The sequence below is a fragment of the Vibrio sp. YT-18 genome, from assembly GCF_033337345.1.
GTDB classification, from domain to species: domain Bacteria; phylum Pseudomonadota; class Gammaproteobacteria; order Enterobacterales; family Vibrionaceae; genus Vibrio; species Vibrio alginolyticus.
On the sequence record NZ_JAWOQO010000005.1, the window covers coordinates 115,344 to 173,014 of the forward strand.

The window sequence follows — 57,671 nt, forward strand, 5'->3', positions numbered from 1 at the left end:
TGCTCTTAGCTTTGTGCGTATTGATTCAAGTGAGACTTAACGCTCTGGCTTTTTCTTGTCGTACGCATCTAACCCGCAGTCAAACAAGAAAAAACTGGAATTTGAATTAGACTGAAGTTAGTGAAGCGGAAACTCGAGGAACCGTTATGCTCTCTTATCAGGTCAGCCGAAGTATTGAAATTAATAAGAATCAAAGTGAAATTATTGGCTATCTCAAGAACTTCAAACACTGGCCCAGCTGGTCACCATGGATCATTCTTGAACCAAGCTGCGAGCTGACATTCAGTGATAATCAGGGCCACGTTGGAGCTGGTTATCAATGGAATGGTCAGCGTATTGGGACTGGCGCGATTGTACTGGAAAGTACTCAAGAGCATCGATTAGATATGGAGCTGCATTTCTTTCGTCCAATCAAGAGCCATGGAAAGGTGACTCTAATCGTGACGCCGTCACAAAATGGCTGTTTAGTCGAATGGCAAATGCAATCTCGCGTCCCTTGGTATCTGTTCTTTCTGAAAAGTATGTTTAAGTCGATGATAGAGATGGATTATCAACGTGGGTTACGCATGCTTAAAAGTAAGCTTGAAACCGGACGAGTGCATTCAGACTTAGTCGAAATTGGGAACCGAACGTTGCCTCAAATTCATTATATTGGGATCAAGGGTGTGGCTAGCTTGCAGGAATTAGGTTCGGTAATTGAGAAGCATGTTCAGCAACTAGAACAGTTAATTAGTGACGAAACCCTATCCGTGAATGGTGAATTGTTTTGTTATTACCAGTCGATGGATATGCAGAAAGGTACATTCGAGTTTATCACTTGCTTTCCTCTTCATAACTCAGTACCAGCGCCTCAAGGGGCGGTTACCGGTACCATTCCTGAGAGTGAAACATTTGTCGTTGAACACCGAGGTGAATATCAGTTTTTGGGAAATGCATGGGCTTTAGCGATGAACTTGGTTCGTCAGAGTGGTATGAAAGTCAAAACCAGTCCTTTAGGAATCGAACGCTATCTGAATAGTCCGAAGGAAACCACGGAAGAAGAGCTAAGAACGGAAATTATTTTGTTTAAGAAATGACAGGCGCAGGCGAGTAGGGTGTTTAGGTATCATACTAGTTATGCGAAATGTTACTAAAGAATAATAGCGTATCTGTTCCTACCCAAAAAAATGCCTCAGCAATCGCTGAGGCATGGTTTTACAGGCCAACTTCTCTTGTTAGAGAATTATTGTGCACGGTATTTACCGCTGTTTAGTTCAATTTTAGACGCTTTTACCCGGCTGTCTGCGTTTAGGTAGTCGCTAATACTTAGCAGATCTTGAGATGCTTTTAACACCGCTGATTCCCCTTCTGCGAAGATAACTTCTAATTTTAACTCTTTGGCGACTGCTTTCGCTTCGTTAGGATTGTTTACGGTGATATAAACCAGTCCAGTGGCTTTGGATACATTACTAAACGCATTCTTAAACACCTCATCACCCGCTTGAAGTTTTACGTCTTCAGATAGGGTTCTAACAGTGCCAGTTTGCACTTTTCGATAATCTTGGCCATTAATCTCAACCGCTTCTGATGGCACAAACAGTTCTGGTGCAGGTTGTTGAGAGAGCTGTTGCTCAGCGTATACACTCGACGTCATGATAACGAGAGCCAGCATAGAAAATGATTTGTATTTCATGTTATTGACTCCTTAGTGTCCAAATATGCGCATCGACCAGTTCTTAATAACACCGGGCTGAGCGTTGTTTGCCATCGGAACGTCATAGATGGTGGAAGAGTTGAAATATGCAATGTAAGAATAGGCTTCATCGCCGTTCGTATCTATTGCTCGCAACGTCCATTCGCCTTTTGCATCTTCGCCATAAAATTGGTTAGACAACATTAATTGATCTTTGTAGCCAGTAATCGTTGGATCAAGAGATTGACCAACAAGACCATTGCGCGGTGTTTGCAAAACAGAACGAGTCCCTGATGGCGAAATGAGCTCGATAGCTAAGTCGGGCAGACGAGCGTGGTCCAGTGTCAATGTCACTTGAACGGATTCTACTGTCAGCTCATCGGCAATGGCGATACTTGAAGAACCACCAACTAGACTTGCATCGGGTACACTTACTTCTGTAGCGTTATTAACCCATGGCGTAATGACTTGAGTTGGCAAAACACGATTCGTCATGCGAGCACGTTGCATCGCTTCATCTAAATCTACAGCGCCGAAGCCATAAAAAGTATGGAAATCTACGCCTGCTGCGTTTTTCTGCCAAGGGGCAATTGCCTCGTAGCTAACCTGTTCACCATTATGGTTAGTAAATTCAAGCTGTACGCCTGGATGCGCTTTATCCGTTACTTTTGCTGTCTCCGCTAGTAAAGCACGTACATCACGAGCAGAAAGTGCGTGGTTGGTTGACATGATTGCCGCGATGGCACCCGATGTGTTCGGCGCAGCCGATGAGGTTCCATTCATCGTACTGGTATAGTTGCAGTTCGGATCGAGCTCCGTTCCGCCGTGTAACCCATTAATGCCAAGGCCATCACTGGTATTTTGCCCTTCTTCACAACCCATTAAATCAGTGGTGACCATAGCAGGGAAATCTTGCCCATATTCACCTGCTGGTGCTGCAACCCACACGTTCGACCCCACCGATGAGTAACTCGCTCGCGTACCATCCGCTCGTAGTGCACTAGTGACTAAATTGAAGTAATTGGCGTTATCATAAGACTGAGCAGAGTTGTGCATCGGTAAGCCTTGATTGTCTCCACCAGCAAAGAAGTTACTTGGCAATACGAAGAATCGCCCTGTATTGAAATAGCGGTAACCATTACCTGCTGACTTTACAAATACAGCACCTCGACCCCAGGCGTTACTCTCGCTGACGTTTTTCATCACGTCCATTTCAAGTTTTAGTTGAGGGTCGCTTTCATCAAAAGTAATCGGGTTTATAGGGCTGAAACCGTAACTTTGGTTAAATACGCGAACATCGCGTGTTGCTGGGTCCATGCCATGGGAGATTAACCAGCCTTCTAATGTCTGGTTGGCTAACCAGTTAAAACCGATGAGGGAAGAGTGAGAAGCGACACCGCGTCCGCCTTCACCGTTGTTGCCGACGGCGCTAATCAAACCGGCTACAGCAGTGCCATGACCATTAGTATCAACCGGATAACTTGGTGGGAATGAAGAGTCTTCGACGAAGTTTCTGCTACCTGTAACTATATTACCTGCAAGGTCGGGGTGATCGATCTGAACTCCAGAATCAATGACGGCAACTTTCACACCAACACCTGCAATCCCCATTGCCTGAGTGAGCCTAGTGTTTAAGTCGTTCCCAGCAACAGCAGGATTAGCCGCAAACGCAGTTTGCCCCGTGTTGTCTAAGTGCCATTGTTCAGAATAGAGTGGATCAAACGCCGAGACGGCAGGTGCAATGCCTACTGCCAACATAGCAGCAAATAGGCGATTAATGCGTATTTCCATTTTTGACCTCATGTCTTTGTTTGGAATTTTTTAGTTCCTGTTTCATATTCCGCTAACAGGAACAAACAAAGCTAACGACAAAGAATAAGGACGAAAACCATTTACAACTTGTTTACATTAAAAGTTCGATGGACAACATAAGTCTTTGTTAATTTACTGAAACCATGAGGTTTTTATATGTCGCATCGAACATGCATGAAAAATGAAAAGCAGAAAATACGAGTGTACCGTCTGCTTCAAGATGGTGGGTTATTTAGTTGAAGCGGGTTGAATAGTTGCGATTGGTTTCTTGGGTTCGGCTTTTTTCTTAGGCAGCACGTTATCAATCCACTTTTTAATGTACAACTTATCGAATTCTTTATCACACCACTTTTTGTTTAATCCACGTCGATTGAACTCAGCACCAATCGCCACTTTGGTTTGGTTAGTTGCACGGTTGTAGTAGAGAGTTTCACATAGTTGAGTGTTACTCATTTGCTGGGCATACACGTTGACACTGCTGCTGCGCATTCCCAGTTGAGATGCTTGCTGATTACTACACGCCATAAGAAATAGAGGCGCAAAAGTAATAATGATTAGATTTTTTTTTCATGTGTGCTTTTTTATGATGTAGGATGAATGACGAACTGGTTTCTACCAGCTTGCTTCGCATCATACAAAGCTTGGTCTGCCAAGAAAAACCATTGATCCCATTCTTGTTTAATTATTTGTGCCGACAGTTTGTCCATTGCTCCAAGGGAAATTGTCGCGTTTAATGGTTTAGAGTCAACCACCAATGGCGTGTTTTCAACAGTATATCTCAATCGCTCCAAAAACTTAGCGCAATCTTCAGCTCGCTGTACTTCGAATAATAGGACAAACTCTTCTCCACCCCAACGAATGAGTAGGTCACCAGAGCGAGTGGATTCATTAAATAGCGTGGCAATATGAGTCAGCATTTTATCGCCAATATCGTGTCCATATTGATCATTAAAGGTTTTAAAATGATCAACATCTAAAACTGCTAAGGCAAATGTTCTATCTGGGCTTCTACGAGCCATTTTGTCCAGCCAAATGTGAAGATAGCGACGGTTATGCAGTTGAGTTAACGGATCGGTAGTATTTTCTTGAGTGAGTGCTTTATTAATACGTCTAACGCGCAGTACGTAACGAAAACCAACGACACCAATTGCCGTAATAGCGATAAAGTAGAACATTTCTCGATAGCGCTGCGAACGCAGTTCAGACGCTTGTAGCGCATTTTTTGTTTCTAGCAATTTGAGTTCTTTCTGGGCTAACTTAGCTTCGAGATCAAACTTAATGTTAATCATCTCTTCACCATGAATATGATGAGAAAACTCAGCCTCCAGCTCTCTTAATTGGGTTAAATAATGAAAAGCGGCTTCATAGTCATTAAGAATTTGATGAGCGTTTACCAGTACCGAAAGCATATCAATACGCTGCCGCAGCTCTAATTCACTGGTTGACTTGGTTTGTTCTAGAACGTTAAGCGCTGTTGTAATAGCTTTATCGTATTGTTTGTTTGCGAGGTAAGCCTCTGCAAATGCCTCGTAACAAGACGTTTTTAGCATTTCTAGATTTTTTGGAATGGGCAGGTCTACGCAACGTTGTGCGACCATTAATGCATCATCAATTTTTCCTACCGAGCTCAACATTTGTGAAAAGCTGGATAAAGAGTGGTGCTTGACTGTGTCAGACCCCGTTTGCATTGAAAGTCGAATGGCTTCATTGAAATAATATTCCGCTTTTCTGTTATCTCCGAGGCTCGAGTGAACGATGCTAAGGTTTGCGTAGATAACCCCCATAAAAAAGCTATTATCGTATTGATATTCGCTCTCTAGGTAAGTGTCGAGAGCTTGCGTTAGGTAACTGTTGGCCCGAGCCCAATCTGATGCGTCGATGTAGACCGTCCCAATGTTGTTCAGTGTCATCGCGACTTGTATTTCAAATACTGTTTTTTCTAATAACTCATAGGCATTGCGATAATATTTTAGGCCACTGCGTAGTTGATTTCGAGATACTTCTAGATTGCCTAACCAGCGGTAAGCACGGCCTTCTAATGCTAGATAACCAAGATCACGGGCTGTAGAAACAACGTCATGGAGTAACAATTCTGCGTTCCAGTTATCGTCTTACTCAATCATTGTTACTGCCTTATTGAGCTGTGCTTCAGCGACGACCCATTCCAAATGGTGCTTTTTACCGAATTCGATTAAATCGGGCATATCTTTCGGTAATGGAACGCCTTCGTAACGCTTAAGGTACTTTCGTGCAAAGTAATACAGAGCAAGAGACTCCGCTGATGCATGCTGTGGCGTATTTAACTCATCTTTTTGAATTGATCGCGGCTTACCCATCGAGCGAAAGTAGAGTTTTAACATGGGCTTGCTTTCTGCTGAAATGTGTTCTTCCAGATAAGCTTGCTTTTCGGTACTCGCCAGTACGTTGGTGGGATGTAAGAAAAGTCCAAGTGCAGTACAAAGTGCGCAAGCCAGTGTTTTAATTGAGAAGTGCATGAGCGTATTAATAAAATGTGATCTCTTAACCGAATACCAGTTAAGTCTACCATTTCTTGTTGGTTAAGTGCGGATGGATTCCCAGTGGCAAAGTGTTTTAGGAGTGAGATACGAGAAGGATCTCTATAATATTATGATTTATAAAAACAAAATCTATTGAAAACTTATGTAATGATTGGAAGATGGCATAGGTAGGGTAACGATGGAAGGTAAGTGAGCATATTCGGTGGACTCAATCTAATGATTTAAGCCGCGGATTCATCGCTCGAAATCAGGGTGAAGTGTAAAAAATTACGTTTCTGTCATAAATATTTAATGTTTGTATGGGTTGTTAAAAAACTGGATATTAGACATAGTGTTATTAAGCCAATAAAAAATGGCTTTTATAATAAATAGGAGATTAACTATGCATAATGAAATGATTCAACCTTCGCACTTCGGCATTATCGGCCGTACCTGCATCGCTTCAGTACTTATGATTGCGGGTGTTTTCGCTCTTATTTAAGAGTCAAGGGTAATGATGATTACCTTTTAAAGAGTAAGAAAATTCAGGGAATCACCTTAACCTTGTGTAAGGTATTCCCCTGAAAATCCAAGCTAGTCTTTAGTTATTAGCTGAAGAAGCTAAAAATCAATGCACTTACCGCCACAATGCCTGCTGCTAGAACAAAGTAAGTAGAGACATTTCCTCGATATTGTTTCATCGCCTCGATTTTATATACCGCTAACATTGGCATAATAAATAAGATCATTGCAATAACAGGCCCTGACAATGCTTCCATCATACCAAGAATACTTGGGTTCATGATCGCCGCCGCCCAGATTGAGAAGAACAGTGCTGCCACGCTGATACGATCAACACGCTTCTCAGATAGGTTAAAATGCTTGGTAATTAAACCATTTAAGCTTTCACGCGCACCTAAAAAATGTCCAAGGAAAGATGAAGTGATAGCAACAAACGCTACTAAAGGACCAAGTGTTGCAATAAATGGATTATCGGTTGCGTTCGCTAAGTAAGACAATACGGATACGTTTTGTTCTTTTGCTTGAGCCAATTGTTCAGGTGACAGTGTTAGCACACAGGAAAATACAAAAATAAGAACAAAGGCAATCAGCATGATGCTAGTGCGACGAAGAATAACTTCGGATTTGGCATCTGCCTGCTTACCGTAATGGCGACGTTGTACATTTGCAAAGCTTGAAATTGCAGCTGCGTGACTAAACGAGAAAATCACTACAGGAACTGCTAACCACATAGTGCTAGCAAAAGCTGACGCTTCTGGCACATCCATGACAGGCATGGTCCAGTTCGGTATTAAGTAAAATGATAGAAAGGCAAGAATGGCAACAAGTGGGAACACCATAATGGCAAAGGCCCGTAGCATTACTTTTTCACCCGCCATCATAATAGCAATTAGTGCAAACACTAGTACGCCAGAAAGCAAAGGTCTAGGTAAAGAAGCCATATCAGCCTGATTTACCATGAAGCTATCTACTGTGTTTGTTATTCCAACACCATATATCAACAGGATCGGGAAGATCGAAAGAAAATACAGCAGTGAAATAGAACGGCCTGCTTTTGCGCCGAAGTGCTCTTCCACTACATCAGTGAAGTCTGCGTTTTTGATCTTAGAAGATAGTACAAAACGAGCTAAGCCACGGTGCGCAAGATAGGTCATTGGAAAAGCAAGTACTGCCATCGCGACTAAAGGCCAAAAACCACCAATCCCAAGGTTAATTGGCAGAAACAGGATGCCTGCGCCAACGGCTGTTCCAAATAGGCTAAGAACCCAATGTGTATCATGTTTTGACCAAGCTGTGGTTGTGTTTATTTCACTAGGATTTAAGGCATTTCGAGATTCTTTCACTTTAAAACTCGCTTTTATAAAAATAATAATGCTGAAAATGGTAAAGGTTTTAGTGTTTATTATCACACGCGAAGCTTGGTGAATAATGCTGTGAATTTGGGGTGGTTGTAAATTATCCAACTATGAATTTTTCAATAAACCAGAATAAAGTTCTTAAATTTAATGCGTTTAATGGTTGTATGTGTTGAAATTTTCATCTTGTGTGGTTTTTGATTTTGCGGTTAAAACTTAATCACGGATGTATGTTCTAAGTGAGTTAGGCCTAATTTTCAGGAAGAATATTACATTTTTTAAGCACTTAATTGAGATGTTTGTGTCCCGTCATTTAGATGAGATTTAGGTATACTGCTGCCATTCATGTTAAAGAAGGAGTCATTGAATGGACATCTTGTCTGCGCAAAAAGAGGACTTATTTGCCATATATAAGCTCGAAAATACTTTATTTGGAGAACACGCCTATCCTCAATTTTTCTTTCGGCAAGCTTTTGATTGTTGGGGAGAGACCTTACTGGTAGCAAAAGAGGGAGAGCAGGTCGCAGGGTATATATTGCTAACGACTAGCACAAATGCACATCAATATTGGATCATGTCATTGGCCGTCGATATTCAACATAGAGGTAAAGGTATTGCGCGTTCCCTCCTAGAAAACGTTATTGCGCCGTTGACGTTAGGCTCAAGCGTGAAATTGACTGTCGATCCTAAGAACCAACCTGCATTGTCTTTATACCTCTCCCTTGGCTTTAAAACGTTAGAAGAAGAAGCGCATTATTTTGGTGACGAAGAATCCAGGTTAGTCATGGAATTAGTAAAGTAATACTGCACGATAATGACCGAAATTTGCACACAATCAGTGCGTAGCATTACGTTGCTATAATTGGTTTTAAGCTAACCTTTTGTATGGTAAGGGTTTTTAATCTTGGCACCTCACTTGCTTTACATAAACGTTCATCGATAACTCGATGCGCCGCTCTTAATAGCAGGCGAGAGCGGTATAGGGTATTACTTTTTGAAAATATACTAACAGCGTTAAAGGCATTGCTGCCTCTCTCGATTCGGGAGAGGCTTTTTTTTGCTAGTAAGTTGGGCTGAATCACACTGGAGGTGTTATGTCGCAAGGATGCAAAAAAACCACTTGTCCCTATTGTGGTGTTGGATGTGGTGTCGAGGTCAATGCGAAAGGAATCGTTGGGGATGCGTGTCATCCTGCAAATGCGGGATCACTGTGCGTGAAGGGTGTCGCGCTGGCAGAGAGTTTGAATATGCCTTCGCGCTTGTTGTATCCAAAGCTTATCACCAAGCAACGACCTCAAGGGCAAGAGGTGCAATGGCAACAAGCCACGGATCTGATTGCTGAAAAGATTCATCAAGCGAAAGCGGAGTTTGGACCGGATTCCGTCGCGATGTACGTGTCAGGGCAGTTGTTAACGGAAGACTATTACGTCGCCAACAAACTCATGAAAGGCTATGTTGGCAGCGCAAACATCGATACGAACTCGCGTTTGTGTATGTCTTCGGCGGTTGCGGCTCATGTACGAGCATTTGGTGAAGATGTCGTTCCCGTCAATTACGACGATATTGATAAGACTGAGCTATTGATCATTTGCGGTGCTAATACCGCTTGGACGCACCCTGTTTTATTCCGACGTATTCAACAAGCGAGAGAAAACAATCCTAACCTCAAGCTGGTGGTCATTGACCCGCGTGAAACGGTCACCGCACAGCAAGCGGATTTGCATCTACCGATTAAAAACGATGGTGATGTGTCACTCTTCAATGGGCTGCTCAAGTTTCTTATTGAACAACAATTGATTGATTCTGAATACATAAATTCTTATACCGACGGATTTAATGCACTTAGAGAAGAAGTTTCTGATTTGCGTTACGATGTCACTAATTTGACGTCTTCCATTGGCATTTCAGAAGAAAAACTCACGACATTCTTCCAATGGTTTGCGCAAAGCCCAACCGCAATTACGTTGTTTTGCCAAGGGGTAAACCAAGCCGAAAATGGCGTCGACAAAGGCAATGCAATCATTAATGCACACTTGGCGACGGGTAAAATTGCCAAGTCAGGTTGTGGGCCGTTTTCTATTACAGGTCAGCCCAATGCGATGGGTGGGCGAGAAGTCGGTGGATTGGCAAACCAGTTAGCGGTTCATCGTGCTTTTGACGCAAAGTCTATAAAGCAAGTGCAGGCGTTTTGGGATTCACCAGAAATTGCCACTCAGCCCGGTTTAAAAGCTGTTGAACTGTTTGAGGCGGTAGAACGTGGTGAGATTAAAGTTCTCTGGATCATGGCAACCAATCCTGTTGTCTCTTTGCCAGATAACCAATTGGTAAAACGTGCACTAGAGATTTGTCCGTTTGTGATTGTTTCCGATATCACAGCGGATTCGGATGTAGCGCATTACGCGGACCTATTGCTACCCGCCGCTGGCTGGGGGGAGAAGCAAGGCATGGTGACCAATTCTGAGCGTCGACTTTCAAGGCAGCGCCAGTTTCAAACGCCTCCCGGTGAAGCAAAATCAGATTGGTGGGCGATAAGCCAAGTTGGGCAAGCTCTGTGTGCATTGGAAAAGACACAAAATGGCTTTGCGTTTACTTCTGAGCGGGCGGTATTCAGGGAATATGCCGCGATGACAGGCATGAATGCAGATTCGCCATTGAAGCTAGATCTTTCTCAATACGCCAACTTAACCGAGCAAGAATACGAAGAGTGGGTGCCGACACAATGGGGAGGAGAGCGCCCTTTTGCTGATGGCGTCTATTCACACCCAGATGGAAAAGCGCGTTTTGTCGTGACCAGTGAATCTCCAACGCGCTTAGAAAGAACAAAAGGCTGGTGGCTCAATACGGGCAGACAACGTGACCAATGGCATACCATGACGCGCACAGGGCATATCGCCCACCTTGCCGCCTCAGAGTTAGAACCAACCGTGTACATGAACACGCTCTCTGCCACTCAAAATCGCTTAAAAGCAGGACAGCTCACCAAGCTGTTTCAGCCTGCTTCAAACACCGGTATTTATGCCAAAGTTGCCATTGATGAAGGTTTGGGTTTTCAGGAGCTGTTTATGTCAATGCACTGGGCGGGTCGATATGGCGGTGAAAGCAGTGTTAATGCGATAGTAAACAGCGCAAAAGACCCTATTTCAGGGCAGCCTGCATTTAAGTCGTCTTATGTTGAAGTGCAAGATGCGGCGGTAAAAACCTTCGGTATGTTCATCGGTACACAGTTTGATTCCGGCAAGTTTCTCTACAGCGCATTTCAAGCAGAAAGCAATTTGGGCATTTGGCGCTTTGCACACGATAAGCGACCAAAGAAGCAGAGTTTTTGTCGAACGGAAAAGAGCCGCAGGATTACGATAGATATTGCCCAAGGTTGGCTAGCGGTGGATTACGACCTTGTTGGAGACGTTCGTATCATTCGCTCTGTTTTAGTGGTGTCTAATGAACCGATTCAAACCGACTACACCAACTTTACCGGCTTGATTGGCAAACCGATGGAGCTATTGCAACTGCTTACCATCACTCAATCGCAAAGCAGTGCCAAACTGGTTTGTAGTTGTTTCCGTGTCACCGATAAACAAATACATGACGCGATGGAGAAACAAGACTGCACGTCACTGACTCAACTTCAAAACAAACTCAAATGCGGCACTAACTGTGGCTCGTGCGTTTCTCAAATCAAACAAATGGTCGACAGCCATCAGCATCAAAAGGGCAAACAGCAAGCGAACCAGCAAAGTCTGGCGATTCAAATAAAGTAAGTCATAAAGAGGATAAGCACATGGAAGCGCCTTATCAAAAGTCTTGGTTTAAGAAAGGACAAGCGAGTCAGAATCAAGAACGCTCGTCTCGCTTTTCTAAGCATGACCAAGCAAGCAAACTGAACCAACTTTTAGAAGACCATTCACTAGACCTGGACGCGAACCACAAAGGTTTTGTCTCGATTGTCGGAGCTGGGCCCCACGATCCTGACTTGTTAACCGTAAAGGCAGTGAAAGCGATTATGTCGGCAGAGGTTCTGCTTTACGACCGTTTGGTTAACAAAGATATTTTGGAGTTGGCTTCGCCACAAGCCGATTGGATTTACGTGGGCAAACGATGCGGACAACCTAGCATTGGTCAGGAAGAAATCTGTGACTTGATGGTGTCGCTCGCTCAGCAAGGAAAGCGAGTTGTACGCTTAAAAGGGGGAGATCCATTCGTATTTGGCCGTGGAGGCGAAGAGGCGTTAGCACTCGTCAAACACTCAATCGCGTACGAAGTCATTCCCGGCATTACCGCTGCGATTGGATGTTCAGCAAACAGCTTGATTCCGCTGACTCATCGTGGCGTTGCTCGCAGCGTTACCTTTGTGACGGGGCAAGTAGTAACAGGCGCATTTGAAGCGTGGAGCCAACTGATGCAAAGCGGACAAACGTTAGTCTTCTATATGGGGTTAGAAAAGTCATCTCAAATACAAACGGGTTTAATCAACTCCGGTTTGAGAGCAGATTTCCCAGTCGCGATCATCACTCATGGTTGCAGCCCTCAACAACAAGTGCACGTTACACAACTCAATCAGCTCAATGATTTATCGATTACACTTAAAGGCGTGAGCCCAGCATTGATTGTGATGGGAGAAGTTGTCAAACTGCGCGAACAACTAATAGAAACCGTACAGTCAGTGACGGAATACGAGGGAATATGAGCAGCATTTTGGAATGTATTAGAACAGTCGGTCGTGGCGAACGTGGTAGAAAACCACTGAACTTTGACCAAGCGTTTCGAGTTATGGATGAATACCTAAACGGTGAGTGCGATGATGATCAGATGGCAATGTTATTGATGCTGATTCGTGTACAGAACGAGACTCAACAAGAAATCGCTGGCTTTGTGAAAGCATTCCAATCCCGCATGCCTGCTATTGGTGCAGACATCGACTGGCCATGTTATGCAGGTAAACGTGAAGCGGCAGGTCAACCTTGGCACCTGTTGGCAGCGAAGATCCTCGCCGATAATGGCCATAAAGTGTTGATGCACGGCTATCACGACCGTCAATCTGGTCGTTTACACGCTGAAGACTACCTCGACAAATTTGCTATTACGAAAGCGGAATCAGCAGAAGACGCAAAGCGTGTATTAGAAACACAAAACATTGTGTATCTGCCGCTGAGTGCGTTTGCTCCTCAAGCAGAAACCATGATTGGTTGGAAGAATCGTTATGGGCTTAGAACGCCGATTAATACCGTGGTTCGAGCATTGAACCCGGGGCAAGCAACGATTGGTATTCGTGGTAGCTTCCATCCTGGGTTCCAACAACTTCATGCTGAAGTCGAATACGAGATTGGTCAAACCGCTCACGCTGTTGTGTCATTCAAAGGACAATCGGGTGAGTCAGAATACAACCCGAAAGTAAGCCAAACATTATGGTTAAGCCAAACAAGCGGCGTGACATCGCACTACTGGACGGAGCAAATGCTGTCTGAGGTGCCAATGCCTGCGAACTGCCCGTTTGGGACGTCAGAAGATGACATGAACCAAATGGCGAATACGGTTCTTGCGACCATGACAGTGGTCTTGTTTGCACAGATGCACGACAGAGAAAAAGCATTCGAACGCGCCTTCTCGTACTGGCAAGCCTATTGCGGCCTGCAATAACGCACTATTGTCAATTAATGTAAAACCAACGACGCAAAGTTGTTGAATCTGAATCCATTATCTATTGTTTGAAGAAGGTAAAAGATCCTAGCTCGCCAATGATGTGTTTCACCACCTTGCTCCGTATCAGAGTGGTGAAACCGCAGTTTTAGCCTCAATCGCGTTCGTTTTTAGCTTCGCGTTTGAGAATGAGAAAATCCCATATGGTAAGACACAGAGGACATGGATAATGGTTCTAAAGCATACCACTCCTAGTGAAAAGGCTTCTCATCCGATCCCGCAAGAAGCCTTCGATTGGTACGACGAATACGCCCACGGAAAAATCTCGCGCCGTGAGTTTCTAAATAGGCTGGGTGGCCTTGCTGTGCTTGGCTTTAGCATGACAGCACTGGTCGACGCGCTAACCCCGAATTACGCACTGGCAGAACAAGTTTCATTTAACGATCCTGACATCAAAGCAACTTACGAAACCTTTCCATCTCCAAATGGGCATGGAGAAGGGCGTGGTTATTTGGTGATGCCACAGAAGAAGACCTTAAAATCGCCGACCGTGTTGGTGATTCATGAAAATCGAGGTCTGAACCCTTATATCAAAGATGTCGCAAGACGACTTGCAAAAGATGGCTTTATTGCTTTCGCTCCAGACGCACTTTATCCACTCGGCGGCTATCCGGGGAACGACGATGAAGGTCGCGCCATGCAGAAAGAGATGGACAGAGCCAAGATCGAACAAGACTTTATTGCAGCCGCTAACTTCCTCAAACAATACGAGGGTGGCAACGGTAAATTGGGCGCGGTTGGATTCTGCTTCGGTGGATACATTGTCAACATGCTTGCAGCGGTAATGCCAGAAGAGCTCGATGCAGGTGTGCCTTTCTATGGAACGCCAGCGGCGCAAGAGATCCAAAAGCAAGTCAAAGGGCCGTTGATGATTCACTTTGCAGGGCTCGATAAGCGTGTTAACGACACATGGCCTGCTTATGAGCAGCAATTGATCGCAACCGACGCACAGTATCAAGCGTTAATGTATGAGAACGTCAACCACGGCTTCCATAACGACTCAACAGCACGCTACGCACCGGAAGAAGCAGCACTCGCTTGGGAGCGCACACTCGGCTTCTTCAAAGAACATCTTGCCTCTAGTTAAAACGCTTCAGCTTTAGTTGGCACATTCCTTGTTATGTCTCTCTTAGTGAGTGAGATATAAACAAGGAATGTGCATGACTCAATCAACGTCAAAAACACCCATCATAGTGTGCTGTGATAGCCTACAAGAGCAGGCTCGATTGTCCGGCTTATTGAGCAAAGATTACGACAACATCATCGGTTGCCAATTGGCACAACTAGAAACGTTAATGCAACGAGAACCGTCGGCAAGCGTTGTGGTTGGATGGCAGCAACCAACCGCGGAACTGCGTTTGATCGTCGATTTCTGCCGCAGAAAATCGGCACCACTTCTTATCGTCTTAAAGCAGTTATCATCTAATGATATCAATCGGTTATCAGAAAAAATGGACTATGTGCTCATGCCGCACGATAGTGAGTTTGCGCTTCAGCCTTGGATTGAACATGCGACACTAGTGAGAGCGAAATTCGAAAGTATGCAATCGGAAATTGAATCGCTGACCTTTAAGATCGAAGAGCGCAAGCTGGTGGAAAAAGCCAAGGGGCTGCTGATGAAGATGCACAGCGTTGATGAAGAACAGGCTTATAAAGCGCTACGAAATTCAGCCATGCAATCGAGCCAAACGCTCGCACAAGTTGCCAAGAATTTGATAACTACTTTGGAAGTGTTGGATTAGTCGCTCTACCTCTTTGGGGTTAGGGTGCGTTTTCTAACGTGGTGCGTGTTGCACTATCAGCAAGCAATAACAGGGAATTAGAAACGGTAGAATAAACTAATTCATTGTATTTACAGTGAAAAATAAGTTGGCACAGTAATTGGATTAGTAGAATTGGGTTTATTGTTGAATCGCTTATCTCAATTATCAACGGCGGTAATTGTAGACTTAGCAACGGCGCTACTGCTCTTCGGAGTAGTGGCGCTTTTTTTATGGGAGCAAACCAATGAAATGGAGTTCGATGCTGAAAGTGTCAGCAATTTCGTTATCGGTATTCACCGCGGTCAGTGTAAAGGCAGAGTTGGGTGAACCAGAAATTGAAGATCTGAAGTTTGGTTTTATTAAGTTAACTGATATGGCACCGCTGGCGGTTGCTTATGAGAAAGGCTTTTTTGAAGACGAAGGCTTGTACGTCACTTTAGAAGCACAAGCAAACTGGAAGGTGCTATTAGACCGAGTCATCGACGGTGAGCTTGCTGGCGCGCACATGCTTGCTGGTCAGCCATTGGGCGCAACGATTGGTGTTGGCACAAAAGCAGAAGTGATTACTGCGTTCAGTATGGATTTGAACGGCAACGCAATCACGGTTTCCAATGATACTTGGGAGCAGATGAAGCAATACATTCCAAAGCAACCAGATGGCAAGCCAGTTCACCCAATCAAAGCGGATGCACTGAAGCCTGTGGTCGACAGCTATCTGGATAAAGGCAAACCGTTCAACATGGGGATGGTGTTCCCTGTATCGACGCACAACTATGAGTTGCGATACTGGTTAGCGGCAGGTGGGATTCATCCAGGTTTTTACGCACCAGACTCAGGCGATAACAGTGGCCAGTTGGATGCTGACGTTCTTTTGAGTGTTACACCGCCACCACAAATGCCAGCAACAATGGAAGCGGGCACGATCAAAGGGTACTGCGTAGGCGAACCATGGAACCAACAAGCCGTATTCAAAGGTATTGGTACGCCAGTTGTGACCGATTACGAGATCTGGAAGAACAACCCAGAGAAAGTGTTTGGTGTTTCTAAAGCTTGGGCTGAGAAGTATCCAAACACGCACATTCGCGTAGTGAAAGCCTTGATTCGAGCGGCACATTGGTTGGATGAAAACGACAATGCCAACCGCCAAGAAGCAGTGAAGATGCTATCAAAAAGCGAATACGTTGGAGCGGATGCCGAAGTTATCGCCAACTCAATGACCGGAACATTTGAATACGAGAAAGGCGACAAACGAGACGTGCCAGACTTCAACGTGTTCTTCCGTCATAACGCCACATATCCGTATTACAGCGATGCGATTTGGTATCTGACTCAAATGCGCCGTTGGGGACAAATCTCAAGCGAGAAATCCGATGATTGGTACATGGATGTGGCAAAAGAGGTTTACCGTCCAGATATCTACCAACAAGCGGCTCAAGCGCTAATTGAAGATGGTGTGTTGAGCAAAAAAGACTTCCCAGATTTCAGTGCTGAAGATGGTTTTCGTGCGCCACAAACACACTTTATCGACAACATCGTTTATGACGGTCGCGAGCCAAATAAATATCTGGAGAAGTTCTCTATCGGGCTTAAAGGAAAAGACAAGGTTTAACTATAACGATAATCGCCACAGGCGAGGGAATTCGCTTGTGGCAACAAGGATGTAAATTTCTTAGGAGTGAGTATGTCTAGTAATGTCATTTCCCTGTTTCCTGCTAAGCAGGTAGTGAACCGAAGTCGGTTGGTGCTTTTGCCCGTCATTGGTTTGCTGATCTTTTTGGCAATGTGGCACTTAGCAGCGAGAGAAGTGCAAACCTCATTAGGTACGCTACCGGGGCCTGTGCAAACTTTTCAGCAGTTCAGCAACCTTGTCGATGACCATTGGCAAGAGCGAGAAAAGGAACAAGCGTTTATCGAACGTCAGGAAAAGCGCAATGCTGCAAAATTAGCCAAAAATCCAGACGCGGAAGTGAAGATTCGTCCTTACACAGGTAAACCGACGTTCTTCGACCAAATCATAACAAGCTTAGTGACTGTAACTGCCGGCTTTCTGCTGGCGACGATTATCGCGATTCCGCTTGGCATCGTGCTTGGTCTTAATCAAGGGCTGTATCAAGCGTTCAACCCAATCATTCAACTGCTCAAGCCCGTATCACCTTTAGCTTGGCTACCCATCGTTACCATGGTTGTAAGTGCCACTTATGTGAGTGATGACCCGATGTTTGCTAAGTCGTTCATTAACTCTCTGATCACAGTAGCGCTATGTAGCTTATGGCCGACGCTGATTAATACCGCTGTGGGTGTAACGAGCGTTGATAAAGACTTAATCAACGTGAGCAAAGTGCTCCAACTTTCGTGGTGGCAGCACATTCGCACTATCGTTTTACCTTCTGCCATTCCAATGATCTTCACAGGTTTACGTCTCTCTTTAGGTATCGCTTGGATGGTGTTGATTGCGGCAGAAATGCTCGCTCAGAACCCGGGGTTAGGCAAGTTCGTTTGGGATGAATTCCAGAACGGCAGCTCGGCATCATTGGGGCGCATCATGGTGGCAGTCATCACCATTGGTTTTATCGGTTTGATGCTCGATAGAGGCATGCTGCAACTTCAAAAGTGGCTGTCTTGGAATAAACAACAAGCGTTGAGATAAGGGAAACGATCATGGAAAAAGCATTATTAGATCTAACGCGTTTAGGGATGCGATTCCCAACGCCAGATGGCGAGTTCATCGCGCTTAAGAACGTCGATTTACAAATCAATAAAGGTGAGTTTGTATCCCTAATTGGTCACTCTGGCTGCGGTAAATCAACGGTATTAAACTTAGTCGCAGGGCTACACATGCCAACAGACGGCGGCGTAATAGTCGATGGACGAGAGGTGGCAGGGCCGGGACCCGACCGCGCAGTGGTATTCCAAAACCATTCATTATTGCCTTGGTTAACCGTGTATCAAAACGTTGAGCTTGCAGTAAAACAAATTGCCGGCAAAAAGGGCAAAGCGTGGATTCAGGAACAAGTGAACCACTATTTGGAGTTGATTCAAATGCAGCATGCTGCGCACAAAAAGCCGGATGAAATCTCGGGCGGTATGAAGCAGCGAGTCGGCATTGCGAGAGCACTGGCACTTCAACCAAAGGTTTTGCTGATGGATGAGCCATTTGGTGCGTTGGATGCGTTAACACGTGCGCATTTGCAGGATGCACTGATGAAGATCCAAGCCGAGCTAAACAACACCGTGATCATGATTACTCACGATGTGGATGAAGCGGTGCTGCTATCCGACAAAATCGTGATGATGACCAACGGACCGGCAGCAACCATTGGTGAAGTGTTAGAAGTGAACCTACCTCGCCCTCGTGAGCGTGTCGCACTGGCGGATGATGCGCAGTATCAGAAGTGTCGACAAGCCGTATTGAAGTTCCTTTATGAGAAGCAATCCAAAGTCGAGATTCCTGCTTCGAAAGAAGACAAACCCAAAACCGCAGCGCAAACGGCATAAGGAGGCAGCGATGAACAGTCCTTTAACGATTCCAGTAAAGAACGCATTGAGCCACATCGTTGTGGTAGGCAACGGTATGGTCGGGCAACACCTTGTCGAGCAATTGGTACAGAAAAACGCGCATTTGGAGCACCGAATTACCGTGATTGGTGCAGAGCGCTTTATCGCGTATGACCGTGTACAGTTGTCCTCTTTGTTTGCGGGCAAATCTCATGATGATTTGATGCTGAGTAACCAAGAATGGTACGACATGCATGGCATCCAACTCGTACTTGGCAGCCAAGTAACAGGCATCGACAGAGAACAAAAGCGCCTTCTGCTTGATGGTGAAGATGTGCTGGGTTACGACCAACTTGTGCTCGCGACTGGTTCTTACCCGTTTGTGCCTCCAATTGAGGGTAAAGACCGAGACAACGTGTTTGTCTACCGCACGCTTGATGACCTTTCACAAATCAAGAAGGCATGTGAAGGCGCAAGAACAGGCGCAGTGATTGGTGGTGGCTTGTTGGGTTTAGAAGCGGCAAACGCACTCAAACTATTGGGGCTAGAAACTCACGTTATTGAATTTGCACCCCGCCTGATGCCCGTGCAGTTAGACGATGGTGCTGGCTTAGTGCTAAAAGAGAAGATTGAAGCGCTGGGGCTAACTGTTCATACCTCGACGGGTACGGAGCGAATCTGCGATGGTGAAACGGCTAAGCATCGTATGGTGTTTAAAGACAAAGATCCTCTCGAAGTGGATGTGATTGTCTTCTCCGCAGGTATTCGCCCTCAAGATGAGTTGGCAAAAATGGCTGAGCTAGAAGTCGGCGAGCGAGGCGGCATTGTGATTGACAACCAATGCCAAACCAGCGATGAGAATATTTATGCGATTGGCGAATGTGCCCTTTGGGAGCAGAAGATCTTTGGTTTAGTCGCACCCGGTTACACCATGGCGAGAACCACTGCCGATGTCTTGACTGGGATGCCAAGCGAAGGTTTCAAAGGTGCAGACATGAGCACCAAACTCAAGCTGCTTGGGGTGGATGTGGCGTCTATCGGCGATGCACAAATGCAAACCGAAGGCGCACAAGAAATGGTCTTGCAAGATGCGGTTGCAGGCATCTACAAAAAGTTGGTGGTTGATGCGAGTGGTACCCAATTACTTGGTGCGATTCTCGTCGGTGACAACAGTGACTACGATGCGCTTTTGCAGTGTTATTTGAACAAAACGGTCCTGCCAGATCACGCGGCGAACCTGCTGTTTGATACCGGAATGCTTGATGGAGAGATGCCAGACAGCGCCATTATCTGTTCTTGTCACAACGTCACAAAAGGTGACTTAGTTGCCGAGATACAAGCTGGCACCACCAACCTGACGGACCTTAAAGCCAACACCAAAGCCGGTACTGGCTGTGGTGGCTGTAACAATATGGTCAAGTCGGTATTGGATACTCAACTGGCAGCTATGGGGGTAGAGGTCAACAACCACCTTTGTGCGCACTTTGAGTTAAGTCGCCAAGAGATGTTCCATATTTGCCAAGTGGAACAAATCAAAGACTTCGACACCTTAATTGCACTGCATGGCAAAGGGCATGGGTGTGATATCTGTAAGCCGACAGCAGCATCTGTGTTTGCTTCTTTGTGGAATGAACACATCATGGAGCCGCAGCATCAATCTCTGCAAGATTCTAATGATGCCTTTATGGCGAACCTACAAAAAGATGGCTCTTACTCGATTGTACCTCGTGTTCCGGGCGGCGAAATTACACCAGACAAACTCATCGTGCTAGGCGAAGTTGCTCAGCAATACGATCTGTACACCAAAATCACTGGCGGTCAGCGCGTGGATTTATTTGGTGCGCAGTTAGAGCAACTCCCAGAAATCTGGCAAACCTTAATTGATGCTGGTTTTGAAACAGGGCACGCCTACGGCAAGTCGGTTCGCACCGTGAAATCTTGCGTCGGTTCTACTTGGTGTCGCTATGGTGTTGATGATTCGGTTGGATTAGCCATTGAGTTAGAGAACCGATACAAAGGATTGCGAGCGCCCCATAAGCTTAAGTTTGCCGTATCGGGCTGTACTCGAGAGTGTGCAGAAGCGCAAAGTAAAGACATTGGGGTGATCGCCACCGAAAACGGCTGGAATCTATACGTTTGCGGGAATGGCGGCATGAGACCAAGACACGCTGATTTGTTTGCATCTGACTTATCCAAATCAGAGTTGATCACCATGATTGACCGAGTATTGATGTTCTACGTCAGCACCGCTGATCGCTTGCAGCGTACGTCGGTGTGGATGGAGAACATGGAAGGGGGCCTAGATTACCTTAAACAAGTGATTTTGGATGACTCTCTCAACCTATGTGATTCATTGGATGAGCAAATGGCGCGAGTCATAGATACCTATCAATGTGAGTGGAAGAGTACGCTGGATAATCCTCAGAAATTGCAACGCTTCCGTCCTTTCTTGAACAGCACGTCGGGCAGCAAAGTCTTGCCGTACCAACGTGTGCGCGGTCAGCGTATTCCGGTGAAACAGGAGGTGTAAATGGCAGCTTTAACCAAAGTGAAATTGTGTCAGCTTGATGACTTAATGCCGTTTATCGGTGCCACTGTATTGATTGAAGGTGAGCATGTCGCGTTATTCTACATTCCTGATAGTGGTGTTTATGCCGTTCAAGATTGGGACCCAATTGGTAAGGCTTATGTGATGAGTCGAGGGATTGTCGGTGATATCGATGGTGAGATGTGTGTTGCATCACCACTGTACAAACAGCATTTCAGTTTAAAGAGTGGGCAGTGTTTGGAAGATGAAGCGTACTGTCTAAAAACTTGGCAAGTAACGGTCGACGATAATCAGGTTTGTTATTTAGTCGAAGAATGATCCTAGAAATTTGCCTGCTCGATATGAGTAAATTCTTAGCGTAAGAGATAAGCGGATAAAGCTCCAGAGACCACACGGTAAGGCTCTGGAGCTTTTAATTATTCGCAAGGATTCACTTGTAGTTCGGTATAGCCAGTCGAGTCGTCCATCGCTCTAGTGAACTCAAGTTCTGAGTAAGAATGGATGATCAATTCTGCGGTAGTATCAATCACTGTGCCTTCCAACAAATGCCCACCCCAAACTCGTCCTTCACGATCAGACACCGAGATATGAACGTGTTGATGTTCAGCCGTTAGGGTTCCCATCACAGAGACAATTTCAAATGGCTCTTGTTTGGTTAACGTACTCTCTGCACCTGCCAAACGAAGGTTGAGGTCAGAGGTACAGCCAACGCATGAGGCAATCGAGCCTGCTTTGATACCATGCTGCTCGACCAATTTCGCTAGGCTCAGCTTTAAGTCCATGCCTTTGGTAAGACGTACTGCTATCACTTCAATCGACATGTCACTTCCTAATCAAAACCAGCAAGCAGGAAAGCGCCGTATCCAAATCGGCATAACGTTTGGCTTTGCCAAGTACGCGCATGCCTTGCATGTTGTTGAGAACAAAACGAGCAAGCTCTTCTGGTTTCAGCGTTTTCGGCACTAAGGTTTCTTTTTGCGCATTGGTCAGCGCATCCGCAATGATGTCGATAAGATGGTCAAACAAAAAATGCCCTTTACGCAGTACATCATCGTCTTCGCCAGCGTGCTCAATCAACGCATTTTGAATAAAGCACCCACAGTTCCGTTTGCGCTGCAGCTCAGCAAAAGATTTAAGGAACGATTCTAACTCAGGTAAAGACGCATCGTCTTTTTCCAAATCATTGAGTGACGGTAGCGAGACCTTTTTTAAGTAAGTATCGAGCGCTTCGTAGTAGAGCTGTTGCTTGTCACCATAGGTGTTGTAAAGACTGAAGCGGTTGATGTTCAACTCGTCGGTGAGATCCGAGATAGACGTGTTCGCAAAGCCCTTGCGCCAAAACACATCCATAGCCACGAGAAGCTTTTCATCTCGGTCGAAGTTGGCTTTTCTTGCCATAAATTACCTGCCTGGGTCTGCTTATCGGGTAATTAAATTGCTTTGGAGGGATGGTACAGAGAACCTCTAGCGTTCGAACTGAACCAATATGATGAATACCCATCTATGCTTGGGTATCAGCCTCCAAATTCATGTGAACTCACAAACGGCATCAAAAATCTCGCTCAGCAAACAGACCCACAACTGTTTGAAAATTTTTGATAGTGAAGTTCTTGACTGATCGTTTATAAACTGGCTACAGTATATCCTAACCAATCGGTTAGAAAAAGATAAAAGGATGTGAAATGAAGCTCTATGAAACCGCAATGACTCCAAGTTGTAAGCGAGTTAGCATTTTTCTAAAGGAAATCGGTGGCGAGGTTGAGCGAATTGCGCTGAACGTTCGTGAGGGCGATAACCTATCTGAACCGTTTAAATCGAAAAGCGTGAACGGCAAAGTGCCTTTACTGGAACTGGATGACGGCACGACGATCTGTGAAAGCGTGGCGATTTGTCGCTACCTAGATGAAGCGTTTGAAAATGATCTGGCGCTGTTTGGTGCAAACCAGCTCGAACGTGCTCAGGTGGAAATGTGGCATCGTGTGGTGGAGTTCCAAGGACTAAATGCGGCATTTCAGGCGTTTCGAAACATGACCGGAGTTTATGGAGACAGAGAACGTTGTGTTGAAGCATGGGGCGAAGAATCAAAACAACGCGTCTACGAATTTCTGCCTGTCTTAGACAAGCGTCTTGAACATAATGATTTTATCGCCGTAGACCATTTTACTATCGTCGATATAACAGGCTTTATTTTGATCAGTTTCGCAATTAAAGGCCTAGAAATTGATGTGCTATCGACGTCGCCAAACATTGCTCGATGGTATAACCAAATTTTAGCTAGACCTGCATTTCAGAGTTAATGTATTGCAGCGAGTGGATGATAGCTCGCTGCTACCACCTTACCGATTCTTAACTCAGCAGGATATTCAAATTTTTTCAGATTTTTCTTATTTTTTCTCCTATCGCCTATAATTGGAAAAACAACCTCAATTTGCTTCGTTGCGTTTTAGAGCCTTGAGCTCTTGGTCCGTAGACGCTCTCTTTCATCATGGAAAGTCTAATAATAGACAAGGAGAGGTCATGAATATTCAAGTGAAAACTATCAATAATATTCTAATCGCCCTGTTAATGGTTTCGGTTTTTGGTCTATTCGCACTGTACCTCAATTACACACAGCAGAATGAACAGATTGAAAGGCTGCAAAGTCAGTTAATCGAAAAAGAGCATCAGATACTAATTTCTAATGAAGCGTTGTCTTACACTCGATATCAACACCAATTATTAGCCGAAGACTACAGCCGTTTTAGAAATGAGCAGTCAGTGACTAGTGTTTTGCGTTAGCCAGTATAGCAACCACTTTAAGGAGGCAGATGAAACCCATTCTTTTGGTCGATGACAGTAAAACAGTACTGCTTTACATCAGCAGTGCATTGGAAAAGCAAGGCTATGAAGTGCTTGCTGTTGAAGACGGACGAGCGGCGCTCGAAGTGCTAACCCACCGCCCTGATATTCAGTTTGTGCTGAGTGATTTAATGATGCCTGGAATTAATGGTATTGAATTGTGTCGCCAATTAAAATCTAAAGTTAGCGAACGCTACATTTTTTTTGTTCTACTGTCTTCTAGAAATGACCAAAGTTCGATCGTGAAAGGCATTGATGCTGGCGCAGATGATTTCGTAGATAAGAAGACGTCTGTAGAGGAACTTCAGGCCAGAATCCGTGCGGGGTTTCGTACTTTAGAACTGCACAACAAACTCGTTGAGAGAAATAAAGAGCTAGATGCGGCCTACCAAACAATTCACCAAGACCTGCAGTCTGCGAGTCAACTGATGGAGCAACTACTCCCTGCTGAATCAACTATCCAAAATATACAGTTTAGTTATGTCTACAGACCATGCTCCCAGATTGGTGGTGATATGTTGGGGTATTTGGAGCTCGATGAACAACATGTTGCGTTTTATGTATGTGATGTTTCTGGTCATGGTATTTCTTCAGCTTTGATGGCTTTTTCTATTCAACAGACACTATCTCAAAGTCAGGGGCCTGATTCGATCACGATGGAGTTGAGAGATGACTGCTATTGCGTAAGTGAGCCAGCATCTGTGATTGAACGGCTAAATCGGCGTTATCAGCAAACTAGAAACAGTCAACTTTACTTTACTATGGCTTACGCCATTCTTAACACAAAATCAGGGCGACTTAGCTATTGCACGGCTGGCCACCCCAGGATCTTAGTTTGGCGAGCGAGTACGAACACGATGGAACAGATAGGTGACGATAACTTTATCGTTGGTGCAATGCAGCCGATAGAATATAGCGGTAACCAAATTAGTCTAGATGAGGGCGATGCATTGTGGCTTTATTCGGATGGTTTGATTGAAGCGAGGCAGGGTGAGGAGATGTTTTCACTACAACGATTGGCATCGAGTATAAAAGCTGTTTGCACGCTGCCAGTTGAAGATCAAGTGGGAGACGTCTTTAAAAAAGTACAATCTTGGCACAACGAAGATGAGTTTGATGATGATGCCAGCCTTTTACAGGTAAAATGGCATGGTGAGAGGCTCGATTTTAAGGAAAAGAATGTCAAAGAGCGAATTTAAACGAACTTACGGGAGCTCCCTTACTCACTCACGAAGTGCGAGCAAAGACGTTGTTCGGTTTTTGATGGGTCATCAAATCCCCTTAAATGCAATTCAATCATTGGAGCTTTGTGTCGTTGAGCTCATGAATAACGCTTATATTCATTCTTACAGTGAAATAGAAGGCCTGCCAATTGAAGTGGAGTGTAGGGTTGGGGATGACCAAGTGTCCGGTTTCGTGGAACTGAGAGTCTCTGATTGCGGAGCGCCGATCAATGAGAAGACGTTCATCCAACATAAAAATAAACAGATTGAGGCACCTAACTTAATGGATGACGATAGTTGGTCCTCCTCTGGTCGCGGACTGATGTTAGTCGCTCAATTATCTGACCTGTTTAAATTGGAAAAAGGTTTCGAAAACAATACGTTTGTTGTAGTGAAAAGGAATTGGGAGAGAAACTAACAACCAAGCAAAGTCGATTTGCTTCACTTGGTCCCTAGCGTTAATCTGACGGTTGCGTTGTATATCATTGTTATTTTGTATTCGTTGTTGGTGCTGGTGATAGTAACGCCTCCAACTCTTCTGGTGTTAGAATATCACTGATGTTTAACATATTATTTTCATCATCTAGCGCCATCTTTGTACGGCTAAGTAAGTACCTTTTTTGAGTTGGTGTTAGGTCTTTGAGAGACTCAATCAACTCCCTGAAATTGCTATTATTCATTGCCATATTTCCCCCAGTTAAGCCTTGAATTTCTTTATTGCATATTCTTCAAGTAAGCGAAGATTTGTTGATTAATTGCAGCTAGCTCTTCAGTAACTATAGCTATATCTGAGCTATCTGGCGCTGTATCGTTTCTGGTTTTTTCTTCTATTCTTTGAAACGCAATGACCGCGGTGTCTTCTCCGAAACTCTCTAGAATGCCCTTTAAACTATGCGCTAATAGATAGAGTTCTGACCAACATCTGCTTGTATATAGCTCATCTATACGCTCTATATCATTCGTGTGATCTTCAAGGTATGTAGAAAAAACAGTGACGATCAGATCTACGTCGTTATCCATGTATGTATTGAGAACATCAAAATTAATCATGTATACCCCTATTAAACGTTGCGGTAGAGGAATGTTTCGGATAATGAAGGCTTAGCCGAAGGTATGAATGGCATAACCAGTATTTGAGCAGAAATAGTTTGCTTGTCGCTTGAGATAAACTTACAAAAAGAAAGTCATTGTTAAAGATATTTTGACTTATATCCAAACGGCAATGGTCGAAATGTAGGGATGAAAAAACTTCAACTCGCGTGTTTTTAACACAAGTAGCAAAGGGGACGTTTCCAAGTAAAACGCCGAGTCGGTAAGTGTCTTGCAGTCCTAGTTTAAGGCTATCGTTACATACGGACGCCAGACGTTCGCCAACTTTGACTATTCCTTCAGTCAAGGCTAACTCTCCTCATTAAGTACAAGTATAAATTAGCAATCTAGTTGCATATTGGCAAGTGATCTGCGGCAAAAAAGGGACTCGCGTCCCTTTTGTATTACTAGCTTTGCTTAGAGTCCTGTTCTATTTGCTTCATAAGCTCGTTGGCTTTCTTCATAGCGCGTCTTGCGCTTGAAGTCCTTCGCTTATTAAGTAATATATCGGAGAAGCGTAAGTATTTATCAGCAGTTTTGAATCTTAAATCGTTAACATCCTGAAAACCAATAGGAAAGTTTTTCGAGAACAGATCCACATCCTTCACCAAGTTATCGAGATGAGTTGTCGTCCTTGCCTTTTCTAGGCGAGAATAAAAGTTTTCAAACTCTTTTTGGAACAGGATTCTAGCGGCATCTTCTGGAAACGGTAGAGGGCTGTTGGAATCTAGCGCTGTCTCATATAATTTCATTTCCAGCACTGCATCTTTCATCGCATTACTTATCTGTAAGTTCTCTTGATGCTCTTCTACGTTTGAAAAGAAGGTGTTCCCAACCTTAATAAGAGCAACAAGTGCAGCTGCGTCTTTCTTTTGGAGTGCTTCAGTGAGGTGCTGACCGAAAACATCGCTAGATAACGAACTTGGCGTGAAAGGATAACCTTGATGAATCTGATTTAACTCATCCTTGAGCTCATAGATGGATTTACTGCCGTCTTCTTTACTGTACCGAGACTTTTCAAGTTGACTGTTGATTTGCCTTGCTATCGAAAGTAACGTGGAGTGCTTGCTTGACTGAATATCTAAGGCAAGAACTTCTATTTTATGTGAGTCAGGGTAGTAGGTTTTTGCTTTATCAAGTATGGACTCAATTTCATCATAATTCGGGTAGTTGTTGGCATCAGAATTCAAAACCTGATCAATTTCAGATTCAAACTCGCTGAGAATATAGGTCTTGTGTAAGCGTAATAAGCCAGCCTTAACGACTGGATGTAAGCTTTTTTCACTATCAATCAGTGCCAAACTTTTTTCTGCTGGCGTATCAAGCTGCCACTCTTGTCCGGCAATTTGATCATTTTGCTTGCTAATAACGGTTTCCAAATTGGCGATGGTTTCTTGTTGCTGCTGATAACCAAATACAATGCCGCTAACTAATAATATACTCGCTGCCGCGCCGCTAGCGATAGGCCAATAGCGCATATTCAATTTGCGTTTCAACTGCTCAGGGGTCAGCTCGTTCGGAATGATGCCAGTTGAAAATACGCTTGAAAATATTGGCCACTTAGATGCAGGCATGTTAGTTGGTTTAGAGACCTTGATCTTCTTTTTGAGAGCTTCATTAACTGGAGTTCTTGCGTAAGGGTGTTTGCAACTCAATAGCTCGTAAGCAATACAAAATAGAGCAAACATATCGTCGCTTAAGTTCGGTTCCTTACCGGATAACAGGTTGAGTGATGCATAGTTGGGAGTATAACCAAGCGTTTCAACATTTTCGGATTTACGTTTAGCCGCATATTGATCCTGCTTTAATTGATGAGTTTTAGATACACCAAAATCAAGCAACTTAACGTTACCCTCAGACGTTAAAATCACATTAGCGGGCTTTAGGTCGGCGTGCACTACACCAAGAGAGTGAGCATATGAGAGTGCATCGAGTACCTGATTTAGGATTGATAAAGTTGCATTAAACTTCAGCCCATGGGGCCTAGAACGCTGTATTAAACTCTCTAATGTTTCTCCGTTAATATACTCCATAACTAAAAAGTATATTTCGCCATCAACACCAAAATCAAAAACCCTAATGATATTAGGGTGGCTTAACCTTTGAGTTTGTTGAGCTTCACGTATTAACATGCGTGCAGTCTCTGGTTGAGAAGCAAACTCTTTCTGTAATATTTTTAACGCAACGTAGGGTGTTTCTGAACCTGAAGATTCAAGAATCCTATCTTTAGCTAAGTAAACATCGCAAAGCCCACCATGCCCAATAACCGACTCAATTTCATACCGATTTTTAACGGTCGCTCCTATTAAGCTTTCGTTAATAACATCTTTGTTATTATTTAATGAGTCATCTTTATTGTTTTTTTTCTTATTAACTAACGGAGTGTTTTCTTTTTGAGACAGTTTTGTATTTGTTTCATTTTTATTTTTAACGGAGGTTTCATTATTAGTGAGTTTGGTTGATTTAATTGCATTGTCTCGTTTTTGAGTCTTTACAATTTTAGTTTTATCTCCGCTTTCTTCGTTATTTATAGAATTGTTTTTATTACTGTCTTCCATCACAAGAACTCCGTATAAATGATGGGGGAATATATACCTTTCTGCTCAATGAAAAGTCATTATGTTAGAATTTCTCGGCCAAACTAACATTCGTTTTTTTATTGATGAAAGTCTAAGTGTCAAAAATTTGAACTTGGTTGGATAATTAAAATTGTTGAACAATACGTGATTGCTTTGATAAAAAAATGATTCATTATTCCGTGCATGATTTTCAATGGCAGTATTAAGATTATTTATTAATCTTACTGTTAATAAGAAAGTAGTTAATAATAAAATTAAAAATAATATCTAGCAGGTCTTTGGCGAGGTTTACATGAAGTTGGTTTTAACCATAACAAGTTTTCACAAATTTACTCCAGAGATTGAGAGTGAGTTCGTGTTTGAATCAAGTGATGAACATGCCAAGGTTACATTTGGTAGGTCTGAACAATGTGATTGGACACTACCAGATCCTGAAAGAGTGGTATCCGGAACCCACGGAGAACTGATTAAGTTTGGTGACAAATACTTGATAAAAGACCTCTCAACTAATGGTACTTTTGTAAATAATGCTGTAACTCCTGTGGGTCAAGGAAATGAAATAGCACTAAGCGATGACGATATGGTTAGCTTAGGGGATTATCAAATTTCAGTTTCTATTCAAACAGATACAGATGTATTCAGTCTTGAGACAAGTAAAAGTCTTTCTAGCGCACCTCCTGAAGTAGTCTCAAGTCCATCGGAAGCAGAATTTGTTGACCTAGGCCTTAGTGCTAGTGAACTCTTAAACGAAAGTGTTCCTTCTGACTTTCAGCTAGATATTGGTTTAGTCGATGATTTTATTGATATCCCAAAGCCCGAAAAACAGAGCACCGTATCTGAAACTTTACCGAAAGTTAACCGACAATCAGAACACCTATCGACTCCCAACTTTGATACCAATGGGGGTGAACTTGCGGCTTTTGTTAGAGGGGTGGGTATAGATCCAATGATGATTCCCAGCGATAACCGAGAGGAATGGTTCGAACAACTGGGGGAGTCATTTTCTTTGATGCTAGTTGGTTTAATGGAAACACTGCATAACAGAGCGGTGTTTAAACAAACAAATCGACTTAGTCATACCGCATTTCGTAAGTCAGAAAATAACCCTTTAAAGTTTTCTGCAAACTTAGAAGATGCGATTCATAACTTATATAACCGTCAAACCGCTAGCTTCTTAAAGCCAAATGCAGCCATTAAAGAAGCATTTAATGACATCGAAAGTCATGAGCAAGCCTTAATGAAAGGTGTTGAAGGTACGGTTTCGAGTGTTATGTCACTTGTTGAACCTATTTCTATATACTCAGATGCTTTAGCGAAAGACACGGTTATTAATAAGGTTATTCCAGCTAGGAAATATGCTCAAAGTTGGAAGAGGTTTGAGGATATTCATGAAAAGCTATCCGATGATATTATCAATAAAGAGTCTCCGTTCTATTTAGAAGACTTCGCTAAGCACTATGAATTAGCATTAAAAAACAAAGGCTAGGAATTAGGGTGATGAAAAAGTTTTACCAATATATTTTGTTATTAATTTCAATAGCTTTATTTGGGTGCTCAGCAGCGAACCTAGTTGTTGATCCATACTCAGATTTAGAAATAGCAGCAAGTCATAACATTAATCCTGATTCAAACGGCAGGCCTTCTCCTGTAGTGGTGTATGTATTTGAATTAACGTCAAATACCATTTTCGAAAGCCAGGACTTTTTTTCTATTTATGAAGAAAGTGAAAAAGTCTTAGGACCTGATTTAGTGAATAAATATGAAGTTTCATTAACTCCAGGTCAGAAAGAAACATATCAAGCAAGTATGTCTCCAAAGACAGAATATTTAGGCATTGTCGTAGCGTTTCGAGATATTGAAAACTCAAATTGGCGACAAGTCATTAAAGTGGATAAGACCGGTTACAACACATATCAAGTATTGTTAGAAGATCTGTCTTTGGTCGTTAAATAACGTTTAGTTGGCTAATTATAAATGACGCAATACTCCAAGACGGCTTGGTGCGAAGGAATGTTTTTACGTCCCCAGCACTTCCAACAACAAGAACGCGCAACCTCTCAAGAATTCAAGGGCTTACATCAGTTAGGTGGGGCTTACAATTGGGGAGTTTGGAAATGTCGAGTAAAAAAACACGCGCTAAAAGATGGTCTTATTGAACTTGAGCATCTTGAAGCTGTTTTGCCAGATATGACGTTGGTTAATACGTTAATATCCAACGATTCAGTTTCGCCTCTACTTATTGATAAAAACACTGAAAATACGTTAGTAAAAATAACTCTCCCTCTTTCAAGTGTTACAGGTAAAAACGTTTCGGATGTAAGCGAATCGATCGTCTCTCGTTATGTACTTCAAGATATCGACGTGATAGATAACCTTACAGGACAAGATGAAGAAACCATCCAAGTTGCAGCCCTTAACCTAGAGTTGAAAGCGAGTAATGACAAATTAGCGGGTTATGTGGTGTTACCTATCTTAAGGATCAAAGAGGTAACTCCTGAAGGGGAAGTTATACTAGACGATGAGTACGTTCCTCCGCTTATCAATCTCCTTAGCGACAAAGTTATGTCAGCCTATCTACGTAACGTTATCGCGATGACAAAGATGCGTGCTGACGTTATTGCGCAGCGCTTGATTAAGGGTAAATCTGCATCGGCATCTGCTGTTGATTTCATCATGCTCCAAATGCTGAACCGATATGAGGCTAAGTTAAAGCATTTCAGTGAGTTAGATAGGTTACATCCACTGGAATTAGCGACGACACTTAAAGGTTACATTGGTGAGTTAGCCACTTTTTCTAATAAAACTAAAAGGGTCCCAAGTTTGCTTGCGTATGATCACTTAGATGTATCAAGTGTCTATAGCGAGTTGAATCAGATACTCAGTCAGTACCTCAGTGTTGTTCTTGACCAAACTGCGACCAAACTTCCGTTGGAGCCTCGCCAGTACGGTATTCAAGTGACGCCACTTCCAGATAAACGCTTGCTTGAGTCATGCCAGTTTGTGCTAGCAATTAAAGCAGATACCACAACAGATGAAATAAGACGCCTGGTCCCAGCGCAACTCAAGTTTGGCCCGGCAGAACAGATTCGCGATCTAATTAATAATCAGATCAACGGTATAAACGTAGTGCCGTTGAGTGTCGTCCCGAGACAGATTCCTTACCAAACGGGCTATGTCTATTTCGAAGTTGTCAAGAAAGGGCCATTTTGGATGAGGCTAAAAGATAGTGGCGGTATTGCGCTTCACCTATCAGGGCATTTTCCGAATGCTGAACTTGAGCTTTGGAGTATTAATCAATAGGCGCGCTCAGTATGGAACAAACGATCGTAAAACCAACACCGGGTGGAAGAGCACCCGCATCGAAACCACAATCAGAAAAGTCACTGGATAATACCGTAGTTATCTCAAAAAGCCCTGAATTGGTGAACAATGATTCAGTGGTCGCTTATGGGAATAACTCTCTACTAGCAGAGGCGAATGGCCTGTTATCTATTATCGGTCAAATTCGGTCGACAGCGACTCATTCCGATCCGTTGTTTCTAAAAGAGACATTGGCACAAAAGCTTAGAGATTATGAGAACCGATTACGTCAGCATGACGTTGATTTGGATACCATTGATACAGCTCGTTATTGTTTATGCTGTTCACTAGATGAAGTTGTCCTTAACACCAATTGGGGTGGGCATTCATTCTGGAGTCACGATTCATTACTTAGCTCCTTCTATGCTAGCAGTCAAGGTGGGGAAGCGTTCTTTAAGCATCTTGATAAGTGCATGGCGAAACCAGATGCGAACTTAGATTTGCTTGAACTAATGTATGTGTGCTTATCTCTCGGGTTTCTGGGTCAATACCGTTTAGAAAAAAATGGACTGGAATCGCACCGGAAATTGAGAAGACAGGTTATTGCTACTCTTAAGTCTTATGGGAGAGGAGTCCCTCAGGAGCTAAGTAATAGTATCGACCAACACATTTTGAATGGCTCAAAGGCTTCTGATAGAGCTCCTCTTTGGGTTGTATGTTCTGTAACGGCGGCACTATTGGTCTGCATATATATGTATTTTAGTTATGAGCTAAATAAGGCATCCAATCGCACCTTTTCTCAATTAGTCAATTTGATTCAACCGCAACAACTTAACCAAGATGCAACGTCAGAATCAAAATCAGCGCCAATTGCAGAAAAGATTTCAATGTATCTAGCAACTGAGATCGGTAAGGGGCTAATCAATGTTGAGCCGCTGCAAGACAGGGTAAGAATTTCGTTAAAGTCTCAAGATCTATTTGAATCAGGTAGTGCTGATGTTGTCGCTTACATCCAACCCGTTATTTCTAAGCTTGCGAGAACATTGGAGTCGACCCAAGGCAAGATCATTGTTACTGGTCACACCGACGATAGGCCTATTTTCACGAGTAAATATCCCTCGAACTGGCACCTATCATTAGCTCGAGCCACTGCTATGTCTGAACAACTGATCTCGAATAGTGCATTAGAAGGGCGAGTGATACCCGAGGGATTGGGGGATGCAAGACCATTAGTTGAAAACAGTAGTGATGAAAACCGAGCTATTAACCGCCGGATTGAAATCGACCTTCTTGTCGCGAATTAATAATAGGTAGATAGAGATGCGTATTAAAGAAATTGGCAGAATATTTACTCAAAGATGGTTTCTCGGTCTTATAGGTGTCGCTGCTTGTTCTATTTTCATTTGGGTTGTTGGTCCACTTATTGCGATAGCGGGATATGAGCCCCTAAAGAGTGACTTTCAACGGCTAGTCACTATTCTAGTGTTGGTGTTGCTTTGGGCGATATTTAACGTTACCAAGCAGCATAAGCAAAAGGTGAAAGAAGACGAAAGTATTCAAACGTTGCTTGAGGTTGATAGCCTATCAGATAAAGAAGCGGCAAGTGAAATTGACTTAATGCGCGAGCGTATTGAGCAAGCTGTCAAAGTAGTGACGAAAACACACAAAGGCAAGAGAAGCTTGTATGACTTACCGTGGTATGTGTTGATTGGCCCTCCTGGAACGGGGAAAACAACCGTATTAAAGCAGTCGGGGTTAGAGTTTCCATTAGGAGACAGCCTTGGCTCTGACTCTATTGCCGGTGTAGGTGGCACTCGCCACTGTGATTGGTGGTTTGCAAATAAAGCAGTTCTTATAGATACGGCTGGCCGGTATACGACACAAGACAGTCAAGAAAAGGTCGACTCTAAAGCGTGGCATGGTTTCTTAGGATTGTTGAAAAAGTATAGAACGCAAAGACCAATTAATGGTGCGATTGTTACGATAAGTTTAGCCAGCGTGATGTCTCAGACTCGAACCGAGCGAAGTCTTCATGCTCGAGCAATTAAGTCGAGACTTCAAGAACTGAAAAACCAGTTAGGCATGCAGTTTCCGATTTACGTATTGCTCACCAAAATGGATTTAGTTGCCGGTTTCAATGAGTTTTTTGCCGATTTAAGTAAGGAAGAGCGAGAGGAATTATTTGGTTTCATGTTCCCTCGTGAAGTGGATGATGAAAGAGGCGTTATTTCTCTATTCAACAAAGAATTTCATGGCATGTTGGAGCGCCTTGATGCCCGTATGCTTAGAATACTTGAAACAGAGGACGATTTAGATAAACGCGCGCTTATCTTTGAATTTCCAAAGCAATTAAGAGTGCTACAAGCTAATCTTGACGAGTTTTTAGCTGAAATTTTTGCACAAAACAGTTTTGAAGAGCCTGCCTTGATTCGTGGTGTGTTTATGTTGAGTTCGGTTCAAGAAGGCTTACCAGTCGATAAGCTGATGAATGAATCAACCAATGGACTTGGGTTAAATCGTTTAGCTCTAGCAAAGAGTCAGACTGGTTCTCATAGTTATTTCGTAAAGAATCTTTTTGACAAGGTTATTTTCAAAGAGCAACTGTTAGGAACAGTTAATCGTCACTATCAAAAGCAGTCAGGTTGGATGCGTCGAGGTGTTTACATTGGATGTACAACGCTACTGCTAGGAGCTTCTGCGCTTTGGTTTATGAGTTATAAGTGGAACTCACAGTTAATTGTCGATACCAATGAACAAGCGAGCCATATTGATGCAATGATTGGCGCTCAAAGTTTAGATTTTGAAGCGGATATTGTTTCAGCTGTAGAAACATTAGATAGGTTGATGACGCTTCCTCTCGGAAAGCAAAGCGACTACGGTGATGCCGACTCTGTAAAGAGGTTTGGTCTCTATCAAGGAGACAAAGTGTCTCAGGCGGCAAACAATGCATATTCTGATGCTTTGACCCAATATTACGCCCCTCTGCTTCTTGATAGCTTGGTGTCAGAAATGGAGAGCAATCAACAGCATCGTGAGTATTTGTACGAAACGTTAAAAACGTATTTGATGTTATTCAATCCAGACAAATATCAACAAGATGAAGTGTTGGCTTGGTTTAACTTTTATTTCGAACGTCAATATCCGGGTGAGCTAAACGCAGACTTAAGAAGACGTTTGCTACAGCACACTCAATATTTATTAGGCAACGATGGACAAGGCTTTACTTACAACACTGCTGCCGTGACGAGTGCTCGAGAAGTGTTGACTCAAATGTCTCTACCTGAACGTGCTTATCAGCGAATGAAAATACAATTTTCTAAGAGTCATGTACCTTCATTTCGCTTGACTGATGTATTGGGACCTAAAGGGCTTGAGCAGTTCGAGCGAGCTAGTGGAAAACCGCTATCACAAGGCATTTCGGGTTTCTACACGTACAATGGTTTTCATAGCATTTTTCAGATTCAGATCAACCGTACAGTAAAAAGCCTAATGGAAGAGAACTGGGTTTATGGTGACGATCTTAAGGCTCATGAAATTGATCAAGATAGTGCCATCCAAGGCGTTCAGTCTCGATACTATCAAGATTATGTTAATGAATGGAAAACGTTGATCGAAGATATTCAATTGAAGCAGGCTCCGAGCCTAGAACTTGCGACAGAGCAAGCGAGGGTTTTATCTGGAGTTGAAAGACCAATCGAATCTTTGTTGAGAGCAATCCAAAAAGAGGTTGCTCTATCAAAAGTATCATTGTCAGAAAATCAAAAAGCCGCTTCTGAAGTTGCTGGTAAAGTTGCCAAAGTTAAGTTTTCAAATACGGCAGATAGACTAGACATGTATTTACCTGAAGAAAACGGTTTCAATGTTGCTCTGCCAGGTAAAGAAGTCGAATCGCATTTTTCAGAGATCTTACGCCTTGGTGATCAAGACTTTGATGATATTCAACAAGCAATGGTTAACTTGCGTTCGTATTTAAGTGACTTATCAAGCTCTGGTAACAATCAGAAAATTGCCTACAAAAGTATTTTAGATGGAACCGTTACACAAGATGTCGCAGCTTCCTTTGCTCGTGCTAAAGAACTTTTGCCGAGACCATTTAATCAATGGCTAGGTGAGCTTTCTCAAGAGTCGGTTAAGTTTGCGGAGAGCGGTTCGAAGGATCATCTAAATCAACTTTGGGTAACACAAGTGGTCCGCCCTTATCAGCGGACTATTGCTGGCAGATATCCATTCGAGCCCAACGCGAGCAGAGAAGTTAGATTGAAAGACTTTAAGCGATTCTTTGGTTATGGAGGTACGCTTGACGCATTCTTCCAAGAATACCTCGAACCGTTTGTGGATACTTCGAAAAGTCGTTGGCGATTAGAAAAGGAAATTGGAGTTCGCCCAGAAACACTAATGGTCTTTCAAAGAGCGCAACGTATCAGGCAGTCTTTCTTTGAATCTGATAATTCCTTACGCGTAGAGTTTGGGATGAAGCCTGTTTATCTAGACCAGCACATTACTCGATTTGTCTTAGAGTTGGGTGGACAAGATTTGGTTTATAAGCATGGACCAGCAAGAGCTAAATCGTTGAGTTGGCCTGCCGGTCAAGATCAGACTCGAATTGTGTTCACACCACCTGAATCTAAACGCGAAATTGCGCATACCTATGAAGGTGAGTGGGGCATATTCAAGCTTTTGGATCAATCACTTAAAGCAAGGCCAGAATCGCGTAAAGACAATATAGTTATGATTGATTTAAAGGGAAATAAGGTGCAGCTAGAGCTTATTCCTTCTAGTGCCATTAATCCTTTTTGGTCAAATGAAATGGAGAGGTTCAGATGTCCACGAACCTTATAACATCAGGCTGGGGCTATATCGGTAAAATGCCCGCAAAAGGGGACTTTGTGAAAGATGGTTTATCACAAGATTTCTCGGAGCGTTGGCATGATTGGCAACAGGCGGTTATTGCAGTCAGCAGGGAACAACTGGGTGAAAGCTGGAATGAGCACTTTTTAACGGCTCCTGTGTGGCACTTTGCTTTGGATATTAGCTATTTAGAAGACTCAACCTACATTGGTAGCATGATTCCTAGTGTTGATGCATGCGGTAGATACTTTTTCTTTACTATAGCTCGTGCCGTAAAAGGTGAAGCTGCGCAATATTGGGGTGACAGAGCTTGGACAGAGGACAGTGCCGCTCTTGCTCTTTCAGTACTTGAGGACGACTTTGTCTTTGATGTTTGGCATAAGAGTACTCAAGAAAAAAATGACCTCGTTGCGAATGTAACAAGTGAAGTGAGGCCTCTAGAGTTTCTTTATCAAAGCCAAATATCTACAGTTTTTCATGATCACGGCAATACTGATCAAAATACGCTTTTGAATTACCTCATTAAAGAAAAATTGAGTAAACCATGTTTTTGGTGGACTGAAGGTTCAACGAAGGTTGAACCATGCATGTTCATTACTAGTGGATTTCCTTCAATTGGTCAGTTTTCAGCCATGCTTGATGGCGGCTGGAAAAAGTGGAATTGGTAGGATAGAAGAATGAATTGGAACTATTTTACCTTTGCTAAATCGCACGCAGGAAAAGTACGCCCTTATAACGAGGATGCTCTGTTGGATATGACAGAGCAGCATATTTGGGTGGTTGCCGATGGAATGGGTGGACACAGTGCTGGCGATATAGCAAGCCAGATGCTAGTGGATAGAGTCGCGCGCCACATGCAGGATGTCTCCAATACTAATATCGATGATATCCGAAGAGTGGTTCAAGAAGCGAACTTAGAAATTTACCAATACGCACAAAATCACTTAGACGGTAAAACGATGGGAACAACACTTGTTTTGTTGTTTATTCAGGATGGGTATTACCACTGCCTTTGGGTGGGGGATAGCCGAATTTACCAGCTTAGAAGTGGTAATTTTGTCCAAAAAACACGTGATCATAGTCAAGTCATGGACTTAGTGGATCAGGGCTTATTGGCATTTGAAGATGCCGAATCTCACCCTCTTGCAAATGTTATTACCAGAGCTGTTGGGGTCGACGAAAGTGTCACTATTGATCAAGTTTCAGGGCAGTTGGCTGACGGCGATCAGTTTCTACTCTGTAGCGATGGACTCTCTAAGGAACTTACGAGTGATGAAATTCATCGGACATTGTATGCAGACTCAGTCAACCAAGCTGGATTAGCGCTCATGCATTCGGCTTTGGTTCGGGGCGCAAGTGATAACGTAACTTGTGCTTTGATCAAAGTTCGCCAAGCGCAAACGGAGTGCGAAACAGTAACTAGAGAAGACGCGACAATACCTGTCTTTCTAAGAGGGAGAGCTTATGAGTAATGAAATGTTTGATTGGTATGAACAAGCGTTGGCTCCTATATCTCAAGAAAATCCTACAGGTGTTGATCCTAGAGAGGATGTATCACCACAGTCTGCTTACTATCGGTTGAAAGATCAGCGTATGGCCGCCCGCAACGCTGAACGTAATGCTCTTATAGAAGAAGAAAGTATCTATACCCACAGTAATTTATGGCGAGTATTTATTGAAGATGTCCCAGAAATACTCACGAATCAGTCTAAAGATTTGGAATTTGTTGCCTGGCTTATAGAAGCCCTAACTCGATTGTATGGTTTTCGTGGTATGGGCGTTGGCTACAAACTCGCAACCAGTTTAATTGAGAACTTTTGGGATGATCTGTACCCAATGCCTGATGAAGATGGTATTGAGACAAGAATATCGGCGATTATTGGCCTCAATGGTATCGATAGTGAAGGAACACTTATTTTTCCAATTGCTTGTATACCATTGACTGACTTAGGCGTGGAGCAAGCTTATGCCTATTGGGAATATCAGCAAGCTATAGAGCTTGAGCGCTTAGACGAAGATAAGCGCCGAAATCGAGTCGAGCTTGGGGCTGTTGAGTTATCTGAAATTATAACTACGGTTAAGTCGACTTCTGATACGTTTTATCAAGAATTAATCACGGATTTGGAGTTCGCTACAGAATCATTTAATGAATTCAGTCAGCGATTAGACGAAGCGGCCGGTGATGTGACTCCTAGCTCTTATATATCAAAAAGACTTGAATCAATACACTCGGCATTAAAGCACCTTCTAGGAGATCGTTTCAATCAACCACAAGCCGTGTTTGAAGAGCTAGAGGATCTTGATGAATCTTCTTCTGAACAACCGTTAAGTTCACAAAGTTGTGATGCATTATTAGCGACAAACATGAAATCACGAGAGCAGGCAATTAGACAATTGCAGCAAGTAGCTGATTTCTTCCGAGAGAGTGAACCTCACTCACCAGTTTCTTACTCCATCGAACAGATTATTCGTTGGTGTGGGATGCCTCTGCCGGAGTTACTGGCGGAACTTATCTCCGACGGGGATGCAAAGAAAAGCTACTTCCGTTTGGTTGGCATAGCAGAACAAAATGAAAATTAATAAAGGGAGAATGGTATGACGAGTATCCACTCGAAACTATCACGAGTACGGAAGCCTCGTGTCCACATTACCTATGATGTTGAAACTGAAGGTACGACTCTTAAGAAAGAACTGCCTTTTGTTGTAGGTGTAATGGGTGACTTCGCTGGTCAAAACACAGAAGCGTTGAAGCCATTAAAAGACCGCCGTTTTATTCAGATCGATCGAGATAACTTTGACGATGTACTCAAAAAAATGAATCCATCGGTGAAGTTTAAAGTTGCGAATAAGCTTGCGAATGACGATTCACAGTTTGAGGTCGATTTAAACTTTAAATCAATGCAAGACTTTGAGCCTGCTGCGATCGTAAATCAAGTTGATCCACTACGCCAATTGATGGAAACGCGTAATAAACTGCGTGATTTGATGACAAAAGTTGACCGCTCAGAAGAGCTTGAAAATATCCTAGAGGATGTTTTGAACAATACAGACAATCTGGCAAGACTTGCAGGCGAGTTAGATCTTGGCAAGAAAGCGAAGTCAGACAGTACTGAAGGAGCGGAATAATGACGACTGAAGCTGAAAAACAGTTAGATCCAACTGTTAATGAACAGACAACTTCATTCTTAGATCAAGCTATTGGTGCGACTAAGCAGACCGAAGCTTCTCGTGCTGAGGAGCTGATTAAAACGCTCGCTGAAGAAGCAATGAAAGGGACAGTTACTTGGAACAAAAACCTAACAGTAACTTTTCGTGAAGCGATTAATTTGCTCGATAGGCAGATTTCTGATCAGTTGTCTGAAGTAATGCATCACCCAGAATTACAGAAACTCGAAGGTTCTTGGCGCGGCTTAAATTATCTAGTGATGAATTCAGAGACCAGCTCTACTCTGAAAGTTCGCATGATGAGCATGACCAAGAAAGAGCTACATAAAGACTTGAGCAAAGCTGTTGAGTTTGATCAAAGCCAGATCTTTAAAAAGGTTTACGAGTCTGAGTTTGGTAGTGCTGGTGGTGAACCGTATGGTGCATTGATTGGAGACTATGAGTTTACCAACCACCCAGAAGATATTGAGTCGTTACGCCTAATGTCAAATGTAGCGGCTTCTGGCTTCTCTCCATTCTTGTCCGCAGCTTCACCAGCACTATTCGGCTTTGATGAGTGGACTGAGTTGTCAAAACCACGCGACCTAGATAAGGTATTTGAATCACTAGAATACGCCCAATGGCGTTCGTTCCGCGAGAGTGCCGATTCGCGCTTCGTTAGTCTGACGATGCCAAAAGTCCTTGCTCGTTTGCCATACGGACAAGCTACCGCTCCAGTCGAAGAGTTTGGGTTTGAAGAGTTCGAAGTAGATCCTGTTTCAGGTATTGCTGTTAACGCTGAACATAACGACTACTGTTGGATGAACTCTTCGTATGTTCTTGGTGTTAAGTTAACCGACGCATTTTCAAAATATGGATTTTGTACTGCCATCCGTGGTGCAGAAGGCGGCGGTCGAGTGGATAACTTGCCAACGCATTTCTTCATGAGTGATGATGGCGACCCTGATATGAAGTGCCCAACAGAGATTGGTATTACCGACAGACGTGAGGCGGAGCTTGGTAAGCTTGGTTTCTTACCGCTTTGTCACTACAAAAACACCAACTATGCAGTGTTCTTTGGTGCGCAAACCTGTCAAAAACCAGCGAACCATGAATCCCCTGAAGCAACGGCCAATGCGGCCATTTCTGCCCGCCTACCTTATATGATGGCAACATCTCGTTTTGCGCATTATTTGAAAGTAATGGCCCGAGATAAAATTGGTAGCTTTATGGAAGCAGAAGACGTTGAGTCTTGGCTGAACCGCTGGATCCTAGGTTACGTCAATGCTTCTGAAGGCGGTGGTCAAGAGATCAGAGCGAAATACCCTCTAGCAGACGCTCGTGTTCAGGTTAAGGAAATTCCTGGCGCACCTGGTTCTTACAATGCCGTAGCATGGCTGAAGCCTTGGTTACAAATGGAAGAACTGACCACATCTTTGCGACTTGTGGCAAAGATCCCTCAGTCAGGTGGATAAGAAATGAATTGGCTGGTCGAAAGGCCAGCCATGACCAATCTTTATGTTCTAGATGGAATTAGCAGTGTCACTTAACTTTCGCGACCCTAGCAAGCTAAAACATGAGTTCAGTACCGGAGGCTATGCTGAACTTGATAGCCCGTGGTTGACTCGATTCAATGAATCTTCTGATCTTGTAGCGTCAGCGCGAATTTGGCTAGAAGGTACACGTTCAAGAGATTTGGACAGCTTTCGTCATAGTGTGATGAACACAATTAACCGCATTGATGAGCTATTAGAATCTCAACTAAATGAAATATTACATCATCCTGAGTTTCAACAGCTCGAAAGGGGGTGGGTTGGAGTTAGGTATTTATGTGAACAGGTTGATTCTCGTTCATCGGACTCTGTAAAAGTTAAGGTTTTAACGGCGACATGGAATGAAATCAGTAAAGATGCTTTAAAAGCCATCGAGTTTGACCAATCAGCACTATTTAAGTTGCTCTATCAAAATGAATATGGCATGGCAGGGGGAGAACCCTTTGGTGTGGTGGTTGGAGATTATCAGCTTCGCTGTGATCCTAGTAAAAATTATTTTGATAGAGATCTGTCTGTGTTGAGTAAGATCTCTCAGTCTGCAGCTGCAGCATTCAGCCCATTTATCATGTCTGCATCGCCAGAGATGTTTGGTGTTGATAGTTTCGCTCAACTCTCTGCGATAAGAGATATAGCAGCCCAATTTGAACAGGAAGATTATGCAAAGTGGCGTAGTTTGAGAGATAACGATGACGCTAAATTTATTGGTTTGACTGCACCTAACGTCTTGTTCCGTCAGCCATACAAAAGTGATGGCTCGCGGAATGATAAATTCAATTTTCAAGAACACATCTACGACTCCAACCGAGATTTGCTATGGGGGAGTAGTGCGTACTGTTTTGCTGCCGTATCAATTAGAGCATTTCAGGAACATGGTTGGTTCACGCATATGCGAGGGATTAAACAAGGCGATTACAGTCAGGGCATTATCGTCGCTCCTACAAGGAGCAAGATGCGTGTTAACGGCAAGAATGATCGTGAAAGATGTCCGTTAAACTTGAAAATCTCTGAGAGAAAAGAACAAGAATTGTCTGAGTGCGGTTTTATTTCTATTTCTCCAATACCTGAGACTGATATGGTAGGGATGACCTCGAATGTATCTCTCTACAAGCCCAAACAATACGCAGAAAAGCATATTTCAACGAATGCAAAACTGACATCGATGTTGCAATACACATTGTGTGTATCGCGAGTCGCACATTATCTCAAGGTTATGGGGCGTGACAAAATTGGTGGGTATCAAGACGCGGAAAGCCTAGAGCGTGACTTTCAACGCTGGTTACACCAGTACACTACCGCATCAGATGAAGCGTCGGATGAGCTTCGGGCTAAATACCCCCTAAATGAAGCAAAAATTACAGTTCGAGAGAAAAGAGAAACTCCTGGACATTATTACTCAGTTATCCATTTGCGACCGCATTTTCAACTCGATCAAATGGTATCTAGCATTAAATTAATTACCGAATTATCACCAGAGCACATGGTGTAAGGAAATAACAATGACTCAATGGAAAAATGCTTTGTCCCAAGGCCTATTGCAACACGCTCTAGAGCAATTAATTGATGAAATTAAATCAACCCCTAAAGATGCGAGCTTGAGAAGTTCCTTCATTGAGCTTCTTTGCATTGATGGGGACTTCGAGCGTGCGGACGCTCAGCTCATGCAATCTATTAAATTGTTTCCTGAGTATCTGCCTGGTGCAAGTCAGCTACGACATTTAGTGAAAGCAGCTCAAGCTAGAAAGGATTTTATCAATGGTGCGGCTAGTGCCAAAGTATTAGGTGATGAGGAATTAACTAAAGAGCTTGTTCGATTTAATCTTGCTCTCGGAAATCAAGAGTACGAAGAAGCGTCACGTCTATCGCATCGCATTGAAGAGCATCGTACTATTAAAGGGTTTAACGTAAACGGCACAAACTACGAAGATGCTAGAGATATTGATGATCGTTTAGGTGGTTACATTGAACTGTTTTCTACAGCAGGTAACTATTTTCTTGTACCCATATCGAGCATCCATACGCTAGAAGTTAAAGCACCTACTTCTTTGTTAGAGAGTATTTGGCGACCTGTCGAGTTTGATATCGATGGACTTGGTGAAGGCGAAGGCCATATGCCGTTGACATATGTTGACTCAGAGACCGATGCGCAAAAGTTAGGTCGAGAAACGGATTGGAAGCAGATTGGTGAGCAAGAATCTTTTGTTGGCTTGGGTCAAAAATGTTGGTTAGTCGGTGACTCAGCGCTTCCAATCTGTGATTTGACTACATTATTAGAACAGAAACAAATAGCGTAGAAATATCATGTCGTTAACCGTTTCTCTGCTCGACAAATTGATAGATAGTGATCCTCTCACTCGAGATGAGAAAGACTTCCCTGCAAGCCAGCAACAGATGTTGAGCAGCTTACTTAGAGATCTAGAGTCGATGCTGAATAGTCGTATTGGATGGAAAAATATTCCTGATGACCTTCTAGAGGTTCGTTATTCAATATTGAATTATGGACTGCCAGATTTTTCCTCAATGCCCTATAGCAGCCAAGAAGGGCAGAATCAGCTTTGCGACATTGTTCATGATGCAATTAAAGAGTTTGAGCCAAGGTTAAGGAACCCTCATGTCCAGATTTCAGACGAGAAAAACGCTATTGATAGGGTATTGAGGTTACAGATAAATGCCACTTGCTTAATTGATAACAGTATTCATGAAGTGCGATTCAATTCTGAAGTAGAGCCGGTAAATTTAGGTATGAAACTGAGTAGAGCAAAATGAGTGAAGAGTTTCTCAAGTACTATAATCGCGAGTTAGCTTATTTGCGTCACAAAGGGCAAGAATTTGGGGAGCAGTATCCTAAGATCGCTGCGAGACTTCGTATTAGTGAGGAGCAGGTTGACGATCCACACGTAGAAAGATTGTTAGAAGGCTGCGCATTTCTAACAGCAAGGATTAGACAAAGCTTAGACAATAGTTACCCTCAGTTTACAGAGTCTTTGATGGGACAGTTATATCCGGATTTTCACGCCCCAATCCCGTCAATGTCAGTCATTAAAATGAGCTGTTCTAACTCCACTTCCTCTTATTTTGATGTAGAAGAAGGCGAGCGAGTTGTTGTCGGTGCTCCTGGATATCATGAGTGCGAGTTTAGAACTTGTTATCCGGTCAGAATGTATCCTGTTGATGTGACCTCTGGCGTTTTTAAAAATGCGCCTTTCAAGCCAGTTGGCTCACGATGGGAAAGCAATGCTCATTCAGTTTTGAAAGTACAGCTCACGGCTCAAGATGAAGAGACTCCTCTTGGTGAAATGGGGGTAGAACGGCTGCGCTTCTATTTAAACGGTCAATCTCAATTGACTTTTAAGCTCTACCAAATGCTGTTTCAAAACCTAATTGGTTTATCTGTTGTTGTGGATGGCAAAGAAGTTCGTCCTTTAACCAAAAGACATCTTTCTGAAGTGGGATTTTCAGAAGATGAGAAAGTTGTGCCATACAGTAAAAGAAGCTTTTCAGGAGCAAGATTACTTGTTGAGTATTTGCACTTTCCTGAGAAGTTTATGTTCTTTGATATCACCGAACTTGGATTATCTGAGCTAGATCTTGGAGAGCAAGTCGAACTGTATTTTTACTTTGATACCAACGATGACTGGCTTCCAAAGCAAGTGGACGAAGAAAGCTTAATGGTAGGCTGTGTGCCTGTGATCAACTTATTTAAAAGTATTATGGAGCCTAAGCGTATTCTACCAACTGAATACGATTACCACTTGTCTCCACAATACCAAGAAGCTGAAAGTAATGAGGTTGTCTCAATTTCTGACGTAACGTTGAGAAACTGGAACAAAACGTACCACAATTTGCCATGTTATCACGCTGGTGAGCACACGCATTATACGAACACTAGTGAGATTTATTGGTTGATGAGACGTGAGGATAAGAACTGGGCTGGTGGGTATGATGAGCCCGGTAGAGAAACTTACATTTCTTTTGTTGATAAAAAACATCAATTGTTCAGCCCGGATAGCCGGGAAAACTGGTTAATGTACGTGGAAGCTGAGTGCTGTAACCGCAACTTAGCGCAGAAACTTCCATTTGGAGGTGGGCTGCCGCAAGTATCTTTACCGGAGATAAATGACAATTTCGAATCTGTTCGTTGTTTAGTTTCTTTATCAGAAACTATTCGGCCAGAAATGGATGAAAGCACACGATGGCAGTTAACTAAGCTTTTAACTTTAAACCATTTTACCGAGGAAGATGGTTTAGCAACTTTGAAGCAGACCCTTAATCTCTATGCATTTTCTGGGACAGCAGAAACGAAAGCGGTAATCGATGCTTTAACTAAGTTAGAGTTTGAGCCTACTACAGGAAGAATTAGTCAGAAAGGTAAAGTTGGATTTGCGCACGGTATAAAAATTATTTTGACGGTTTCTGATCAAATTTTACCTAAAGAGCAGATCTTTCTCTTAGGTAGTGTTTTATCTGTTTACTTCTCGCAATATGCTGAAATTAACATTTTTACGCAGTTGGAAATAAGACTTAAGTCCACGGGAAAGTCTTTCCACCTATGGCCCGCATTAACTGGCGATAAGGTGTCGCTATGAGCGCGGAACAATTTTATCGAGAATTAAAGCAACATCCATTGTTTGAAGCGATTCATCTTATTGAACACGAAGTCCTGCAAGCAGAGGCGCAAATAGGAACAGATGCGTTACCGAAGCATGAAAAGCTAAACTTAAAGGTTAATCCATCATTAGGTTTTGAAAATGCTCAGCTTTGTGAACTGAAAAATATAGATGACAGCAAGTTAGAGGTTGAGACCAATTTAATAGGCCTAACGGGTGAGCAAGGTGTGCTTCCCCAGCACTATAGTGAATTAGCTTTACATCGCCAAAAAGAAGGCGATACGGCTATGGTGGACTTCTACGATATTTTCAATCATCGCTTATTATCTCTTTATTATCGATGTTGGCAACTGAGTCAGCTGACTGTTCAGTCTCGTGCGCATGCGCAGGGCGCGCGTTCGCCGTTAGAAAGCTGTAAATCGGCATTAACTGGGAAAGGGAGTTCACTGTCCCGGCACTATGGTGGTGTGTTTGCTTCACCAGTGAGAAGTAAAGGTGGACTGAAAAGTATTCTTGAATGTTTATCTGGATGCCAAGTAAAAGTTCATGAATTTCAAGGACAATGGTTACACCTTACGAAAGAAGAGCAAACACGCCTTGCATCCCGAACTATGCCTGAAGGGCAGTTTGCTCAACTTGGTGTAGGAGCTTCTTTGGGTTCGAAAGCATGGAATATCAACGCGGGGACAACAATAGAATTTCTGCCAAAAGATAAACAGCTAGTTAGTAAATTGCTTCCTAACCAACCCAATATAGCAATCATTAAGAACGCTGCTTATGAGTTGATTGGAAAACATAAACAACTGAAGTGGCAGCTCACCACCAAACATAGTTTGCTACCACAAGCTTGTTTATCGAAACAGCAGGGGCAGTTAGGTATTGGTTCTGTGCTTAAAAAACACGAACGTACAAAAGATCGAACTATAACAATTACTATTTAAAGGAAATGTAATGGCTTCACTCTCACTTTCAGCGTTGGTCGAAAGATTGTCTCCTCAGGCTAAGGAAACACTTGAACAGGCAGCTGCGATGGCAAGCTCCCGAACTCATCACAGTATTGAAATGTCTCACTGGTTAATGATGATTATCCGCCATCCTGACGATATTTACTCTGAAGTTTTTGACGAATTTGATGTCGATAAAATCAAGGTTGAAACCGATATTCAAAAGGCATTAGAAAAATACAAAACAGGATGCCAGTCGGTGCCTGGGCTATCAGCTCATACGGTGACTGTTATGCAAAATGCCTTGTTATCTGCAACCATTGAATTCAATCAAGAACAGTTGGGGTGCATCCATCTTTTATTTGCCTACTTGTCTGATGATACGTTAGTCAACATGGCTGGTTCGATTAGTCCTGAACTAAACAAGATAGAACCATCTCGCTTATTGAACTTTAAAGAAAGTAATGCGCCTCAATCAAGATCGAATGACTTAGCGCAGTCAAACGCGAATTCCGCCTTGAATCAATTTACAACAGACCTTACTGAGCAAGCTAGGGAAGGTAAAATAGATCCGGTGATTGGCAGAGATAATGAAATTCGCCTAATGATCGATATTTTATTAAGACGCCGACAAAACAACCCGATTCTTACGGGAGAAGCAGGTGTTGGAAAAACAGCCGTTGTTGAAGGTTTGGCGCAAAAGATCATTGATGGCGATGTACCTCCCGCTCTGCAAAATGTGGCAATTAAGTCTCTGGATTTGGCGTTACTGCAAGCCGGTGCAGGCATGAAAGGTGAGTTTGAAAACAGGCTTAAGAACCTTGTGAAGGAAGTAAACGACGCTCCACAGCCTATTATATTGTTTATTGATGAAGCTCATGGCCTAATTGGCGGTGGTGGGCAAGCGGGCCAAGGTGATGCGGCGAATATTCTGAAGCCAGCATTGGCGAGAGGCGAACTCAGAACGATCGCGGCAACAACGTGGGCAGAGTATAAAAAGTATTTTGAAAAAGATGCAGCTTTAACTAGGCGTTTTCAAGTCGTAAAGGTTGATGAGCCAGCCCCTGAGCTCGCGATCGAAATGTTACGAGGCTTACTTGATGTAATGGCACAACACCACGATGTTCATATCACTAACCAAGCTCTCAATGCAGCGGTCCAACTCTCAGCTCGATACATTAATGGTCGTCAACTGCCAGATAAGGCGGTTTCTGTTTTGGATACGGCCTGTTCTCGAGTTGCGTTAAGTCAGTCATCTACACCGGGAGGTCTAGATGCGAAAAGAAACAAACTTAAAGCAAAGCAAGCTGAGTATGAGCATCTTAGCCAAGAGAATCGATTAGGAGCATCTCTTGATGTGCAGCTCCAAGGTGTCCGAAAAGAGATTGATGCGCTATCTAATGACATTATTGAATTAGAGGTACTTTGGGAAAAAGAAAAAGAATGGGTAAGTGAAGCTAAGTCACTTAGAACCCAAATAATCCAGGAGGGTTCTGAAACTGCTAGAGACAAGTTACAAGAGCTTGAAAATAACCTTTCCGCTAACTCACAGCCGTTAGTTTTTTCGCATGTAAATGAAGCGCTAATCGCAGAAGTTATTTCGGATTGGACCGGTATACCGCTGGGTAAACTTCAGGATGATGAAATCCAAGCAGTATTGGGTTTGAAAGAAAGTTTGTGTAAGCGAGTTGTCGGGCAGGATCACGCTTTAGAGCTCATGTCTGAAGTGATAAAAACCGCGAGTGCGCAGCTCACGGATGAGACACGACCAAATGGTGTATTTCTCCTAACCGGACCAAGCGGAGTGGGTAAAACCGAATCGGCTTTGGCGATTGCAGAGAAAGTGTATGGTAGTGAAGAAAATGTCACGACTATCAATATGTCGGAATTTAAGGAAGAGCATAAAGTCTCATTGCTATTAGGTTCTCCTCCTGGTTATGTCGGTTATGGAGAAGGAGGTGTACTGACTGAAGCTGTTAGACGTAAACCTTATAGTGTAATTCTCCTCGATGAAATGGAAAAAGCGCACCCTGGTGTTCAAGATATTTTTTATCAGGTATTTGATAAAGGCTCAATTAAAGACGGTGAAGGTCGAGATATAGACTTTAAAAACACTATTATTATTATGACCGCGAACACAGGGACCGAAACGACGATGTCTTTGTATTCTGATCCTGATTTAGCTCCTGAGCCGTCAGCACTAAAAGATGCTTTACGCGATGATTTGTTGGTTGACTTTAAACCAGCATTTTTAGGGCGTGTGAATGTATTACCTTATTTGCCTCTATCAAGAAAAGTATTGATAGAAATAACAAAATTAAAGTTGGATAAAATTACGACTCGTATTCGTAAGCACTATAACGCTGACCTGTTTTTTGATGAGGAACTAATTAATGATATTGTAGACAATAGCAATGAGTCTGGGAGTGGTGCGCGTGTGGTACAAACAACCATAGAAAATACATTGCTTCCGAAGATTTCTCATGAAATATTGCATGCAATTCTTAATGATAAGACGTTTGATGAAATTATTGTTAAAGGTACAACTAGTGGACTTGATGTCTCAATAGTTTAACATCCTTTACACTCTCAATAATAATTGGGAGTTGGTTCATATTAACTATTATTTTTTATAAAAAACGCTTAAATTAAATCTTATTTAAAGATATAACAGGGCGTATTTAAAATGAAGTTTTTGATACATTAATCACTAATTATCACCAAACGTCAGATAATTAAATTATTACGATATATGTCAATTAATAATGCTATAGGAGATTAGCATGCAGTCTAATACGTATCTTAAATACGCAGATATTAAGGGTGAGGCAACAGCCGAGCAATACAAAGATTTGATTACACTACTATCTGTAGATTGGAGTGTAGGTCGTGAGATCTCATCATACACTGGTACAGCGATGGACCGTGAAGCGAGCGCTACTCGTCTATATGATTTGACTATCACTAAACTTCAAGACCGTTCTTCTCCTGACTTATTTAAAGAAGCGACGATTGGTAAAGGTAAACCAGCGGTTTTCCATATTACTAAGCAGGGTGAGAAGGTTGAAGAGATCATGAAGATCGAACTGACTGATGCGATGATTTCTAACTACTCAGTTTCTATCCAAGACGATCGTCCAGTTGAAACTATCACAATTTCTTACACAGAAATGATGATGACAGTGACTCCTACTGACGATAAGAACAACACTTCTGCTCCATTGGTATACGGCTACAGTGGTGTTAAAGGTCAACAAATGTAATTTTCATGCGGGGGAGTATTCCTCCGCATTTTTTTGAAAGAAGTATTTAATGAAAAGAGCAACTCAAGATAACAATTTCATCCGAATTTCTTCGCCATTCGGTAAAGATGCCATCATACTAAACTCGTTTGAGTATAGAGAAGAGATCTCAGAACTTTTTTCATTGCGTGCTAAAGCTTACTTTAATGATCAACGAAGTGAATTAAACGAAATTATTGGTAAGGAAGTTACCATTACCCTTGAAAATAATGAGGATGTTTCTTCAAATCCTCGTTATATGCATGGTTATGTTTCTGCTGCAAGATTAGAAGGGAAAAGGGTTTCTAATACACATAAAGGCGAAAATTATAAAAACATAGAATTATTAATAGAGCCTAAATTACGTTTCGCTGAATATCGAAAAAATTGCAGAATATTTCAGCATAAAGATATAAAGGAAATTATCTCTGAAGTACTATCGGAGCATAGTGTTGCCTTTAGTTTTGAGTTAACCAAGTCCTATCCTAAATACACATACAAAGTACAATATGAAGAATCAGATCTTGAATTTGTTCGACGTCTGTTATCGGAGGAGGGGCTATCATTTTGTTTTACACATACTAAGTCTGCCCATACGCTCAATATTTTTGATGACATCAGTTTTTATAAGCCGGGTACTGAGTTTTTAGTCGATTTTGATACAGGTACGGCGAAATCTAGCCACATTTCTTCTTGGCATGAAACGCAAATTCTGACTACTAAAGCGAGTCAAAAGTCAGGCTATAACATGCTCAAGCCTTCTTCGAATCCTAAAAATGCTGCAAAGGGTGAAAGTGATTTTTTTACAGTACCTGGAAGCGAGTATTTTGAATACATGGGTGAAATGGAGAGCAATGATCAATACGCACTGAGAAACACGCATGCAATAGAAGCACTACAGCAAAATGCATATTTGTGTCGTGGCGAGGCTACGTGCAGAACATTCAGTGTGGGCAAGTGCTTCAAGTTTAAAAAGCATGAAGATAAATCTCGAGTCGGCAAAGAATATGTACTGTCTTCTGTTTTTTTGTCTGCTGCTGTTTATAACCAGACTGGTCAAGGTGGGACCGGTGCGCAAGGTGTCAAAGTCTCGTTTAGTTGTGTTGACTCAAAGACAATCCTGCGTCCTTCAGTTAACTACCCGAAACCTCAGATGAAAGGTTTGCAAACCGCAGTAGTTACGGGGAACAAAGATGGTGAAATTTACATAGACAAACATGGCCGTATCAAAGTTCAGTTTCACTGGGACCGTGTTGGTAAATACGATGTAAATAGTTCATGTTGGATTCGTGTTGCGCAAAATATTGCAGGTAACGGATGGGGGTCGGTGTTTCACCCTAGAGTCGGACAAGAGGTCATCGTCGAGTTTGTTAACGGAGACCCTGATCAACCAATCGTTACGGGGTCACTATATAACGGTAGTCAACTCCCTCCTTACGCTTTACCAGAGCAAAGTTCTCAGAGTGGTTATAAATCACGCTCTGTACAAAAAGGTACATCCAATTTTAATGAGTTGCGCTTCGATGATAAGCCTGGTGAAGAGCACATTTATCTTCATGCTGAAAAACTGTTCCAAATGCTAGTTGAAGACTGTGTTGATATCGCTGTTGAAAACAGTAAAACCGAAAAAGTGACCAATGATGTTAATCAAGAGGTTGGTCAGAACGCGAGCTTGAAAGTAGGTAAAAACTTTTCGAATGAAACGGGTGAAGTACTGTCTTTTAATGCAGGAAAGAGCGTCGAGATCAAAGTAGGTGGTGCTTCTATTCAGATGTCTAGCTCTGGAGAAATCAATATCAAAGGTAATAAAATATCCATTAACGGCTCAGCTATTGCTCTTAAAGCTGGGCAAATTTCATTGAACTAAGGTGATTTAAAGTGGGTAAACCAGCCGCAATTTTGGGCAGCTTTCATCTTTGCCCTAAAAAAACAGGAAAGATACCGCATGTCGGTGGTCCCGTCGTTGTTGGTTCACCAAACGTAACGATTGGCGGGATACCTGCGGCAAGACAAGGCGACAAGCTTATTTGTATCGGTCCTCCGGATAGTATCTCAGCAGGTTCTTCTAGCGTAACAATCAACGGTAAACCAGCCGCAAGAGTCGGCGATTCAACGTCTCATGGTGGCAAAATTCTATCTGGTATGCCTACGGTTTTAATCGGAGGCTAGATGCCACTCGCATTTCAAACGCATCTTCTATCCTTTAATGGCCGTTCACACACCGTTCGCGAGATAGCTGATGATTCTTTTAGATTGTCCGAGGAAATCCGACCCCCTGACTTTGCTCAATCAATAGATGAGCATATATTAAGCCTCGTGCGCTCTGAGCGCGAGAGTCTTGAGCAAGCTGATATCAAAGGGAATCTCTGTGTTCTTTTACCCTCTTCGGTAGACAAAAGCTTGCTTAAAGCATTGATAAGCGAGCTTTCTATTTTCGTTGACCAAACTGTCAATACTGAAATTTACTTTTATCCTTATGGCCAAGCTGCATTTTTGATGGCACTAAATCGGATAAATCGTGAAGTTAATGAAACGCAAGCGACTTGGATACTGGCTATAGAGGTTACGAGTGATGTAGAAGGGCATGTCAAACCTCAAAGCTCTATCATTTTAACCAAGTGTTTTTTTCGACATTCAGGTCTTGTGCCTGATGTTGTTCGAATTGACTTAGATGCCAAACAACAACGCATCGCCGTGGACAAGGTGTTTAAGCAATTAGGAGTAAGTTGTGAACATCCACTCAGTCAATTGTATTTATCCGTTAATAAGGAAGAACCGCAATGGTTAAACTCAATGCAATTCTTGTCTCCGTGGGTGACCGATCAAACTCAGTATCAATTTGTTGATATCAAACTTGGCGGATTGGGTGCATGTGGCGGCGTTTTAAAAGCGTTAGTGATTGATGAGCTTCAAAGAAGCAGCCCCTGCCCAGACTTTCACGTGTTGCAAGCGGACATCGAGTCAGATGGCTATGCGGTAGGAGTAATATACAATTGGCGTAGTGAATAGGTCTGGCTATTGCTTTTCCTTCTAGTAGTAGCTGAGGTTTTAGTGATGCAAATGTTATGGGGGATTGACTCGAAACTGGCCCTTTAATGATGTTTGGACAATGACTAGGCGCAGCTTGCTTTTCAAAATAGCTTTGCTCACCGCGTTTTTACAGTGTTCTTCTCGCTTTCTGATTAAATAGCCAGCCATAGAACACAAACCACATGAAAAGCTGTTCGACTCAAGATATCCTTACCGAAATAAAATAACTTGAGTTTTGGCTTGTTCGAGATCCCACCCGTGACGCATTCCTTTTTATAAACGGTACATGGACTCTGACAGAAGCAAGCCTACTCATAGAATTGGCGGAAAGTGAATTCGAATGAAGTTTATCCACACCTCAGATTGGCATCTTGGTCGACAATTCCACAACGTATCACTACTCGAAGATCAACAAGCAGTACTCGAACAACTGATTAACTATATTGAACGCAACCCCGTCGATGCAGTTGTAGTGGCGGGAGATATCTATGACCGTTCGGTGCCACCAACGGTTGCAATAGAACTGTTAAATCGAGTCGTGAAACGCATTTGTACCGAGTTAGAAACACCAATGATATTGATATCTGGCAACCATGATGGTGCAGAAAGGTTAGGTTTCGGCTCAGAGCAAATGAAAAATGCAGGTCTCCATATTGTTAGCAACTTTGAAGATATGCTCACTCCCATCATCATAAAAACGGACTCTGCGGATGAGGTCGCGTTTTATGGTATGCCTTATAACGACCCTGAACAGGTCAGGTTTGCCTACAAAGCCTCGGTATCCACTCATGATGAGGCTCATCAATTGCTTGTTGAGCAAATTAAAGAGCGCTTTATCTCTACGCAAAAGCGCGTGCTCGTGAGTCATTGTTTTGTTGATGGGGCCATCGAGTCAGACTCTGAACGACCATTATCTATTGGTGGCTCTGATCGCGTGAGTCATGAACACTTCTTAGATTTTGACTACGTCGCACTTGGTCATTTGCATCAGCCTCAAAAGAAAGGCGCAGAGCATATCCGCTACTCTGGCTCACTCATGAAGTATAGCTTTGGTGAACAGAACCAGAGAAAAGGTTTCACGTTAGTTGAACTGGACAAGAAAGGATTTGTTTCTGCAGAGCATATTGATCTTACGGCTCCTCATGAAATGCGCATTGTAGAGGGCGAGCTGGATAAAGTTATTGATCAAGGCAAAACAGACCCTAAGAATGAAGATTATTTGTTAGTTCGTTTGATGGATAAACATGCGATTTTAAACCCAATGGAAAAACTTCGTTCAGTGTATCCAAACGTTTTACACCTTGAGAAACCTGGCATGTTAATTGGGGTAGAGCAGGAAATGGCGCAAGCAAAGTTGGCGCGAAGCGAAATTGATATGTTCCGAGATTTTTTTATTGAGGCGCAAGATAGCCAGTTGTCTAAAGAGCAAGAGCAAGCTGTTACTGACATTATTAAGCAATTATCACAGCAATAGGGACCAAAGATGAAACCAATTAAACTTACCATGCAAGCCTTTGGTCCGTTTGCAAAAACCGAAGTCATTGACTTTGAAAAGCTTGGCCGTAACCCTCTGTTTTTGATTAATGGTCCTACAGGCTCAGGTAAAACGTCGATCTTAGATGCCATTTGCTTCGCCCTTTATGGTGAAACCACAGGTAATGAGCGACAAGGTATTCAGATGCGGTGTGACTTATCCGCGCAAGATTTACCAACCGAAGTAGTTCTCGAATTTTCGTTACACGGCAAACAATACCGAGTTGTTCGATCCCCTGAGCAGGAAGCGCCCAAGGCCCGTGGTGAAGGGATGACGATTAAAAAGCACACTGCGGCTCTTTATGAACTCGGTGAGACTGAAACGCTTATCACCAGCAAGACGACTCAGGTTAAAACTGAAGTTAGCAATATTATTGGCTTGAATGAAACTCAATTTCGTCAAGTTATGGTGTTGCCTCAAGGAAAATTCCGAGAACTGTTGCTTGCTAGCTCTAAAGAGCGTGAAGAAATTTTTGGCCAGCTCTTTCAAACTGACATATATAAAAAAATTGAGTACGCGCTCAAAGATAAAGCGAGTGCAATTAGTAAAGCGAAAGGCGAATTTGATAATCAAATTCGAGGTGCTTTACAAGTTGCAGAAGCGAGTTCTGAACAAGAACTATTACAACAACTGGAACAAGTAACTAAGCAATTAGAGTCTGATAAAAAGAATGAGCAAGCAGCGTTAGATAAGCTCAATACTGCTAAATCTGAATTGCAAAAAGCGGAAACCTTGAATGGAGAGTTTTCGAAACGAGAGCAAGCAGAAAGCGCACTCAAGCTGCATCTAGAACACTCAGATTCGATAAAAGCTCGTCAACAGCAATTAGAAAACGCTAAAAATGCCAATAAGATAGAGTTGCCCTATATCTCATTACAAAATGCAAAAGCTCAAACGCAAGAGCTTAGGCAAAAAATCGTAGCTTTGAAAGAGAGTCTCGAAAAAGCTCATGTCGTTGCGAGAGAACAAGAAAACTTGCAGCAAAGTGCAAAAGAGGCCGCGGCAAAGGTCCCGCAGTTAACGCAACTGCAGTATCAGCTTGAAAGTACGAAAAACAAGTTGGTCGAGAAAGACAATTTGGAAAGTAAAATAACGGCGGGTTATCAACAAAAACAACAATTTGAAGCAACGTTAAAACAGTACATAGAACTAAAAGATAAGTTAACGTTACAGGCCCAGCAGGGACAGAAGGAGCTAGAGAAAGCACGAGTTGATGTTGCGCTTATTGGCAGCATCGATGCGGAAATAAAACAAAAACAACGGCTGCTACAGGATCTAAAAAAGCTGCATGATCTTACTTTAGAGCTCTCTAAACTCAATGCGCTAACTGTAGGTAAGCAGCAGTCACTAAACGAAGCCAGTCAGCGCTATATGCAGTGTCAACAAGACGCTGATACGATAGAGCTTAAGTGGCACAACGCTCAAGCAGCAGTATTAGCGCAGCGACTAAAAGCAGGTGAAGCATGCCCGGTGTGTGGTAGCGAAACGCATCCTAACCCCGCAACGTTTGTTGAAGAAGCCGTTACAAAAGAGCAAGTTCAGGCGGCTAGAGCGAAAGAGCGAGAAGCTCAAACCTTGTTGAACCAACTAAGCAATCAGCTAGAACAACATAACGTTGTCATTAGTCAGTATCAGAATCAGTGTAACCAGTTGAAAGAGGAGTTGGGTGAGTATGCTACATCTGAGATCTCGACGGTTCAAAATGATTTGCAAGCGCTTAATGCTCAACTCCTACGTCTACAAGCTATTGATATTGAAAAACTAGAAAGGAACGTTGAACAGCTTAATCAACGCTGCGTCGTGGGTGAAAATAAAATTTATGAGCTGCAGAATAAAATGGCGGCAAATGAATCAACCGTTAAAGCGAACCAAGAACAATTGGCTCAATTACAAGCTTCTATTGACCCAAAATACAGTTCCGCTGACTTGCTTGAACGTGAAATTTTGCTGACAAAAGAGCAAATTCTGAGTTTGAACACAGGCTTAGAAAAGGCGCAAACCGCTTTGCAGCAAGCGATATTGGAGAAATCAAATGCGGAAAGTCACTTAGCGACGAACAAGCAGTGGTTATCTGAGTCAGAGCAAAAACTTAGCCAAGCAGAATTAGCATGGAATGAGGCACTACAGGCGAGTAAATTTGAGGATGAAAGCCATTATCTAAGTAGTCGAGTGGGAGATGATGAACTTCAAGCCTGGCAGCAAGAAATAGACAGTTTCAAACAGGCACAAACCAAGCTTGAGCAAACACTACATGATTTAAATCATGCATTGAAAGATCTTGAAAGGCCTAATTTGGAGTCGTTTAACGACAGGTTAACCACTCTGCAGGCGCAATATATTGAAGT

At 42.9% G+C, this 57,671-nt stretch carries 48 protein-coding genes and 1 pseudogene (2 of these 49 cut by a window edge); 39 read left to right on the top strand and 10 right to left on the bottom strand.

From position 1 onward, the window contains the following. On the top strand, positions 1-9 hold the 3' portion of the coding sequence (locus tag R7M72_RS08920; protein ID WP_017634216.1) for a sensor histidine kinase. 1,233 nt of this gene lie to the left of the window's left edge; only the last 9 of its 1,242 coding nucleotides appear in the window; its start codon lies beyond the left edge, outside the window; its stop codon occupies positions 7-9. Between the two features lie 137 nt (positions 10-146). Beyond that, a complete protein-coding gene (locus R7M72_RS08925) occupies positions 147-1,076 on the top strand; it encodes an SRPBCC family protein (protein ID WP_005375849.1) in 930 nt (309 codons plus the stop codon). A gap of 146 nt (positions 1,077-1,222) precedes the next feature. Here R7M72_RS08925 and R7M72_RS08930 read toward each other — a convergent pair whose 3' ends face one another. The 5 genes and pseudogenes from R7M72_RS08930 to R7M72_RS08950 form a co-directional block, all read right to left on the bottom strand. Further along, positions 1,223-1,672: a hypothetical protein gene (locus R7M72_RS08930; protein ID WP_258470234.1), complete on the bottom strand. Its 450-nt coding sequence runs from the start codon at positions 1,670-1,672 to the stop codon at positions 1,223-1,225. A gap of 12 nt (positions 1,673-1,684) precedes the next feature. Beyond that, on the bottom strand, positions 1,685-3,463 hold the full coding sequence (locus R7M72_RS08935) for a S8 family peptidase (RefSeq protein WP_258470233.1): 1,779 nt from the start codon (positions 3,461-3,463) through the stop codon (positions 1,685-1,687). Positions 3,464-3,712: 249 nt separating this feature from the next. Beyond that, positions 3,713-4,009 carry a hypothetical protein gene (locus R7M72_RS08940; protein WP_318056142.1) on the bottom strand — a complete coding sequence of 99 codons (297 nt, stop codon included), beginning with the start codon at positions 4,007-4,009 and terminating at the stop codon, positions 3,713-3,715. A 56-nt stretch (positions 4,010-4,065) separates the two neighbouring features. Then, positions 4,066-5,979: pseudogene (locus R7M72_RS08945) on the bottom strand (diguanylate cyclase). A gap of 611 nt (positions 5,980-6,590) precedes the next feature. Continuing rightward, positions 6,591-7,847, bottom strand: coding sequence for an aromatic amino acid transport family protein (locus tag R7M72_RS08950; RefSeq protein ID WP_005375868.1), 1,257 nt, complete (start codon positions 7,845-7,847; stop codon positions 6,591-6,593). A 379-nt stretch (positions 7,848-8,226) separates the two neighbouring features. On the opposite strand from R7M72_RS08950, the gene R7M72_RS08955 reads away from it, so the two are divergent. The 11 genes from R7M72_RS08955 (at position 8,227) to nirD (ending at position 21,677) form a co-directional block, all read left to right on the top strand. Continuing rightward, the gene (locus tag R7M72_RS08955) at positions 8,227-8,661 is read left to right on the top strand and encodes a GNAT family N-acetyltransferase (RefSeq protein WP_054574324.1); all 435 of its coding nucleotides are present in this window, start codon (positions 8,227-8,229) and stop codon (positions 8,659-8,661) included. Positions 8,662-8,953: 292 nt separating this feature from the next. Next, a complete protein-coding gene (locus R7M72_RS08960) occupies positions 8,954-11,617 on the top strand; it encodes a nitrate reductase (protein ID WP_258470231.1) in 2,664 nt (887 codons plus the stop codon). 20 nt (positions 11,618-11,637) lie between these two features. Continuing rightward, complete coding sequence (gene cobA, locus R7M72_RS08965; protein WP_213905199.1) at positions 11,638-12,543, top strand: uroporphyrinogen-III C-methyltransferase; 906 nt, start codon at positions 11,638-11,640, stop codon at positions 12,541-12,543. Further along, positions 12,540-13,493, top strand: coding sequence for a glycosyl transferase family protein (locus tag R7M72_RS08970; RefSeq protein WP_213914828.1), 954 nt, complete (start codon positions 12,540-12,542; stop codon positions 13,491-13,493). The genes cobA and R7M72_RS08970 overlap by 4 nt, the downstream gene beginning before the upstream one ends. 229 nt (positions 13,494-13,722) lie before the next feature. Beyond that, entirely contained in the window at positions 13,723-14,640 is a 918-nt protein-coding gene (locus R7M72_RS08975) for a dienelactone hydrolase family protein (RefSeq protein WP_009704599.1), read from the top strand. A 73-nt stretch (positions 14,641-14,713) separates the two neighbouring features. Further along, entirely contained in the window at positions 14,714-15,295 is a 582-nt protein-coding gene (locus R7M72_RS08980; protein WP_213891300.1) for an ANTAR domain-containing response regulator, read from the top strand. Positions 15,296-15,560: 265 nt separating this feature from the next. Continuing rightward, positions 15,561-16,925: a CmpA/NrtA family ABC transporter substrate-binding protein gene (locus R7M72_RS08985; protein WP_017818739.1), complete on the top strand. Its 1,365-nt coding sequence runs from the start codon at positions 15,561-15,563 to the stop codon at positions 16,923-16,925. 72 nt (positions 16,926-16,997) lie between these two features. Next, positions 16,998-17,963, top strand: coding sequence for an ABC transporter permease (locus R7M72_RS08990; RefSeq protein ID WP_042604122.1), 966 nt, complete (start codon positions 16,998-17,000; stop codon positions 17,961-17,963). Between the two features lie 11 nt (positions 17,964-17,974). Then, positions 17,975-18,811, top strand: coding sequence for an ABC transporter ATP-binding protein (locus R7M72_RS08995; protein ID WP_005450080.1), 837 nt, complete (start codon positions 17,975-17,977; stop codon positions 18,809-18,811). Between the two features lie 10 nt (positions 18,812-18,821). Further along, positions 18,822-21,341 carry a nitrite reductase large subunit NirB gene (nirB, locus tag R7M72_RS09000; RefSeq protein ID WP_315957192.1) on the top strand — a complete coding sequence of 840 codons (2,520 nt, stop codon included), beginning with the start codon at positions 18,822-18,824 and terminating at the stop codon, positions 21,339-21,341. Beyond that, positions 21,342-21,677, top strand: a complete 336-nt coding sequence (gene nirD / locus R7M72_RS09005) for a nitrite reductase small subunit NirD (protein ID WP_005375895.1) — start codon at positions 21,342-21,344, stop codon at positions 21,675-21,677. It begins immediately after the preceding gene. Between the two features lie 98 nt (positions 21,678-21,775). Here the strand turns inward: nirD and R7M72_RS09010 are convergent, their stop codons facing one another. Then, a complete protein-coding gene (locus R7M72_RS09010) occupies positions 21,776-22,180 on the bottom strand; it encodes a PPC domain-containing DNA-binding protein (protein WP_047100978.1) in 405 nt (134 codons plus the stop codon). Position 22,181: 1 nt separating this feature from the next. Next, complete coding sequence (locus R7M72_RS09015) at positions 22,182-22,757, bottom strand: TetR/AcrR family transcriptional regulator (protein ID WP_005375904.1); 576 nt, start codon at positions 22,755-22,757, stop codon at positions 22,182-22,184. Between the two features lie 284 nt (positions 22,758-23,041). On the opposite strand from R7M72_RS09015, the gene R7M72_RS09020 reads away from it, so the two are divergent. From R7M72_RS09020 to R7M72_RS09035, 4 genes are all read left to right on the top strand, one after another. After that, positions 23,042-23,656 carry a glutathione S-transferase family protein gene (locus R7M72_RS09020; protein WP_005375905.1) on the top strand — a complete coding sequence of 205 codons (615 nt, stop codon included), beginning with the start codon at positions 23,042-23,044 and terminating at the stop codon, positions 23,654-23,656. Positions 23,657-23,876: 220 nt separating this feature from the next. Further along, a complete protein-coding gene (locus R7M72_RS09025; RefSeq protein ID WP_005375908.1) occupies positions 23,877-24,137 on the top strand; it encodes a hypothetical protein in 261 nt (86 codons plus the stop codon). A 29-nt stretch (positions 24,138-24,166) separates the two neighbouring features. Beyond that, on the top strand, positions 24,167-25,396 hold the full coding sequence (locus R7M72_RS09030) for a PP2C family protein-serine/threonine phosphatase (RefSeq protein ID WP_005375910.1): 1,230 nt from the start codon (positions 24,167-24,169) through the stop codon (positions 25,394-25,396). Then, positions 25,377-25,838 carry an ATP-binding protein gene (locus R7M72_RS09035; RefSeq protein ID WP_005375914.1) on the top strand — a complete coding sequence of 154 codons (462 nt, stop codon included), beginning with the start codon at positions 25,377-25,379 and terminating at the stop codon, positions 25,836-25,838. The genes R7M72_RS09030 and R7M72_RS09035 overlap by 20 nt, the downstream gene beginning before the upstream one ends. A 70-nt stretch (positions 25,839-25,908) precedes the next feature. Here R7M72_RS09035 and R7M72_RS09040 read toward each other — a convergent pair whose 3' ends face one another. The 3 genes from R7M72_RS09040 to R7M72_RS09050 form a co-directional block, all read right to left on the bottom strand. Beyond that, the gene (locus R7M72_RS09040; protein WP_005375916.1) at positions 25,909-26,100 is read right to left on the bottom strand and encodes a hypothetical protein; all 192 of its coding nucleotides are present in this window, start codon (positions 26,098-26,100) and stop codon (positions 25,909-25,911) included. Positions 26,101-26,134: 34 nt separating this feature from the next. Next, positions 26,135-26,470, bottom strand: a complete 336-nt coding sequence (locus R7M72_RS09045) for an Hpt domain-containing protein (RefSeq protein ID WP_005375918.1) — start codon at positions 26,468-26,470, stop codon at positions 26,135-26,137. Between the two features lie 446 nt (positions 26,471-26,916). Next, positions 26,917-29,067: a serine/threonine-protein kinase gene (locus tag R7M72_RS09050; RefSeq protein WP_165439090.1), complete on the bottom strand. Its 2,151-nt coding sequence runs from the start codon at positions 29,065-29,067 to the stop codon at positions 26,917-26,919. A gap of 313 nt (positions 29,068-29,380) precedes the next feature. Between R7M72_RS09050 and tagH the strand changes: the two genes are divergently transcribed. The 22 genes from tagH to R7M72_RS09160 form a co-directional block, all read left to right on the top strand. Beyond that, positions 29,381-30,574, top strand: a complete 1,194-nt coding sequence (gene tagH / locus R7M72_RS09055; protein ID WP_315957191.1) for a type VI secretion system-associated FHA domain protein TagH — start codon at positions 29,381-29,383, stop codon at positions 30,572-30,574. Positions 30,575-30,585: 11 nt separating this feature from the next. Next, a complete protein-coding gene (tssJ, locus tag R7M72_RS09060; RefSeq protein ID WP_005375933.1) occupies positions 30,586-31,041 on the top strand; it encodes a type VI secretion system lipoprotein TssJ in 456 nt (151 codons plus the stop codon). Positions 31,042-31,062: 21 nt separating this feature from the next. Continuing rightward, positions 31,063-32,388, top strand: coding sequence for a type VI secretion system baseplate subunit TssK (tssK, locus tag R7M72_RS09065; RefSeq protein WP_262659484.1), 1,326 nt, complete (start codon positions 31,063-31,065; stop codon positions 32,386-32,388). An 11-nt stretch (positions 32,389-32,399) separates the two neighbouring features. Beyond that, the gene (gene tssL / locus R7M72_RS09070; RefSeq protein WP_053307737.1) at positions 32,400-33,692 is read left to right on the top strand and encodes a type VI secretion system protein TssL, long form; all 1,293 of its coding nucleotides are present in this window, start codon (positions 32,400-32,402) and stop codon (positions 33,690-33,692) included. A gap of 16 nt (positions 33,693-33,708) precedes the next feature. Next, positions 33,709-37,227, top strand: coding sequence for a type VI secretion system membrane subunit TssM (gene tssM / locus R7M72_RS09075; RefSeq protein ID WP_315957189.1), 3,519 nt, complete (start codon positions 33,709-33,711; stop codon positions 37,225-37,227). After that, complete coding sequence (gene tagF, locus R7M72_RS09080) at positions 37,209-37,904, top strand: type VI secretion system-associated protein TagF (RefSeq protein ID WP_005387528.1); 696 nt, start codon at positions 37,209-37,211, stop codon at positions 37,902-37,904. The genes tssM and tagF overlap by 19 nt, the downstream gene beginning before the upstream one ends. Before the next feature lie 9 nt (positions 37,905-37,913). Then, positions 37,914-38,708: a PP2C family protein-serine/threonine phosphatase gene (locus R7M72_RS09085; RefSeq protein ID WP_005375947.1), complete on the top strand. Its 795-nt coding sequence runs from the start codon at positions 37,914-37,916 to the stop codon at positions 38,706-38,708. Further along, the gene (gene tssA / locus R7M72_RS09090) at positions 38,701-39,816 is read left to right on the top strand and encodes a type VI secretion system protein TssA (protein WP_054701384.1); all 1,116 of its coding nucleotides are present in this window, start codon (positions 38,701-38,703) and stop codon (positions 39,814-39,816) included. The genes R7M72_RS09085 and tssA overlap by 8 nt, the downstream gene beginning before the upstream one ends. Positions 39,817-39,831: 15 nt before the next feature. After that, positions 39,832-40,362: a type VI secretion system contractile sheath small subunit gene (gene tssB / locus R7M72_RS09095; RefSeq protein WP_005375949.1), complete on the top strand. Its 531-nt coding sequence runs from the start codon at positions 39,832-39,834 to the stop codon at positions 40,360-40,362. Further along, positions 40,362-41,855 (top strand): type VI secretion system contractile sheath large subunit, encoded by a 1,494-nt coding sequence (tssC, locus tag R7M72_RS09100; RefSeq protein ID WP_005375950.1) that lies wholly within the window; start codon positions 40,362-40,364, stop codon positions 41,853-41,855. Before tssB ends, tssC (R7M72_RS09100) begins: the two co-directional genes overlap by 1 nt. Before the next feature lie 52 nt (positions 41,856-41,907). Then, positions 41,908-43,419 carry a type VI secretion system contractile sheath large subunit gene (gene tssC, locus R7M72_RS09105; protein WP_064369227.1) on the top strand — a complete coding sequence of 504 codons (1,512 nt, stop codon included), beginning with the start codon at positions 41,908-41,910 and terminating at the stop codon, positions 43,417-43,419. A 10-nt stretch (positions 43,420-43,429) separates the two neighbouring features. After that, positions 43,430-44,224, top strand: a complete 795-nt coding sequence (locus R7M72_RS09110; protein WP_315957188.1) for a type VI secretion system accessory protein TagJ — start codon at positions 43,430-43,432, stop codon at positions 44,222-44,224. 7 nt (positions 44,225-44,231) lie between these two features. Continuing rightward, positions 44,232-44,696, top strand: coding sequence for a type VI secretion system baseplate subunit TssE (gene tssE, locus R7M72_RS09115; protein ID WP_017635621.1), 465 nt, complete (start codon positions 44,232-44,234; stop codon positions 44,694-44,696). Continuing rightward, a complete protein-coding gene (gene tssF, locus R7M72_RS09120; RefSeq protein ID WP_315957187.1) occupies positions 44,693-46,516 on the top strand; it encodes a type VI secretion system baseplate subunit TssF in 1,824 nt (607 codons plus the stop codon). The genes tssE and tssF overlap by 4 nt, the downstream gene beginning before the upstream one ends. Next, positions 46,513-47,478, top strand: coding sequence for a type VI secretion system baseplate subunit TssG (tssG, locus tag R7M72_RS09125; protein ID WP_064369229.1), 966 nt, complete (start codon positions 46,513-46,515; stop codon positions 47,476-47,478). Before tssF ends, tssG begins: the two co-directional genes overlap by 4 nt. A 10-nt stretch (positions 47,479-47,488) precedes the next feature. Next, positions 47,489-50,056, top strand: coding sequence for a type VI secretion system ATPase TssH (gene tssH / locus R7M72_RS09130; RefSeq protein ID WP_064369230.1), 2,568 nt, complete (start codon positions 47,489-47,491; stop codon positions 50,054-50,056). 208 nt (positions 50,057-50,264) lie between these two features. Then, entirely contained in the window at positions 50,265-50,744 is a 480-nt protein-coding gene (locus R7M72_RS09135) for an Hcp family type VI secretion system effector (RefSeq protein ID WP_005375967.1), read from the top strand. Positions 50,745-50,793: 49 nt separating this feature from the next. Next, positions 50,794-52,629, top strand: a complete 1,836-nt coding sequence (tssI, locus tag R7M72_RS09140; protein ID WP_053349933.1) for a type VI secretion system tip protein TssI/VgrG — start codon at positions 50,794-50,796, stop codon at positions 52,627-52,629. An 11-nt stretch (positions 52,630-52,640) separates the two neighbouring features. Then, a complete protein-coding gene (locus R7M72_RS09145) occupies positions 52,641-52,931 on the top strand; it encodes a PAAR domain-containing protein (RefSeq protein WP_005375969.1) in 291 nt (96 codons plus the stop codon). Next, positions 52,932-53,771 (top strand): hypothetical protein, encoded by an 840-nt coding sequence (locus R7M72_RS09150; protein WP_025767716.1) that lies wholly within the window; start codon positions 52,932-52,934, stop codon positions 53,769-53,771. Between the two features lie 361 nt (positions 53,772-54,132). Continuing rightward, positions 54,133-55,266 carry an exonuclease SbcCD subunit D gene (locus R7M72_RS09155; protein WP_025767717.1) on the top strand — a complete coding sequence of 378 codons (1,134 nt, stop codon included), beginning with the start codon at positions 54,133-54,135 and terminating at the stop codon, positions 55,264-55,266. 9 nt (positions 55,267-55,275) lie between these two features. After that, positions 55,276-57,671 carry the 5' portion of an SMC family ATPase gene (locus R7M72_RS09160; RefSeq protein WP_315957186.1) on the top strand. It continues 661 nt past the right edge of the window, so the window shows 2,396 of its 3,057 coding nt (coding positions 1-2,396); it begins with the start codon at positions 55,276-55,278; its stop codon lies beyond the right edge, outside the window.

Excerpts from the sequence above, each read along its gene's own strand:
- tagH (WP_315957191.1), top strand. The coding sequence starts at position 29,381 with ATGAAGTTGGTTTTAACCATAACAAGTTTTCACAAATTTACTCCAGAG.
- R7M72_RS09050 (WP_165439090.1), bottom strand. The coding sequence starts at position 29,067 with ATGGAAGACAGTAATAAAAACAATTCTATAAATAACGAAGAAAGCGGA.
- R7M72_RS09010 (WP_047100978.1), bottom strand. The coding sequence starts at position 22,180 with ATGTCGATTGAAGTGATAGCAGTACGTCTTACCAAAGGCATGGACTTA.
- tssC (WP_064369227.1), top strand. The coding sequence starts at position 41,908 with ATGGAATTAGCAGTGTCACTTAACTTTCGCGACCCTAGCAAGCTAAAA.
- R7M72_RS09025 (WP_005375908.1), top strand. The coding sequence starts at position 23,877 with ATGAATATTCAAGTGAAAACTATCAATAATATTCTAATCGCCCTGTTA.
- tssA (WP_054701384.1), top strand. The coding sequence starts at position 38,701 with ATGAGTAATGAAATGTTTGATTGGTATGAACAAGCGTTGGCTCCTATA.
- R7M72_RS09035 (WP_005375914.1), top strand. The coding sequence starts at position 25,377 with ATGTCAAAGAGCGAATTTAAACGAACTTACGGGAGCTCCCTTACTCAC.
- R7M72_RS09135 (WP_005375967.1), top strand. The coding sequence starts at position 50,265 with ATGCAGTCTAATACGTATCTTAAATACGCAGATATTAAGGGTGAGGCA.
- R7M72_RS08970 (WP_213914828.1), top strand. The coding sequence starts at position 12,540 with ATGAGCAGCATTTTGGAATGTATTAGAACAGTCGGTCGTGGCGAACGT.
- R7M72_RS09085 (WP_005375947.1), top strand. The coding sequence starts at position 37,914 with ATGAATTGGAACTATTTTACCTTTGCTAAATCGCACGCAGGAAAAGTA.
- R7M72_RS09020 (WP_005375905.1), top strand. The coding sequence starts at position 23,042 with ATGAAGCTCTATGAAACCGCAATGACTCCAAGTTGTAAGCGAGTTAGC.
- nirB (WP_315957192.1), top strand. The coding sequence starts at position 18,822 with ATGAACAGTCCTTTAACGATTCCAGTAAAGAACGCATTGAGCCACATC.
- tssH (WP_064369230.1), top strand. The coding sequence starts at position 47,489 with ATGGCTTCACTCTCACTTTCAGCGTTGGTCGAAAGATTGTCTCCTCAG.
- R7M72_RS08980 (WP_213891300.1), top strand. The coding sequence starts at position 14,714 with ATGACTCAATCAACGTCAAAAACACCCATCATAGTGTGCTGTGATAGC.
- tssB (WP_005375949.1), top strand. The coding sequence starts at position 39,832 with ATGACGAGTATCCACTCGAAACTATCACGAGTACGGAAGCCTCGTGTC.
- R7M72_RS09150 (WP_025767716.1), top strand. The coding sequence starts at position 52,932 with ATGCCACTCGCATTTCAAACGCATCTTCTATCCTTTAATGGCCGTTCA.
- tssE (WP_017635621.1), top strand. The coding sequence starts at position 44,232 with ATGTCGTTAACCGTTTCTCTGCTCGACAAATTGATAGATAGTGATCCT.
- R7M72_RS09110 (WP_315957188.1), top strand. The coding sequence starts at position 43,430 with ATGACTCAATGGAAAAATGCTTTGTCCCAAGGCCTATTGCAACACGCT.
- tssI (WP_053349933.1), top strand. The coding sequence starts at position 50,794 with ATGAAAAGAGCAACTCAAGATAACAATTTCATCCGAATTTCTTCGCCA.
- R7M72_RS08925 (WP_005375849.1), top strand. The coding sequence starts at position 147 with ATGCTCTCTTATCAGGTCAGCCGAAGTATTGAAATTAATAAGAATCAA.
- R7M72_RS08960 (WP_258470231.1), top strand. The coding sequence starts at position 8,954 with ATGTCGCAAGGATGCAAAAAAACCACTTGTCCCTATTGTGGTGTTGGA.
- tssC (WP_005375950.1), top strand. The coding sequence starts at position 40,362 with ATGACGACTGAAGCTGAAAAACAGTTAGATCCAACTGTTAATGAACAG.
- tssJ (WP_005375933.1), top strand. The coding sequence starts at position 30,586 with ATGAAAAAGTTTTACCAATATATTTTGTTATTAATTTCAATAGCTTTA.
- R7M72_RS09045 (WP_005375918.1), bottom strand. The coding sequence starts at position 26,470 with ATGATTAATTTTGATGTTCTCAATACATACATGGATAACGACGTAGAT.
- R7M72_RS09040 (WP_005375916.1), bottom strand. The coding sequence starts at position 26,100 with ATGAATAATAGCAATTTCAGGGAGTTGATTGAGTCTCTCAAAGACCTA.
- nirD (WP_005375895.1), top strand. The coding sequence starts at position 21,342 with ATGGCAGCTTTAACCAAAGTGAAATTGTGTCAGCTTGATGACTTAATG.
- R7M72_RS08935 (WP_258470233.1), bottom strand. The coding sequence starts at position 3,463 with ATGGAAATACGCATTAATCGCCTATTTGCTGCTATGTTGGCAGTAGGC.
- tssG (WP_064369229.1), top strand. The coding sequence starts at position 46,513 with ATGAGCGCGGAACAATTTTATCGAGAATTAAAGCAACATCCATTGTTT.
- tssM (WP_315957189.1), top strand. The coding sequence starts at position 33,709 with ATGCGTATTAAAGAAATTGGCAGAATATTTACTCAAAGATGGTTTCTC.
- tssK (WP_262659484.1), top strand. The coding sequence starts at position 31,063 with ATGACGCAATACTCCAAGACGGCTTGGTGCGAAGGAATGTTTTTACGT.
- R7M72_RS09030 (WP_005375910.1), top strand. The coding sequence starts at position 24,167 with ATGAAACCCATTCTTTTGGTCGATGACAGTAAAACAGTACTGCTTTAC.
- R7M72_RS08995 (WP_005450080.1), top strand. The coding sequence starts at position 17,975 with ATGGAAAAAGCATTATTAGATCTAACGCGTTTAGGGATGCGATTCCCA.
- R7M72_RS09155 (WP_025767717.1), top strand. The coding sequence starts at position 54,133 with ATGAAGTTTATCCACACCTCAGATTGGCATCTTGGTCGACAATTCCAC.
- cobA (WP_213905199.1), top strand. The coding sequence starts at position 11,638 with ATGGAAGCGCCTTATCAAAAGTCTTGGTTTAAGAAAGGACAAGCGAGT.
- R7M72_RS08955 (WP_054574324.1), top strand. The coding sequence starts at position 8,227 with ATGGACATCTTGTCTGCGCAAAAAGAGGACTTATTTGCCATATATAAG.
- tssL (WP_053307737.1), top strand. The coding sequence starts at position 32,400 with ATGGAACAAACGATCGTAAAACCAACACCGGGTGGAAGAGCACCCGCA.
- R7M72_RS08985 (WP_017818739.1), top strand. The coding sequence starts at position 15,561 with ATGAAATGGAGTTCGATGCTGAAAGTGTCAGCAATTTCGTTATCGGTA.
- R7M72_RS09015 (WP_005375904.1), bottom strand. The coding sequence starts at position 22,757 with ATGGCAAGAAAAGCCAACTTCGACCGAGATGAAAAGCTTCTCGTGGCT.
- tagF (WP_005387528.1), top strand. The coding sequence starts at position 37,209 with ATGTCCACGAACCTTATAACATCAGGCTGGGGCTATATCGGTAAAATG.
- R7M72_RS08975 (WP_009704599.1), top strand. The coding sequence starts at position 13,723 with ATGGTTCTAAAGCATACCACTCCTAGTGAAAAGGCTTCTCATCCGATC.
- R7M72_RS08940 (WP_318056142.1), bottom strand. The coding sequence starts at position 4,009 with ATGGCGTGTAGTAATCAGCAAGCATCTCAACTGGGAATGCGCAGCAGC.
- R7M72_RS08930 (WP_258470234.1), bottom strand. The coding sequence starts at position 1,672 with ATGAAATACAAATCATTTTCTATGCTGGCTCTCGTTATCATGACGTCG.
- R7M72_RS08990 (WP_042604122.1), top strand. The coding sequence starts at position 16,998 with ATGTCTAGTAATGTCATTTCCCTGTTTCCTGCTAAGCAGGTAGTGAAC.
- tssF (WP_315957187.1), top strand. The coding sequence starts at position 44,693 with ATGAGTGAAGAGTTTCTCAAGTACTATAATCGCGAGTTAGCTTATTTG.